The following is a 41605-nucleotide window of genomic DNA, read 5'->3' as shown; positions in this document are numbered from 1 at the left end:
CAAGTATTTGATGGTTTAACAACTTCAAAATTTCAAGTTTACGTAACAGATACAGCTCTTTACAGTGTTAAACTTTTTGACAAATTTAATTGTGAGTCACAAACCAATAATGGTACTGCTTACATTAGATATAAAGACCCTATTTTCCCCCAATTTATCACGTCATTTGATTCCGTATTGTGTCCAGTAGATCCACCTATACTGTTGGAGACAATACCAGATGGTGGTGTCTTTAGTGGGAAAGGTGTTGGTTTCAATGGTTATTTTCATCCTGTAAATGCATTTGAAGGTGAGAGTTACCTATACTATAGCTTCCTCTTAAATTGTAATGAAACCGACTCTATTCTTATTGATGTAAGTTGTGATGTAAAAATTTACGTCCCTAATTCATTCACTCCGAATAATGACTTCATTAATGATTTCCTTGAAGTTAGAGGAGTCAATATTATAGATTTTGAATTTTCGATCTATTCTAGATGGAGTGAGCAGATTTTTTACACAAAAGATATCAATCACTATTGGGACGGTACCTTTAAAGGAAGGCTTGTCCCAACCGGAACCTATACATACACCATTTCTGCTTATGGAAAAGATGCCAAGATGCTTAGGCTAAATGGACATGTCAATGTAATTCATTAATAGCTCTCATATTATTGTTTTTCTTGTGGATTATTCTAATCAATTTCACATCTTTGTGGATAGTGATTTATGTAGACGTCATATTACCCTTACCTCTTCAAAATACTTTTACGTATGAAGTGCCATCAGAATTTGAAGGTGTTCATGAGGGAATGCGAGTAGTAGTTCAATTTGGTCAGAAGAAATTTTATACTGCAATAATCTATAAGCTTCATGATAATGAACCTAAGAAATACAGGGCTAAGCCAATACTAAATGTTTTAGATAATCAACCCATTATTTCACCTCAACAGTTCGAACTATGGAAATGGTTAGCAAATTATTATTGCTGTAGTTTAGGAGATGTTATGCATTCCGCATTGCCTTCAGTATTGAAACTTTCTAGCGAAACAAAGTTAAAGGTAGAAAATGATGAAATTGACAAAAAAAGTTTAAATGACAAAGAATTTTTAGTTGTTGAAGCCCTAGAAGTTCAAAATGAATTAACACTCAATGAAGTTTCTAAAATATTGAATCAAAAAACCATCTTTCCCACTATCAAGTCATTACTTGAGAGGAAGATAATTTCGTTATTAGAAGAGCTTAATGAGCAGTATAAACCTAAATTAATCCGTGTTGTTTCATCTGGAAACCAAAATGTTGATGTCTCAATTTTTAAAAACGCAAATAAACAAAAGCAAGTCTATCATTCTTTTTTGGATTTAATAAAAGAAGATAATTCGACTTCTATTGCCGTGAGTAAGTTGTTGAAGTATTCGTCAGCTTCCCATCAGACTCTTAACGAATTAGTAAAAAAAGGAATTTTTTCTATTGAAGAAAAAGCCATTTCTAGAATTGAATCTTATGAAAATGAAGATTTAATTTCTTTTGATTTAAGTGACGACCAACAGAATGCTTTGAATCAAATAAAAGACTCTTTTGAAACAAAAGATGTTGTTTTGCTTCATGGTGTTACATCTAGTGGAAAAACAGAGGTGTTTATTAAGCTTATTCAAGAAGCTATTGAACGTGGCGAGCAGGTCCTTTATCTTCTGCCTGAGATAGCTCTAACGACTCAAATCATAAATCGATTACGTAAACATTTTGGTGATAAGGTAGGTGTTTATCATTCTAAGTTTAACAACAATGAAAGAGGTGAAATATGGACTGAGGTTTTAAACGGTCATCGATTTCCTATTATTTTAGGAACTCGTTCATCAATCTTTTTACCTTTTCGAAACTTAGGGTTGATAGTTGTTGATGAAGAACATGAGAATACCTTTAAACAAAGGCAGCCATCACCTCGATATAATGCTAGAGATACGGCTATTAAGTATGCAAACATTTTATCTGCTAAGGTTTTATTAGCATCTGCCACGCCATCATTAGAAAGTTATTATAATGCTAATTCAGACAAATATGGTTTGGTGACCTTGTCTAAAAGGTATGGCGGTGTTAAAATGCCTGAGATTGATATTGAGGATATTAAATATGTCACTCATAGAAAACAAATGAAAGGGGCTTTTTCTCCGCAATTATTAGAGGAAATAGGAAAATCTTTAGAAAATAAAGAGCAAGTTATTCTATTTCAGAATAGGAGGGGGTTTGCACCTGTAAGTGTTTGTAAATCGTGTGGATGGACAGCAAACTGTAAAAGTTGTGATGTTAGTCTTACTTTTCATAAACAACAGCAGTTGTTAAAATGTCATTACTGTGGCTATTCTGAACACCCTGTTAATCGGTGTAAATCATGTGGTAGTTTAGATGTTTTAATAAAAGGTTACGGAACAGAAAAATTAGAGGAGGATTTACAACCCTATTTTCCAAAGGCGACAATAAAACGTTTAGACCTAGATACCACACGAAAGAAAAATGCATATCAATCCATAATCAATGATTTTGAGAATAGAAATATTGATATTTTAATAGGTACTCAAATGCTAACTAAAGGACTAGACTTTGATCACGTTTCCTTAGTAGGAATAATTAATGCCGATGCACTTTTAAACTTCCCTGATTTTCGTTCTTACGAACGCTCTTATCAACTTATGGCTCAAGTTGCGGGTCGAGCCGGAAGAAAGCATAAGCAAGGAAAGGTACTTATTCAAACCTATTCGGCTAATCATGAAATTATAGAGTCTGTTAAAAATAACGATTACCTTCAGATGTATCAATCTGAACTATCAGAACGCAAGGCATTTAATTATCCCCCCTTTTGTAAGCTTATTTCCATTATTGTATCTCACAAAGATTATAATATAACAAATCAAGCGGCTAGAGATTTAGCTATTGTTTTGCGGCAGTCATTCAATAATGTATTAGGTCCAGAATATCCTGCTGTTTCTAGGGTGAAAAACCGTTATCTTAAAAACATTTTAGTTAAAGTGGGTGGTGATTTGTCACTTCATCAGTCTAAAAAGCATATAATGAGTGTAGTTGATAAGGTTGGTAAATTACAACAATACCGTTCTGTTCGTTTTACTCTTGATGTAGATCCTATTTAATTTACTTAAATCGTATTTATAGTCTAAATTGCAACTTCAAATTATTACTATGGCCCTTACCAATAACGATATATTAAAAAAAATCAGAGTAGCTCTTAAACTTAGAGATGATGAAATTGTTCAAATTTTAGCTTTAGCGGACTATACAATCTCTAAAAGTGAATTAGGTGCTTTTTTTAGAAAAGACGATCATCCTAAGTACATGAAGTTACAAGATCAAATATTACGTAACTTTTTAAATGGTTTAATTATTCATAAAAGAGGTCCCGCTAAAGAAAAAGATAAGCCTTCTTTGAAGTCTAGGATTGAAAAGCGACCTTAGATAAGATAAATCCTTACTTTTTTGGTCTTTAGCCTACTGTTGTCAATCAGTTTAATGACCTGATTAACTTTTGATGAATGAACCGAAACAAAGGCGCAATCTTGTTTGAGTTCAATCACACCCAATTGTTTGCCATTCAATTTTCCTTCTTTGAAGAATAAGCCGGCTATATCTTTTTTTGAAATTTTATCTTTTCTGCCACCAGAAATAAAAACAGTTTTCCATTCAGACTCTAAAGGAATTGGAGAGGGTTTTATATGTTCAATGCCTGAACTTTTAATAAATGCAGGTAATTTTTCTTGTTCCCATTTAAGGACGTAAGCAGTACCTTGTTTATTCATCCTACCAGTTCTACCATTACGGTGAGTAAATTCATCTTCCTTAGGGGGTAGTTGATAGTGTATAATGAATTTCAATTCTGGAATGTCAATACCTCTTGCTGCTAAGTCTGTTGCTATAATTAGCTGATGAGTGCCATTACGGAACTTTATGAGAGATCGTTCCCTTTCTTTTTGTTCCATGCCACCGTAAAAACAACCATGACTGATATGGTTTTCGTTTAGGAAATCACTAACCCTACTAATGCTTTCCTTGAAATTACAGAAAATAATACCCGGTTGATTGCCAATGTGACTTAAAGCATCTACAAGTGTTTTTAGTTTGTCTTTTGACTCTGACTCTATTGTTTTAATATCAATTTGAGGTTTTTCATCTGATAAGTAGTTGATGGTCTCAGGTTTAGTTAGTCCAACAAAAGATGGGACTTCTACTTTCTGTGTTGCAGAAGTAAGTATTTTTTTATTTAGTGAAGTTAAGGAGTCTATGATTTCACTCATTTCATTTTCAAAACCTACTTCTAAAGATTTATCAAACTCATCTAAAACTAGAGTTTTAATATTTTCAACAGAAAATGTTTCTCTACGAAGGTGATCGGCAATTCTTCCGGGGGTGCCTATAAGTATAGCAGGGGGGTGTTTTAAATCTATCTTATCTTTAGAGAATGAACGACCCCCATAGACAGCATTTGTTTTGAAGCCGATTCCCATGTCTCTTATTACTTGTTCAATTTGAATAGCTAATTCCCTTGAAGGTGTAATAATAAGTGTTTGTATTTCTTGGCATTCTGGGTTTAGCTCTGAGATTATAGGTAGTGAGAAAGCCAGTGTCTTACCCGTCCCTGTAGGCGATAATAATATCACTTCCGAATTTGAATGTATTGCAAACTGAGCATCTATTTGCATAGGAGTCAATTCTTTAATATTCAATTTTTCGAGTATATTTTTCTGATTTTTGATTTTAGAATACATCTTTGTTTTATTTACAAGCGTTCCACAAAACATCCTTAGGTGTTGGTGCTGTAATACTAATAGGCTCTTTTTTTACAGGGTGAACGAAGTCTATTTTTCTAGCATGTAGATGTATGCTTTTGTCCTTATTCGTTCTGTCAAACCCATATTTAACATCGCCCTTAATAGGGCATCCTATTTTTGAAAGCTGAACTCTAATTTGGTGGTGCCTTCCTGTCTTAGGAATGACTTCTATAAGATGATACTTATCTAATGATTTAATGAGTTGATAGCTCAATTCTGAACGTAAAGCATGATTACCTTCTCTACTAAAGGCCTTCGATTTATTTTTAGCTTGGTTTTTTAAAAGAAAATGAATTAAAGTATCACTAGGGTTTTGTGGTTTGTTTTTCACTACTGCCCAATATGTTTTTTGAACTTTCTTTTCTCTAAACATTTCATTCAACCTACTTAGCGCTTTACTTGTTCTTGCAAATAAAACAACACCACTAACAGGTCTGTCTAGTCTATGAACAACACCTAAATAAACTTCACCAGGTTTATTGTATTTTTTTTTGATGTAGTCTTTAACAAATTCGGGTAAGGGTTTATCGCCAGTCTTATCGCCTTGAATAATATCCGAAGCTTTTTTATTGACTGCAATAATGTGATTATCCTCATAAAGGACTTCAATCATCTAATATTGTTCTTTATCGTTAGGAAAATCTACTGTTTTAACATCTGATACGTATTGACTCACAGCCCCTTTTATATCTTCAAACAAATTGAGATATCTTCTAAGGAAACGAGGGCTAAATTCGTGTGTCATACCAATCATATCGTGTAGCACCAATACTTGTCCATCGACTCCGCTTCCTGCACCGATTCCAATAACAGGAATACTTAATTTTTCAGCAACTTGTGTTGCTAACTTGGCAGGTATTTTTTCTAAAACAAGCGCAAAACATCCTGCTTTTTCTAATAGTAGGGCATCTTCAATTAGTTTTTTTGATTCAGCTTCTTCTTTAGCTCTGACGGTATATGTGCCAAATTTATAAATCGATTGTGGCGTTAGTCCAAGATGGCCCATCACTGGAATTCCAGCAGTTAGAATACGTTCTATGGATTCTAATATTTCGCTTCCACCTTCCATTTTTACAGAATGAGCTCCAGACTCTTTCATAATACGAATAGCTGAATTAAGAGCCTCTTTGGAATTACCTTGATATGTCCCAAATGGCATATCCGCAACGATTAACGCTCTATCAACGGCTCTTACGACAGAAGCGGTATGATAAATCATCTGGTCAAGAGTAATTGGCAATGTCGTTTCGTGACCTGCCATTACGTTAGAGGCTGAGTCACCAACTAAGATAACATCAATACCACCTGAATCAACAATCTTTGCTAAGGTGTAATCGTATGCTGTAAGCATAGATATTTTTTCTTTGTTTTGCTTCATTTCTAGAAGCGAGTGGGTGGTTATTTTTTTATAAACCTTCTTATGAATGGACATTGTTAAAATTTTACAATGAAGGCATCTTTGAAACCTTTCTTGCTCATTTCCAACAAATAACCTCTAGCTGAACTAAAATTATCAAATTTACCAGCTATGTAAATGATTTGTTGTGCTTGAGTATGAATGGTGGTTAAGTTCTCAATACCTTCAACATCAATCAATTCGTCAAATATACCCAATTGTACTCTATAAACCACACTTTTTGAATTTTCTGATGCCTCTTCTTCAGAATAAAGACTTAAAATTTCGTTATGTAACTGTTTGTTTTTTTGTTTTTCAAGTTGAAAAGATTCAGCAAACTGGCTAGCTATCAATTTCTGTTCATTGTTTTGTTCACTTACAATATTATATTGATTCTCTAAAAATTTATTCCTTTTTTCAATCACTTCGTATTTTGAACTTAACTCCTCTAGTTTGTCGAATTTATTTTTTAGAGATTCATTTGTTAGTTGCGCAGTATTTAAAGATTTGTTTAAGTTTTTATTTTGAGTAGAATATTTAGCCAAAGAATTCAGAATGCTCTTTTCATTATTTTCTAACTTTTCGCGTTTAGAATTCAAAGCGTTTAATTGAGTTGTCAATTTTGAGTTTTTACTTTTCAAATCAGACAGTTCTCTTTGAAGTTCCAATAATGAAGAAGATTTTTTCTTCATACTAACAATCTCATCCGTTTTTTTCTTGAGTTGTGCGTTAGACTTATCTAGTAGAGCTTGAGTTATTCCGTATTCTTTTTTTATTCTCTGATAATCGGTGTTTTCAAGCTTTAAGGTTTTGATTTCTTGGCTCAATTTAGCATTCACACTTTCCATTTCTATATAGCCATTTTTGAAATCTTCATTTTCAGATTTCATTCTTTTAAAATTGTCTTGTTTGTCCTTATATGCTAGAATTTTTCCGTCTTGAGATATATTTTGTTTTTCAAGCTCACTAATTTTATTTTTAGCAGTAGCTAATGCTTTTTTAGTGGTATTCAAATCGCTATTTAATTTTGCCTTTTCTTCATTTAATTTTTTCACTTTGGTTAATGAGGAAGTTTCTTTTGAGGCTGAGTTTTTTAAATTAGTTTTTAATGTATTAAGCTCTTGATTAAGTTTTTTATCAGAATTTTTTAATGCGCTTAATTCACTATTTAATTGACTATTTTTCTCTTTAAGGTTTTCTAACTCTTTCTTTTTGGCATCTAATTGAGTTTGAATACTCGCTAGAGATTTAGTTGCACTAATCACTTCGTTTTTGGAAGAAATAACAAGAGAATTGTTTTTCTTAATATCAGATTTAAGGTCTTTATTTTCTTCATTGACTTTGCTTAAAAGCCCTATTTTTTGGTTTAGGGCTGTATTTGCTTTCTTCAAATCAGAATAATCATTGAGTTTATTCTTTAATCTTTCATTTTCTTTCTCAAGAGTTGCTATTTTTTTTTAATTTTTCGCTTAATGCTTTATTTTCCGCCTGTAATTGATTCAATGATTTAGCCTTTTTAGAATCTAAGTTCGTGTTTATTTTCTCTTTTTCTAATTGAACTTTTTTTGCTAGAGCATGATTCTGTATATCAATTTTTGATTTAAGACTTATTATCTGAGTACTATTGGCGTTATTTACCATATCATACACATTTAAATAATCTATTCTTGCTTGAGAATTTGGTCCAATAATAAACCCAAAACCTCCATTTGATAGTTCGGGAACTTTTACCGTTGTTTGGTGTTTTGAATTGATGAATAAATCATAAACACCTTTATTCGATATAATATCTATGTTGTTGTATTCTCCATTCTTTTTGATATTACTACTTTTTGTCCACCCCTTATTACTTTCTGAGCCACTTAAAAATTTTTATTTAGTACTGATTTTTCTAATTCTGTATTCTTGATTTCCATTAATCTCAATGGCTACCATTTCTTTACTGTCTAATGGTGAATTGATAACAATGCCAGAGTAAGAATTCCTTTTAGTAGATGGACCTGCTTTTATGGCAGTTTTTAATCGATATGCTGTCGTTTCAATTGAATTTTTTGAAAACACCGCTTGGGCTAATGAAGGGTTAGTTCTGTTTATAAATAAGTCTCCATCATCAATTACCATATAATTATCCTTATCGGAATTGATGTGAAATGGAGCATTTTTAGAATTGAAATCATCTTTAAAAATTTCTTTGTCAAAGGATTTTAGCTGTGATGTTTGAGTATATGAGTTTAGGCATAAAGATAGCCCTAACAATAGGTTTATAATTTTTTTCATAGTTTAAGAATTTGTCACAAATGTACTAAGTGTTAATCAGAATTAAAAGTTTAAATTTGCCATTATGAAAAAAAGTTACTATTTGTGTGTTTTTGCATTGAGTATTTTGTTTGCTTGTGAGACCGATTTTGATGTAAATGCACCTTGGAAAGAAACAGCAGTTATATATGGTCTACTAGATCAAACGGCTGACACTCAGCGTGTAGTAATTTACAAAGCATTTTTGGGAGAAGAAAGTGCTTACACTATGGCACAAGAGGCTGACTCTTTTTATTATGCTGAGAACCAATTAGAGGTTTTACTTTATGGTTTGGATGCTAATGGTGACACTTTACAAGAAATAGAGTTAGATTATCATCTCACAAACAATAGATTTAATACTGGCTTCGATACCATATTTTCAACAGAATATTCAGTAGAATATATAACTGCAGAGACTCTTGATCAATCTTTGACCTATCATCTCTATGTACACAATATAAATTCTGGCTATGTTGCTCGTTCTTCAACAAATTTAATTGAACATCTTGATATTAATCCAGGTTTTACAGATGAGATTAAGTTTTTTAAAAACAATGAGTACAGAACACACAGATTAAAGTGGACTTCTTCAAGATTTGGTAAGATATACAAGCCATTCATGCGTTTTTATTATTATGAAAAGAATGTCTTAAGTGGTGATGTTGTCAGAAAATTCGTTGAGTTAAGTTTTCCACAAATGTATTCGCAATCAACTAGTGGTAATCAAAGTATGGAATTGGCTATTACTGGAGATAACTTCTATTATTTTGTGAAAAATAGTATAGAAGAAAATATGAATGTTCTAAGAATAAATGCTAAAAACCTTGAAGACGGCTTTGCCGAATACGATTATTGGCAAGGTGGTATTGATTTCCGATTCTTAGTGGGAGGTGAAGCTGTTGCCCAATACATCGAGATTAATAATTTACCGTCAGTAATTTTTCAAGATCCACCAACTTACACTAATATAGAAAACGGTCGTGGTGTGTTTTCTTCTAGATTACAAGCCGAGTCTATTGGCAAATTCCTGGATATACCTACTCTAACTGAATTAGCTAACGGTGAGGTTACTGATGAGCTTAATTTTATAGAGCCATAGTACCTGTCATTTTGTCCATTTTTTTCTTAATTTCTGTCATTTTTTATAGAGTTTTCTCTTGGCACGTGCTTTGCATTGATGTAAAGCAAACAATGCTATAAATTAAATTATATATACCATGAGCAAAATTATTGGAATAGATTTAGGAACTACGAACTCTTGTGTTTCTGTAATGGAAGGAAACGAGCCTGTAGTTATCCCTAATAGTGAAGGTAAAAGAACAACACCCTCAATAGTAGCCTTTGTAGAAGGTGGCGAGCGTAAAATAGGTGATCCTGCTAAAAGACAAGCGATTACAAACCCAGAAAAAACCATAGCATCTATCAAACGATTTATGGGAGAATCTTTTTCTAAGGTACAAAAAGAGACAGGTCGTGTTCCTTATAAAGTAGTTAAAGGTGATAACGATACGCCTAGAGTACAAATTGACGATAGAATGTATACGCCACAAGAAATCTCGGCTATGATCCTTCAAAAAATGAAGAAAACGGCTGAAGACTATTTAGGCCACGAAGTTAAAGAAGCAGTAGTTACTGTTCCTGCTTATTTCAACGACGCACAACGACAAGCGACTAAAGAAGCTGGTGAAGTAGCTGGTTTGAAAGTGAGTAGAATTATTAATGAGCCCACAGCAGCGGCATTAGCATATGGGCTAGATAAAGCCGACCAAGACAAGACTATTGCAGTTTTTGATTTAGGTGGTGGTACTTTTGATATTTCAGTCTTAGAATTAGGTGATGGTGTATTCGAAGTAAAATCTACTAACGGTGATACTCACTTAGGAGGAGATGACTTCGATCAAGTTTTAATCGACTGGATGGCTGAAGAATTTAAGTCCGAAGAGAATATAGACCTACGTCAAGATCCTATGGCTTTACAGCGATTGAAAGAAGCGGCTGAAAAAGCTAAAGTAGAATTGTCTTCCAGTGCTCAAACAGAAATTAACTTGCCATACATTACGGCTACAGCTTCTGGACCTAAGCACTTAGTAAGAACTTTAACTAAAGCAAACTTTGAGAAACTAGCTGATAAACTTATCCAAGCTACTATTACTCCTTGCAAGCAAGCAATAAAAGATGCTGGGATTTCAGTAAGTGATATTGATGAAGTTATCTTAGTTGGTGGTTCTACTCGTATTCCAGCTATTCAAGAGGTCGTAAAGGAATTTTTTGGTAAAGAACCTTCTAAAGGAGTAAACCCTGATGAAGTAGTAGCAATTGGTGCTGCCATTCAAGGTGGTGTACTTACTGGAGATGTAAAAGACGTTCTTTTATTAGATGTTACGCCCTTATCTTTGGGTATTGAAACAATGGGTGGAGTAATGACTAAACTCATAGAGTCTAATACTACTATTCCTACTAAGAAGTCAGAAGTATTTTCTACTGCTGCCGATAATCAACCAGCTGTTGATATTCATGTTTTACAGGGTGAAAGACCAATGTCTGCAGATAATAAGACTATTGGTAGATTCCAATTGTCTGATATTCCGCCAGCTCAGAGAGGAGTACCTCAAATTGAAGTAACTTTTGATATTGATGCTAACGGAATACTTAATGTCTCTGCAAAAGATAAAGCTACCGGTAAGGAGCAAAACATTAAAATTGAGGCATCTTCAGGGCTTTCTGACGAGGAAATCGAAAGAATGAAAAAAGAAGCTGAAGCTAATGCTGATGCTGACAAGAATGCTAAAGAGCAAGTGGAAAAAATCAATGGTGCTGATGCTATGATTTTCCAAACAGAAAAGCAGCTCAAAGAATATGGTGAGAAATTATCAGACAATAAGAAAAAGCCTATTGAAGAAGCTCTTGAAGGTTTGAAAAAAGCTCACGAAAGTAAAGACCTTGCTGCTATCGATGCAGCTATGGAAACTATCAATGCGGCTTGGACTGCTGCTTCTGAAGAAATGTATAAAGACACACAAGGACAGCCAGGTGCAGAAGGCGCTGCTCAGCCCAATGCTGATGGTGACGGAGCTGATGATGTTACTGATGTGGACTTTGAAGAAGTAAAGGAAGATAAGTAGCATAACTTTCTTCTTTTAGTTAGTAGAAAAGCTCTGCCGAAAGGTGGGGCTTTTCTTATTTTATATAAGAAAGCCAATTATTTGCTTGCTCTGTCAATATCTCTTTGGATATCCCTATCCTTGATGGTATTTCTTTTGTCGTGAAGTTTCTTACCCTTAGCTACAGCAATTTCTAATTTAGCCCAGCCTTTTTCGTTAATGAATAAGCGAAGTGGTACAATAGTTAGCCCTACATCTTTTAATTTTTTGCGAATCTTATCCAATTCCTGTCTATTGAGCAATAGTTTTCGGTCACGCTTAGGTTGATGATTGGCGTAATTGCCAAATTCATATTCATCAATATGCATACCTACGATAAATAACTCATCTTCTTTGAACGAACAAAAGGAATCACTAAGGTTAGCTTTACTGTTGCGAATAGATTTTATCTCTGTTCCGCTCAACTGTAAACCTGCTACATACTTATCGAGTAAAGTGTACTCAAATCGTGCTCGTTTATTTTGAATATTTACCGTCTTCATCAGCTTACGAAGTTAAGGATTTTATCCTAGCGCAACATCAAGTATCATCATAACAATAAATCCTGCAATAAGCCCCATAGTAGCTAAGTCTGTATTGCCACCACTTTGACTTTCAGGAATGACTTCTTCCACTACTATAAATATCATAGCACCTGCTGCAAAAGCCAAGGCATATGGTAATATAGGTAGAGTATACATTACAGCAGCAGCACCTATAACTGCAAAAACAGGCTCTACAATGGCTGAAAGTTGTCCCCATTTCCAGCTCTTAAGTTTACTGACTCCTTGTCTTCTTAGCGGCATAGAAACGGCAAATCCTTCAGGGAAATTTTGTATTCCTATACCAATAGCTAAGGCAATAGCTGCGCCTATCTCAAAGCCAGGAATGCCGTGTGCAATAGCGCCAAATGCAACACCAACAGCTAAACCTTCAGGAATATTATGCAGTGCAATGGCTAATACTAAAAGAATAGTTTTTTTCCATTTGGTGGGATAACCTTCAGCTTCTTCTACTTTTTTAAATAGATGTAGATGAGGAATGATTTTGTCTAACCAATACAAAAACAATGCACCCATAAAAAAGCCTACTGCAGGAGGAAACCAAGATGGTAGTGAAGATGTTCCCATTTCGTTTTGCATTTCTACATAACTAATAGCTGGTGACAATAGTGACCAAAAACTTGCCGCTATCATTACACCACCAGTAAAACCTAGTGAAGCATCCAATAATTTTCTGTTGGTTTTGTTAAAAAAGACAACCAATGCTGCGCCTGAAGCGGTTAGTCCCCAAGTGAATAATCCAGCTAATAGGGCTTGTAAAATTGGGTTTTGTTGGGCAAACCAAGTATATAATTCTGTCATTTTTGTTTGATTAATAAGTTTTTAGCCACATCCTTGCTGATGTGTGCTGATTTATTGTTAATAGTAATTTCTAATGAACCGTCAAATACTATTTTTTGAACAACGCTAATGGATGTTCCTAGTTTGATGCCTAGCGAATCAAGATATTGTAAAAAAGAGGGATTGTCCTGTGATACACCAACCACTTGTCCACTTGCTCCACTTTCTAGTTCATTTAACCGCATAGAAAATGATTTTGGAAACAAACCCGCTTTGTTAGGAATAGGCTCGCCATGAGGGTCGTGTTGAGGATAGTCTAAGTACTCATCTAAAGCATCTACCAGTTTTTGAGATTTAATGTGTTCCAACTGTTCAGCAACATCGTGTACTTCGTCCCATTGAAACTGTAGTTTTGTTACTAAGAAAACTTCCCAAAGTCGGTGTTTTCTAACTATGGAAACCGCTTTTTCTAATCCTAATTTACTTAATCCAACACCACGATAGGGAACATAATTAACCAATTTCTTCTCAGTCAATTTTTTAATCATATCGGTAACGGATGAGGCTTTGGTGTCCAACTCCTCAGCAATAGCGTTGGTCGATACCGAATCTTTTGTGTTATTAGAAAGTTTCAGTATCGCTTTTAAGTAGTTTTCTTCTGCTAGCGTAATCATAAATACAAATATATAATTTTATATGTCTAATTTAATTTTTAGATTTGCCTAAATTTATGAAGAAGACCTTATTTTTATTTAAACTAATTCTAAATAAAAGAATTTTACATACATTTGCGGCTCAATTTAAAGCTCGAAAAGTGAAAAAAATAGCCCTATTTATCTACATTTTCATTTTACAAATTCCATTGTTTTCCCAAACTCTTTCCGGAACAATACGTTCAAACTCGCCAATATCATTTGTATCGGTTAGTGTAAAAGGTCAGTCTATAGGAACAGCTTCTGATGCCAACGGATATTTTGAGATTAAAAACCTTAAAGTGGGCACTTATGAATTTGTTTTTTCTGCTATTGGTTTTAAAAAACTTAAGAAAGTTATAACCATTCAAAAGGGGCAGAATACTATTACGGTTAATTTGGAACCCTCTTCTTATGATTTAGAACAAGTGGTTGTAACTGGTACTTTGAAAGAGACTTTTCTCAGTGCTTCGCCTGTTAAGGTTGATGTGATTACTGAGAAATTTTTGAAGAAAATAGCAACTGCCAACGTGATGGAAGTCATTGAAAATGTTAATGGTGTTCAAAAACAAATTAATTGCGGTGTATGTGGCACGAATGACATACATATTAACGGAATGGAAGGACCATATACTTTAGTTCTCATAAATGGTATGCCCATAATGAGTTCACTTTCTACTGTCTATGGTCTTAATGGTATTCCAACTTCTTTAATTAAGCAAATTGAAATTATCAAAGGCCCATCATCTACACTATATGGAACAGAGGCTGTCGCTGGTGTTATCAATATTTTGACCAAAAATCCTGAAGATGTTTCTACTATTGAAATTGATGGATTTATGACCTCGCACCAAGAGAAAAACATTGATTTTGCTTATGCGCCTAAAATGAAAAAAGCAGATATGTTGTTAAGTGGAAATTTTTTTCAAATGAATAATTTTCTTGATGATAATGACGATAACTTTTCAGATATTCCCCTTTCCGAACGCCTTTCTTTATTCAATCAATGGAACTTCAAAAGAAAAAGCAATAAAGACTTTTCCATATCCGCCAAATATTATCTCGAAAATAGGAGTGGAGGTGTTAAGGAATGGGACGAAAGTTTGAGAGGTAATGATAGTATTTATGGAGAATCTATATTTACCGATAGGATTGAGTTGGCGGCTAGCTATCAATTACCTATAGAAGAAAACGTTCGTATAGACGCCTCTTACAACTACCATCATCAAGATAGCTATTATGGAAATACTAAATATGAAGCCTATCAGAATATTTATTTTGCTAATCTTTTGTGGAATAAGCGCATAGGACATAATCACGATGTGCTATCCGGATTGACATATCGTTATCAAACCTTTGCAGATAGCACGTTAGCTGATGTTTATGAGAAAAAATTTATACCAGCCGTATTCGTTCATGATGAAATAGCAATTAGTAAAAAGTGGAGTACATTATTGGGTATGAGAAGTGATTACCACGATAATCACGGCTTTATCTTTTCCCCTCGATTAAATTTGAAGTATAACCCCCAAACATATACCACCTTTCGTTTGAATGCGGGCACAGGATTCAGATTAGTCAATTTATTTACCGAAGACCACGCATTCCTTACAGGTAGTAGAGAGGTCTTAGTCGTAGAGGATTTACGACCAGAGGAATCGTATAATGTCAATTTGAACGCTAACCATATTTTTTCTTTAGCAAGAAGTACAGGAACAATAGATGTAGATGCTTTCTATACCTATTTTACTAATAAGATAACGCCAGACTATGATGTTGATCCTAATCAGATTATCTACGCTAATTTGGACGGTTTTTCGGTGTCTAGAGGTCTAGCCTTTCACATTCAGCAAAACTTTGACATTCCTTTAAGTCTTAAAGCTGGAGGAACGTTTTTAGAGGTGTATTCAGTTAATGAAAATAATATCAAGGAAAATGAATTATTTGCGCCTTCATTTACTGGCGTGTTCTCTTTGTCTTACAATTGGCAAAAGATTAATACTTCGGTGGATTGGAATGCAAAAGTAACCGGACCAATGTTCTTGCCCACTTTTCCTGCACCTTTTGAGAGAGCAGAAATATCGCCTTGGTTTTCACAGCATCACCTTCAAGTTAAAAAGATCTTTAGTGATGAATTATCCGTTTATATAGGTGTGAAAAATGTATTCAATTATACGCAAGATTCACCTCTAGTAGATTGGAAAAACCCATTTGGCGACAATTTCGACACCTCTTATGCTTACGGTCCATTACAGAGCAGACGCCTTTTATTTGGTCTTAGTATAAAGCTCTAAATTTTCTTAGTTTTACCCTATGGATATAGAGTGGAGATTCAAGTCGTTTGAGGAGCTGACAAAAACGGAGTTACACCAGATGATGATTTTACGTCAGCAAGTGTTTGTGGTGGAGCAAGATTGTCCCTATCTAGATGCAGATGAAAAAGACCAAGATTCTCATCATCTCTTGGGGTATGTTGAGGAGTCATTAGTGGCCTATTTACGTTTGGTTCAACCAGGAATAAGTTATCAGGAAATGTCTTTTGGTCGTATTGTCACTGCTCAGAACCAAAGGGGTACAGGCTTGGGAATTGCTTTGATGCAAGAAGGTGTTGAACAATCCATAAAACTATATGGCACATCTCGTAATCGTATTTCTGCTCAATCGCATTTACTGCCTTTTTATCAAAAATTCGGTTTTGAATCTACAGGTAAAGAATACTTAGAAGACGGCATTCCACATACAGAGATGATCAAGTTATTGTGATTTATATCATATTTTCTTAAAACTTTCTTTTGCAGTTTTACTTTCAGTTGTGATAACATCTTTAGTGAACAAATACAATGTTGCTGGACCTAGATACACTTCGCATCCGACTGTTCCGTATTGGGATGAATCAACCTTCAGTGTTGATGGCTATTTACGAATCTTAAAGACCACTTTTGAATCTAGCAAATCAGAAGGAGTCAGCTTATATATTCATTTGCCCTTTTGTGAGAGTCTGTGTACATTTTGCGCTTGTCACAAACACATTACTAAACGCCATCAAGTTGAAGAGGATTATATAGATGCCGTATTAAAAGAATGGACACTCTATGTAGATTTTTTAGAGGACAAACCTCATATTAAAGAAATACATTTGGGTGGCGGAACACCGACTTTTTTTTCTAGTGAAAATCTTAGCAAATTGTTTGATGGCATTTTTAAAATATCAGTTATAACCGCAAATCACGAATTGAGTTTTGAAGCCCATCCTAACCACACTTCTAAAGAACAATTACAAGCCTTATTTGACTTAGGTTTTAGAAGGTTGAGTTTTGGTATTCAAGATTATGGTGAAAAAGTGCAAAAAGCCATTAATCGTATACAATCGTTTGAGCAAGTAAAAGCTGTGACAGAATGGTCAAGAGAGATAGGTTACACCTCAGTTAGTCACGACCTCATTTTTGGATTGCCATTTCAAACACTAGAAAATATAAAAGATAATATTACTAAAACAGCAGACCTTTTGCCCGATAGAATATCTTTATATAGTTATGCTCACGTTCCTTGGGTTAAAGGCGTAGCTCAGAGAGGGTTTGATGAAAAAGACTTGCCCAAACCAAAGCAAAAAAGGGAGATGTATGAAGCTGCAAAATCGGCATTTTCAGACTTGGGATATGATGAGATTGGCATGGATCATTTTGCCCTAAAAACAGATAGTTTGTATAAGTCAGCCAAGAGTAAGTCATTACACAGAAATTTTATGGGATATACAACCAACAAAACCCCATTAATGATAGGTTTAGGAATGTCATCAATTAGTGATAGTTGGGGTGGTTTTTCTCAAAATATTAAAACCGTTAAATCCTACCAAGAATGTGTTCAGACTGGTCAGTTTCCATTATTTAGAGGTCATATCTTGAGTAAAGAAGATAAAGTTATTAGAAAGCACATTCTAAATCTGATGTGTCATTTCGAAACCTCTTGGCAAAGTGAAACCTTGCGTTTTGAAGGATTAGAAGTTACTTTGGAAAGACTACAAGAAATGGAAAAGGATGAATTAATTCAAATAAACGATAGTAGTCTGATTGTTTTAGAGAATGGAATACCTTTTGTGAGAAACGTATGTATGGCTTTTGATCAACATTTGATGAAAAATCAGCCGACAAAATCGGTTTTTTCAATGACCATTTAGTTGAGGTAAACAGCTTCTTTCTTTACTAATTCTACAGTAACGTGTTCTTGTAAAGTTGTCGCTAAACATAGTCCAACAACATCTGCTTTGATAGGGTATGTCTTGTAGTTTCGGTCAATAAGAATAGCCGTCATTAACTTTTTAATAGGTTGATTCAGAAAATATTGAGAACCATACATGAGTGTTTTTCCAGATTTTAAAACATCATCTACCAACACGACAACTTTATTATCTAAATCGCTATGTGCACTGACTTGTACAGGCGCTGATAATGGCTTTTTTTTATCGAGTTTAACTTCTATGACTTCTACTAATATTTTGGAAATTTTTGCTAGGTGCTTACCTAAGCGTTGAGAAAGCATTGCTCCTTGAGGGCTTATACCTGCAATGACAATTTCCTTTTCTAGATGGTTTTTTTCATAAATCTCCCAAGCCATACGACACAGTTTCTGCTCCATCTGTTGGGCATTTAGTACTAAAGTTGTTGATGAATTCATTTCCATAGGGCTAAGTTAAGCAATCTTGTTTTTAAAAGAAATAAATAATTCTCTTCCTTTTCTTGCTTCAATAGAATTTGTTGCCGTTTTCATTTGTTGAATATGGTAATGTGTAGAAAAAAGCGCTTCATATTCTTCTTTTGTTCCACCAAAAGGAGGGTGGTCGTTTCCAAATTCTTCAGCGAATAAGAGACCAATTATTTTGCCATTTTTCTTGAGTAATTTTGAACTGTGACTGACATAGTCTTTTCTCAACTTAGGGTCTATAGCACAAAAGAAGGTTTGTTCAATGATGAGGTCGTATTGTCCGGTATGCTCAAAGAAATCACCTTCTATCAACTGACTTTTTGAAAAGCTATCCACTCGTTTAGAAAAGTCCGCTAATGCTATAGGTGATAGATCAATAATAGTTACGTTTTTAAAGCCCTTTAGGTGTAAGTATTCTGCCTCATAGGCTCTGCCGCAACCGGGAATTAGTATAGCTAAATCCTTGTTTTCTATGCTGTCAATAAATGTTTTTAGGGGGGTAGAGGTGTAACCAATATCCCAAGCTGTTTGTTCGGTTTTATAGCGGTTATTCCAAAATTCTTTATCTAGCATCTATCGTTTTTCTAATAAGACCACATTTTCTACATGGAAAGTCTGCGGGAACATATCAACAGGCTGTACTTTGCTCACTTTATAATGTTCATTCATTAGTGCCAAATCCCTAGCTTGAGTAGCTGGATTACAACTAACATAAACGATACGTTTGGGGTTCACGTCTAATAGCTGACCAACTACTTTTTTGTGCATACCATCTCTTGGTGGGTCGGTAATAATTACGTCAGGCTGACCGTTTTTGCGAATAAAATCTTCGGTAAATATTTCTTTCATATCGCCGACATAAAACTTGCAGTTATCGATGCCGTTATTTCTGGCATTTTCTTTGGCAGCTTCAATGGCCTCTGGAACGGATTCTACTCCGATTACTTTCAATGCTTTTTTGCCAACAAATTGAGCAATTGTGCCTGTTCCTGTGTACAAATCGTAAACAATATCGTCTTTTTCTATTTGGGCAAAATCCCTAGCAATTTTATATAATTCATATGCCTGTTTGGAGTTGGTCTGGTAAAACGATTTTGGTCCAATCTTAAATTTTAATCCTTCCATCTCTTCATAAATACAATCTTGGCCATGATAGGTGATTATATCTAAATCGAATATAGTTTCATTGCCCTTACTGTTAATGGTATAAAGCAAAGATGTGATTTCAGGAAATTGTTCTTTGATATGATCGAGTAAGCCCTCTCTATTTTTCTCATCTTCGTAGAAGAATTGAAATAAAGCCATTATCTCTCCTGTGCTACTCATTCGAATGGTAAGCGCTCTTAGAAAGCCCTCTTTTTCGGCAATATCAAAAAAGTCCAATTCGTGTTCAATAGCATAATCTCTAGCGGCTTTACGTATAGCATTGGAAGGTTCTGCTTGTAAGTGGCATTCGTTAAGGTTAATAACCTTGTCCCAAAACCCTGCTACTCTAAAACCAGCACCATTACGGTCAGTTATTTCATGTCCTTCTGCACTTTCTTCTTCGGTTATCCAACGCCTGTTGGTAAAGGCGAAATCCATTTTGTTACGGTAGCGAAATTCATTTTCGCAACCTAAAATAGGATTAACTTCGGGTAATTCTATCCCACCTAGTCGGCTAAGCGAATCGATTACTTCTTTTTGTTTGAATTCGAGCTGATGCTCGTAACCCATAAATTGCCATTTGCAACCTCCACAAAGTCCAAAATGTTCACATTTGGCCTCTCTTCTTCTTTCGGAATAAGAATGAAATTTGACAGGTCTGCCTTCTAAAAAAGAACGTCTTTTTTTATGTACCAACACATCGCATACATCGCCAGGTACAGCTCCTTCTACAAAAAGAACGAGTCCGTTTTCTAGTCGAGTAACGGCCTTTCCTTTGGCTCCTGCATCTGATACATGTACATTTTCTAAAAGTATCTTTTTCCTCTTTCTTCCCATGTCGCAAATATAGAATTTTAAGGGCTGTATTATGAGTTAAAAATCATTGATTTTTCTAACTTTGCTTTTTAAAAATTACTCACTATGTACTCATCACAAGAACTTATTGAAATAGAAGAAAAATTTGGTGCTCATAACTATCACCCTCTGCCTGTTGTTTTGTCAAAAGGTGATGGAGTGCATGTTTGGGACGTTGAAGGAAAGCAATATTTTGATTTTCTTTCTGCTTATTCAGCTGTTAATCAGGGGCATTGTCACCCTAAAATCATTAAAGCACTAACAGATCAAGCTGCTACACTAACGCTTACGTCTAGAGCTTTTCATAACGATATACTGGGGCAATACGAAAAATTCATCACTGACCTATTTGGTTACGATAAGGTATTGCCAATGAATACGGGTGTTGAAGGTGGAGAAACGGCTAATAAATTAGCTCGTAAGTGGGGTTATATGAAGAAAGGAATTGCTGAAAATAAAGCCCGTATCATTTTTGCAAAAGGCAATTTTTGGGGACGTACTTTAGCTGCTATCTCTAGTTCTGATGATCCTACTTCATACACCGGTTTTGGACCTTTTATGCCAGGGTATGATTTAATCCCTTACAATAACTTAGAAGCATTAGAAACAGAATTGAAAGACCCTAACGTCTGTGCTTTTATGGTAGAACCTATTCAAGGTGAAGCAGGTGTTGTAGTACCTGACGAAGGTTACCTTGCAGGTGTTCGTAAATTATGTAGTAAGTACAACGTTTTATTCATTGCAGATGAAGTACAGACGGGTATTGCTCGTACAGGAAAAATGTTAGCTTGTGATTTTGAAGATGCCAGACCAGATATTTTAATCCTTGGTAAAGCCCTTTCTGGTGGTGTGTTGCCTGTTTCTGCAGTCTTAGCAGATGATGACGTTATGTTATGCATTAAAGCCGGTGAACACGGTTCTACATTTGGTGGAAACCCTTTAGCATGTAAAGTTGCTCAAGCAGCATTAGAGGTTGTTCTTGACGAAAAATTAGCAGAAAATGCAGAGGTATTAGGTGAAGTTTTTAGAACTGAGTTAAGAAATAGAATTGGTGGACTTAACATTGTTTCTTTAGTAAGAGGTAAAGGGCTTTTAAATGCTATTGTTATCAACGATACAGAAGATAGTTCAACCGCTTGGGATATGTGTATGGCTCTTAGAGATAATGGGCTTTTAGCTAAGCCTACTCATGGGAATATCATTCGTTTTGCTCCTCCTTTGGTTATTAGCAAAGAGCAATTGTTAGAGTGTATAGACATCATTGAAAGTACTTTGAAGACGTTTGAAAAATAAATTTTGTAAATTTACTGAGTGAAGAAAATAGTTAGACATACCATTAGTATCATCATTTGCACCTTTATGTTGGTGGGTGTTATTGGTATTCCAGTTATTTTTAGTCATACTCACAATCCAGAATATAGTATAGAACAATTAGAGGAGGAAACGCCAGTTTGTGAATCTGCAACCCTTTGCTGTGGTACAGAAGAAAAACCACAGGAAAGTCTAACAAAAAATAACTGCAATTGCAGTTTGTTAGCTTCTTGCTGCTGTTGTTTTTTTGATGTTCGTTTAGTGTCATTTACATTTGATGCACCTACTTACAGCTCACTTGTTTCGCCATCTTTTGTTCAAGCCTATGAGTATGATTTGGGGCAAATACAAATGGTGTTTTATTCCTCACGATTGCAATTTTATCTAGATTTGCCTCCGCCAAAACCTTATTCCCAAAACCTATCACTTTTCCAAGTATTCCGAATTTGATTATCGACAGAATCTCATAGCCTTAACATTTAAGATTAAATACTAACGTCAATAATTAAATTATGAAATATATATTTTTAATGGCCTTTCAATTGAGTGCTTTGTTTATTTATGCACAGGGGCAGATAAAAGGAAAAATAAACGATCAAAATGGATTACCTCTTATAGGAGCTAACATAGTTGTAGAAAACACTACAATAGGGACAACTTCTGATGTAAACGGTAAGTTTAAACTAGAATTCGATAAATTGCCAGTTAATATTAAGGTAACTTATATTGGTTTTCAACCAAAAACTATTGAGGTAAAGAATCAATCTTTTCTAACGGTATCACTTAGCGAGTCGGTAGAAATAGATGAAGTTAAAGTTGAAGCTACAATAAGCACTACCGAATTATCTATGGTTAACCCCTTGCAAGTGCAAAAAATTTCGAGCAAAGAATTGCAAAAAGCAGCATGTTGTAATCTGTCAGAAAGCTTTGAAACCAACGTAACTGTAGATGTAACTTTTTCTGATGCCGTATCAGGAGCTAAACAAATACAAATGTTAGGTCTAGATGGTGTATATACCCAAATCACTCAAGAAAATGTTCCTCTTATTAGAGGGCTTTCTTCATCTTATGGTTTGTCCTATGTGCCCGGAACGTGGATAGAGTCTATCCAAGTAATTAAAGGAGCGGGTTCTGTTATCAATGGTTTTGAGTCCTTTACAGGGCAAATTAATTTGGAATATTTCAAGCCTGAAAATGCCGATAAAATGTATTGGAATTTTTATACCAATTCAGAGAGCAAGTTTGAAAACAACTTGCAATTCGCTAAGAAAACAGGCAAATGGCAAAGTAATTTGTTTACTAGTATCAATTATCACGATAAAGAAATTGATGAAGATAAAAATGGCTTTTTAGATATGCCTCATATGAAGTCTTTCAACATACTCAATAGGTGGGTAAGGGAGGATGAAAGACATCGGTTTAATTTTACTGGGCGATTTTTAACTGAAAACAGAGAAGGTGGGCAATTAGATAATGTTATCAACCCTTACAAAGTTGTTATTGATAACACTTTAATGGAGTTTAGTTCCAAGACAGGATTTAAGATGCCAGATACTCCAAATAAAAGCTTTGGTGTTCAAACGGCTTTTAGAAGACACCAACAAGATATTCAGTTTGGACTAACAGACTATAATGGTTTGCAAGAAAGTGCCTACATCAATTTAATACGTCAAACTTACCTCAAACACAATCATCATGTCTTAAAGTATGGTATGAGCTCCTATGCCGATAGATATCAAGAGAGTTATCAGGATAAAACCTTTGATAGAACGGACTTGACTACGGGTTTGTTTTCAGAGTATAGCTATACTTCCCCTAATCAAACGGTTTTGGTTGCTGGTTTTCGTGTCGATTATCATAATGAACAAGGCTTAAACTATACACCTAGGCTAAATTTTAAAATTAACCCTACAGAACAAACGGTGGTTAGGTTGTCAGCAGGACGAGCAATGCGAATTGCAAACCCTATTGCTGAAAACACCAATTATTTTGCTTCATCTAGAACCTTTGAGATAGAAGACGATTTAGATGTGGAGTTAGCCTTAAATTATGGTGTGAATGTGACCCATTGTTTCAAATTGTTTGATAGAGAAGCGACTTTTAATGCTGATGCTTATAGAACCCAATTTGAAAATCAAGTGGTGGTAGATGTAGAAGATCCTTCGAAATTACGTTTTTATAACCTAGACGGTGAATCTTATTCTAATAGTTTTCAGTTTGACTTAAATTACGAGTTATTTGAACGCTTTGACATTAAGTTGGCATACAAGATTAACGAGGTTTATTCCACTTTCGTCGGTATGAAAAAGTTGTCTCCATTAGTACCTAAAGAGCGTGCCTTGGTTAATTTGGCATATGCTACTGACCACCTTAACAAATGGATGTTCGATTTAACTTGGAATTACATTGGTGAGAGTCGAATTCCTCAACACCAATTGATAGATAAAACGACTTCAGATCCATTCTATGTTATCAATAGTCAAGTGACTAAAAAGTTCAAAAACTTTGACGTTTATCTTGGCGGCGAAAACTTATTGAGCTACAGACAGGAAAATCCTATATTGGGAAGCAATGATCCATATGGTGGTGACTTTGATGCTTCTTTAATTTGGGCACCTGTTATGGGACGTTTGATTTATACTGGAATACGCCTAAAAATTAACTAATGAAATTAGGATAATGTTAGCTAAAAATATTTTCTAGATGTTGTTTGCTAAAATAATGATGGGAGTTGTTGCTATTGGCTTACTCATTGCTCTTTTACTTTTTTTGGAAAAAATCGATAAAAGAAGATGATTTGACGTGCTCTTTTGCGCTAAAAATACTTGCGTTGAGCTCAAAGCCAATAAGCATAACAATAGCATTAAAGTACATCCATAGTAGAATAACAATTAGCGTTCCTATTGAGCCATAGAGTTTGTTGTACTGGCCAAAATGGTCTATGTATAGTCCAAAGCCCATTGAGGTAATGATGATAAATACGGTTGCTAATATAGAGCCCGGAGATATCAAGCTCCAATGTGTCTTTTTAGTAGGGCCGTATTGAAACAAAATCGATAAGCCACCAAATAGGAAAGCCAATAGTATTATCCATTTTCCGATTAGCATAAGGGTTATTGAGCTTTGTTTGAGTATGCCCAAATCCACAAAGTAATTACTAGCAAACTGTGTGAATACGATAAGAGCAACAGCAACAATAAGCATCAGTGATAGCATTAGCGTAAGTCCTAGAGCTATTAGTCGTTGTTTCCACATACCTCTACTCTCGGAAATGTGATAGGAACTATTAAAAGCCTCCATCAATGAGTTTATGCTATTGGTAGAAAAATACAAGGCCATCAAAAAACCAAATGATAGTAAACCACCTCTAGGATGATTGATTATATCGGTAATAGTTTTAAATGCCGATTCGTTAGTGCTTGGTGGCAACACCTCGCCCAAAAGACCTAATAGAATTTCTTGAAAATTATCGACAGGAATGTAGGGGATTAGCGTAAAGAAGAAAATAAGAGCAGGAAACAAAGCCAAGAAAAAATTAAATGCAATAGAGGAGGCTCTAGTTGTGATAGCTCCTTTTTCTAGGCCTTCAATAAAAAAATGAGCCACATCGTAGAGGTTCATACCACTAAAGCCAGGAAGAACAAGGTGTTTGCTCCAATCAACCAGAAATGACAGACGTTCTTTGAGTTTCATTTAAATAGCTTTCAGGCTTAAATCTAAGCTGTTGACAGAATGTGTTAATGCGCCCACAGAGATAAAATCTACTCCACTCAAGGCGTGTTCTCTGATAGTTTCTTCAGTTATGCCTCCAGATGCTTCTGTTTCGTATTTGCTATTGATGCGTTCTACTGCTGTTCGTGTATCGGCATAGCTGAAGTTATCCAACATAATACGTTGTATGTTACCTGCTTTTAGTATTTCATCCACTTCTTGCAAGTTTCGAGCTTCTACTTCAATAGGAATATTTATTCCTTTGTTCTTTTGATAGTTATTGGCTTTCTCAATGGCAGCAGCTATTCCCCCAGCAAAATCGATATGATTGTCTTTTATCATCATCATATCGTAGAGACCAAAACGGTGATTGACTCCACCACCAATTTTTACGGCCCATTTTTCCAACAAACGAATGCCTGGTGTAGTTTTTCGAGTATCTAGCACCTTAGCTTGTGTGCCTTGCAATAATTGTACTATATGACGTGTTTTTGTAGCAATTCCACTCATGTGTTGCATACAATTTAGGACGAGTCTTTCGGCAGTTAGAATAGAAGAGGATGGGCCTTCTACTATAAAAGCCACATTGCCGATTGCCATACTTTCTCCATCTTTCATCAGTGGAAAAAACTGAATATCTGGATTAACTTTTTCAAAAATAGCTTGGGCTACTTCCATACCAGCAAGTACACCATTCTCTTTAACTAATAGTTGAGCTTTACCAATGGCTGTATTTGGAATACAGGCTAGGGAAGTGTGGTCGCCCTCTCTAATATCTTCATTTAGAGCGAATTCTATGAAGGTATTTAATTCTTCTTTCATACCTGTGTTTTTCTATCCAACAAAATGACTAATATTGTGGCAAATTACAAAACTTTTTTGGTGAAAATAGTAGTATTAGCAATTGGAAAGACCGATGAAAGTTGGATACAAGAGGGAATAGATAAGTATTCTAAGCGATTGAAACATTATATTTCTTTTGAATTTCAGATTATTCCGGATTTAAAAAATCGTAAGAACTTATCAGAAAGTCAGCAAAAAGAACAGGAGGGGAGACTGATATTAAAACAAGTACAGAATACCGATTTACTCATTTTGTTGGACGAAAAAGGCAAGGAGTTTCATTCTAAAGGCTTTTCGGATTTTTTACAACAAAAGATGAATGCAGGTATCAAACGTTTGGTATTTGTTATTGGTGGACCTTATGGTTTTAGTGCTGAGGTCTATGCTCAAGCCACTTCTAAGATAGCTCTTTCCAAGATGACTTTTTCACATCAGATGATACGCCCATTCTTTGCCGAACAAATTTACCGAGCCTTTAGTATTCTTAATAACGAACCCTATCACCATCAATAAAATGAAATTAGTATTTGCTACCAATAACCCCAATAAACTAGCTGAAATACGTATGCTTGTGCCTTCTAGTATAGAGATATTGAGTTTACAAGATATCAATTGTAAGGAAGAGCTGCCTGAAACCTCGGATACTTTGGAAGACAATGCTGCCCAAAAAGCCTTTTATGTCTTTGACAATTACGGCTACAACTGTTTTGCTGACGATACTGGACTAGAAATAGAGGCTTTGGACGGTCGACCAGGTGTATATTCGGCACGTTATGCTGGAGAAGATTGTATTGCCGAAGATAATATGCAAAAAGTATTGTCAGAGATGAAAGACCAAGACAACAGAGATGCTTGTTTTAGAACTATTATCTCATTAGTGATAGACGGCAAAGAATTTCAATTTGAAGGCGAGGTGGAGGGGCAAATAATACCTGAAAAATGGGGCGATAAAGGTTTTGGTTATGACCCTATATTTTTACCAGACGGGTATGAGGAAAGCTTTGCCCAAATGTCTATCCAACAAAAAAATGAGATCAGTCACCGAGGCTTAGCAGTGCAAGAACTTATTGTTTTCTTAAAAAAGAAGATTTAAAAAAAAACAGAATTTTTATATTTGTGAAAACTAAATTTATCCACATGAAAACAACTTATTTTTTAGCATTACTATTAGTTTTTGCCTCTTGTCAATCTAAAATCTCAATGAAAGAATATCCTAAGACTGAAAAAAAAGAAGTTATTGATACCTACTTTGGTGTTGAGGTAGTAGACAATTACCGTTGGTTAGAAGATGATAGGAGTGAAGAAACAGCCCAATGGGTAAAACAACAAAATACAGTAACCTTTGATTTTCTTAATCAAATTCCTATTAGGGCAGAGTTGAAAAACAGATTAGAGAAAGTATGGAACTATGAAAAGCTGTCTGCACCATTCAAAAGAGGTGATTACACTTATTTTTATAAAAATGACGGTTTACAGAATCAATACGTTATTTATAGAGAAAAGGGTGATGAGCAAGAAATCTTTTTAGATCCAAACTCTTTTTCTGATGATGGTACAGTTTCTTTAAGTTCATTGAGTTTTTCCCCAGACGGTAGCTTGGCAGCCTATTCTATTTCTGAAGGTGGTAGCGATTGGCGAAGTGTAATCGTTATTGATGCGCTAACTAAAGAAATCATCGAAGATACTTTAGTTGACATCAAATTTAGTGGTGTGAGTTGGAAAGGTAATGAAGGTTTTTATTATTCGAGTTACGACAAGCCTAAGGGAAGTGAGCTATCGGCTAAGACCGACCAACACAAGTTGTATTATCATAAACTAGGTACGAGCCAAAAAGACGATATAGTGGTCTTTGGTGCTAATGAAAAACACCGTTACGTTTGGGGTGGGGTTAGTGACGATGGACGTTTTTTAACTATTTCGGCATCCATGTCAACTAGCGGAAACAAGCTATTCATAAAAGATTTGAATCAAGAGAATTCGCCTATTATAAACATGGTCAATGATTACGATAGCGATAGCTATGTTTTGCACAACGAGGGCGATTTACTCTATATTGTTACCAACAGAAATGCTCCTAATAAGAAAGTAGTAACTGCATCATTCCAAAACCCCCAAGTGGAGTATTGGCAAGAATTTATTGCAGAAACAGAACAAGTTTTGAGTCCTAGTTATGGTGGCGGTTATTTCTTTGCACATTATATGATTGATGCTATTTCTAAAGTTTATCAGTTTGATACTGAGGGTCAGAATTTGGGTGAGCTTCAATTGCCGGGTGTTGGTAGTAGTCGTGGATTTTCATCAAAAAAAGAAGAGAAAACGCTGTATTATAGTTTTACCAATTACCATTCGCCGGGTGTTATTTATAAGTACGATGTGGATAGTAGAGAGTCGGAGCTGTATTGGCAGCCTAGTATAGATTTTAATTCCTCGGACTTTGTGTCCAAACAAGTGTTTTATACTTCCAAAGACGGTACTCAGATACCCATGATTATTACGCATAAAAAAGGACTAGACTACGATGGTAATAATCCGACTATTCTGTACGGGTATGGAGGTTTTAATGTCAGTTTAACGCCAAGTTTTAGCATTAGTAAAGCCGTATGGTTAGAACAAGGAGGAGTGTATGCAGTAGCTAATCTGCGTGGTGGTGGAGAATACGGCAAAGAATGGCATATAGCAGGTACACAAATGCAAAAGCAAAATGTATTTGACGATTTTATAGCGGCTGCAGAATACCTTATCCATAATAAGTTCACTTCATCCGATTATTTAGCTATTGATGGTCGTTCTAATGGTGGCCTTCTTGTAGGTGCAACTATGACACAACGACCAGATTTGATGAAAGTAGCTTTACCAGCGGTGGGTGTTTTGGATATGTTGCGTTATCATACCTTTACGGCAGGAGCAGGTTGGGCTTATGATTATGGGACATCCGATGATTCTAAAGAAATGTTTGAGTATTTGAAAGGCTATTCGCCTGTGCATAATGTAAAGCAGGGGGTAAGCTATCCAGCCACTATGGTACTGACTGCTGACCACGATGATAGGGTAGTACCGGCACATTCTTTTAAGTTTATAGCTGAATTGCAAGACAAACACCAAGGTCATAATCCAGTATTGATACGCATAGAAACCAATTCAGGACATGGCGCAGGAACACCTATTTCTAAGCAAATAGAAGAAACGGCAGACATTATAGCATTTACCCTATACAATATGGGAGTAGATGAGTTTAAGGAGTAGAAAGTAAGTAGTACAAACTGTTTTCGCCAAAGAAGTCTAAATGTTATTAAATATAATGGGAATATTTAGCTAGAAATTTTTTAAAAAGTATTTCTCTTATTTAATAAAAGATAAGAAAAAAGAAAAGACAGATAAAGTAGGTGGTGCATCTGGTCTTAAAGTCCAGGACGCCTTGCTTTAACTGTCTTTAAGGTTTTAAATATACAAAATATGACTGACTTCAGCAAATTCTTGCGTTTTCGTCATTTCATTATTCATCTTTATTTTTTTTCTTCTTTTTTCTCATAGTATCGTGCTAATAGAGCCATAGCAGATAGCAGTACCATAAAACAAAAAGTTAAAGAGGAATGTCCAGATGTTAAAATCCCTTTCTTTATGGTAGTAAAATAAAGCCATTATCCCGGAGAAAATAATTCCTGAAACTAGCCCTGATTTTAGTGAAGACTTGCTTTCTTTTTTCATAGTGAAGTAGATTTAAGTCCTATAAAGGTATGAAAAACTTTAAAGCGAATGTTTATAAAAGGCTTTAGACGATGCTTTTTATAAGTCGTAGTTTGTGGGTGTGTTTGCGTTCTTCGGCATTGAATATACCCTGTTGGTCGAGTCGGTCTATGCGCACTTTTCCAGAGGCGTGTATGATGAAATTGTTTTCTAAGATGATACCCACATGAATAATTTTACCTTCATTGTTGTCGAAAAAGGCTAAGTCTCCAGCTTCTGATTCTTCTATAAAACTTAGTGTAGTTCCTATCTCAGCTTGTTGGTAAGCATCTCTAGGAATTTCTTTTCCATGCAGACGATAAATCATCTGTGTAAAACCCGAGCAGTCAATACCAAAAGGTGTTCTTCCACCCCACAAGTAGGGAGTGTTGAGGTATAACATAGCGTTATCTACCATCATCTTTTTATCGTGGTATCCAGAAGTGCTATCGCCTTGGTGGGTGTAGGTTTTATCCTTGATTTGAAATTGATGGTCTTTGTAAAAGGGTAGTGAGCTACCTAGCGGTACGGTTTGGTGAGTGTCTTGCACCACCATGTCTAGCAATTCGGTGGTAAGTGTGGGGTCGTGGCGTTCGAGTTCTTCGTAGGTGTTTTTCTCAATCTCTGACCATTGTTTGTTGCAAATCCAACCTTCGTACTTGTCGTGTGCCAAACGTATTTTACTCCATTTTACTCTAGCTTCCAGCACCTTAAAATGTTCACCAAATAGAATTTGATTGACCATCTCTGCTTTGTCCGATGCCTCTGCACGTATAGGGACTATTGCTAATTCTGAAATTCCGTATTTCATCCAAGACAAAAGTAAAAAAAAAGCCCACTTATGAAAGTGAGCTTTTACGATTAATTCTTTAAAGCTTAAATCATCTCTACGACCATAGCAGATGCACCACCACCACCGTTGCAGATTCCTGCTGCTCCGATTTTAGCATTGTTTTGCTTTAGTACGTGCAATAGGGTAACGATGATTCTCGCTCCTGAACAACCCAGAGGGTGACCTAAGGATACAGCACCACCATTAACATTTACTTTAGAAGCGTCTAAGCCTAGCTTTTCTATGTTAGCTAACCCTACTACCGAAAAGGCTTCGTTCAATTCAAAGTAATCCACATCGCTAGTTGCTATATTAGCTTTTTCCAAAGCAATAGGCAGAGCCTTAGCTGGTGCAGTGGTAAACCACTCTGGTTGGTGAGCGGCATCGGCATAACTGCGTATCTTAGCAATAGGCTTAAGTCCTAATTCGACGGCTTTGTCAGCACTCATCAATACAAGGGCAGCAGCTCCGTCATTAAGGGTAGAGGCATTAGCAGCGGTTACGGTTCCTTCCTTATCAAATACAGGGCGAAGAGCAGGAATTTTTTCCATCTTCACGTTTTTGTATTCCTCATCTTCAGAAACGATTAGGTCATCACCACGTCTTTGTGGGACAGCCACTGACACCACTTCATCCTTGAATTTACCATTTTGCCAAGCGGCAGTACTCCTGTTGTATGATTCTATTGCAAAAGCATCTTGTTGTTCTCTGCTAAAGTTCATCTCTTTGGCACATAATTCAGCACAGTTACCCATATGTACTTTATTGTACACATCCGTTAGTCCGTCTTTTACTAAGCCGTCTACTAACTTCATATCGCCCAACTTCTGACCGTTTCTTCCTTTAGCAAAATAATGGGGTACGCTAGACATATTTTCCATACCACCAGCTACCACCACATCGTTATCCCCAGACATAATACTTTGAGCGGCTAACATAATGGACTTCATACCAGAAGAACAGACTTTGTTAATGGTTGTGCAAGGTACTTCTTGAGTCAAACCAGCAGCTAAGGCGGCTTGTCGTGCTGGGGCTTGTCCTAAGTTGGCTTGAAGGACATTACCCATATATACCTCGTCCACTTTATCGGCTGATAAACGGACTTTTTCTAATGCACCTTTGATAGCTACACCACCAAGGTGGGTAGCAGATACGCTTGAAAATACACCGCCAAAACTTCCGATAGGAGTACGAACGGCGGATACTATTACTACATCTTTCATATTATTTTTTGGTTTGGATACTATGCTGCGAAGTTAAATAAAATGGACAAGTAAAGGGGGTTTGTAAACTTGTTATTTATTGGTATTTTAGTCGGCGATATGCGATTAAACTTCCCTTCTGAAATAAGGAATAATTATTACAAAATTCAAAAAGTTGTTCTTTTCCTGTTGGCAACAATCCTTATTGTTTGGATGTTCCCCAACAAAGCATCATTTAAGTTTGAGTTTCAAAAGGGCAAACCTTGGCTACACGAAACACTAATTGCGCCCTATGATTTTCCTGTATATAAGTCTAGTGAGCAATTAGTCGACGAGCAAGATCAATTACGCAATAACCTAAAACTCACATTTGTATTAGATGAATCTGTCTATGATATCAAGGCAGAAGAATTTATCTCTAATTTTGAGCAAAAATGGGCTACTGACAAAAAGGTTACTAAAGATGCTCGTTTTACATTTTTTAACCTCAATAAGAAGAAGAATAAAAAAACCAAAAAAGAAAAATTAGCTAATTATGGCTTAAAGGTTCTCCAAAATCTATACGCTACTGGGATTATTCAGATGGTTGACGATATTGAATTTAAAGATAGCGACTATGAGATTATCGTCATGAAACAAAATGTCGGTGAAGTACTTCGCTTAGGAGATTTATTCACCATAGAATCGGCATCCAAAAAAGCCTACGATTTAAAAAATATTTCTGAAGAAGAATCGAATTTTCTATCACCATTGATATTAGAAATGCTCAAGCAAAATGTTTTCTATGATGAAGACGCTACCAATAAAATGCTTGAGAGTGAGCTTAACGCTATTTCTAAAGGTTTAGGTATGGTACAGCGTGGTGAGGTTATTATTTCACAAGGGGAATTGGTGACAGAAAGCAACTTTCAAGAATTAGAATCTTATCGTCAGCGATATGAAGGAGAGAATTGGCAAGAAAGCTCAGAGAATTGGCTAAGTTTTGGTCAGTCGCTTCTGGTATTGGTCGCTTTTTTAATCTTGTTTTTATTTCTCAAACAATTCAGAATTGAGGTGTTTAATGATAATAAAAAGGTGACTTTTATCTTGACACTTATTACTTTAATGGTGTTTATGGCTTCCATGTCGCTAACGGCTAGTAATAAGCTAATTTTTCTCATGCCCTTTTGCTTATTACCAATTATTATAAAAGCCTTTTTTGACACACGTTTAGCCCTATTTACTCACTTAATAGCGGTTATCATAATTGGTTTTATTGTTCCTAATAGCTTTGAGTTTATTTATCTGCAACTGATGGCAGGTATTGTATCTATTTTGTCTGTTTTGCAGATGTATAAAAGGGCGCAATTGTTTGTGTCTGCAGCCAAGATAATAGCCATTTATTTCGTGGCTTATTTTGCGATGGCTCTTACTCAAGAGGGTAGCCTAGACAATATTGAGTGGATGAACTTTGTATGGTTTGCAGCTAATGGTGCTCTGACGCTTTTTGCTTATCCGTTGATTTTTGCTTTCGAGAAAACCTTTTCTCTCGTTTCCGATGTTTCATTATTGGAGCTTTCAGACACCAATAGTCCTTTGCTTAGAGAATTGGCACAAGTAGCACCTGGCACATTCCAACACTCTATACAAGTAGCTAATCTTGCTGAAGAAGGTATTTTAGAAATAGGAGGTAATGCCTTATTGGTAAGGGCAGGAGCATTGTACCATGATATCGGTAAAATGAAAAACCCTCAGTTTTTTATAGAAAATCAAATCTCTGGCATTAACCCTCACGATGATTTGAGCTTTGAAGAAAGTGCTGGTGTGATTATTAATCACGTCAAAAATGGTATCAGTATTGCTAAAGAAAACAATTTGCCTGACGAACTTATTGACTTTATCAGAACCCATCACGGAACTACTATGGTGGGTTATTTTTATAAGCAATATGTAGCGAGTTTCCCTGATGAAATCGAGGCGGCAGAGAAGTTTACCTATCCCGGTCCGAAGCCGTACTCTAAGGAAACAGCAGTCTTGATGATGGCAGATTCTGTAGAGGCAGCAGCACGAAGTTTGAAGTCGCCTACACTAGAAAATATAGATAAGTTAGTAGAGAGTATTATCAATACTCAAATTGACAACGAACAGTTTGTAAACGCTGATATTACTATGAAGTCTATTACTCAAATTAAGAAACTGTTCAAGAAGAAATTACAAAGTATTCACCACGTTAGAGTGGAGTATTGATTTAGTTAATCATTACTCGTTTAGCATCTACCTTTTTACCGTTTACAGATAATCGAATACTATAAATTCCACTATTCAAAGACGGCTTTTTCAATGGTATTTTATGCAATTGTTTATTGCAATTACCTTTAAAGAGTACGGTTGATTGTCGTCCCATAATATCACAAATATCGATAGTAACTTCTGCTTTTGTATTGTTGTAGAAGCTAATCTCAAAGTTTTCAACTATGGGATTAGGTGCAATGGCTTGTATCTTGCTAGAAATGTCATTTCTATTGAAGTCTGGAGTATTGACTGTTTGAGGTTCTACATTGAGGTAGATGTCAAAAACCCCATTAAGGTTAGAATTGTCATCGGTGCTTAAAGGTATAATCCTATCTACTGCTGAGGGGTCAGATGCCCATGGGTCAATATCTATTGTGGTATCCCCTTCGAAATACAATTGAGTAACAAACTCAGGATTATTTTTATATACCACTTTATAATGTATATGACTAGGTCTATAGTACGAACCGTTTAGGTACTTGCCCGGTTGAATACTTTCAAAAGCATAGTTGCCTGCTTCATCGGTGTAAATTTTACCTCTGTAATCAATATCTTCATAAGAACCATCGTTATTGGCTTGCCATACATCTATCAATGCATTAGATAAAGGCGTAACACAATCTTTAGCATAAACTGTCCCAGTGATGTATAAGCGTGGTACATCGGCCACGGCTGGAGCTATATTGCTGATGTTTGGCGCACCTTCTATAAAATAAGGGCCGAGTATATCGCTAGTACTGATACATTCCACCTCAGCAAATAGCTGTTTGAATGGTACAAAGGGCAGGATAGAGGCCGTTATGAATGATTTTAAGGCTTGTCTTCTTTTCATTATTTACTAGCGATTAGTGATATTTCAACATTAACATTTTTGGGTAATACACTGACTTGTACCGCTTCTCGAGCTGGCGGATTGTGATCAAAGTACTCTGCATATACTGAATTGATGTCTGCGTATTGATTCATATCTTTTAAAAAGATAGTGCACTTCAATACATGGGAAAAATTCATTTCAGCGGCTTCTAAAACAGCTTGTAGATTTTTCATTACCTGGTGGGTTTCATCGGTAATATTATTCGTAATTAAACTCCCGTTTTTAGGATTTATAGCAATTTGCCCTGAGGTATATAAGGTGTTGTTGGATAGTATAGCTTGACTATATGGACCTATAGTTTCAGGAGCATTTGGTGTATGTATCACTTTTTTCATTGTACTAAGATAGTATTTTTTACATTTGCCATAGTAGTAATGGACTTCATCGCTTTCGTAAGGAAGAGGAAAGTCCGGACACCATAGAGCAGCATAGCGGATAACATCCGTCCACCGTAAGGTGAGGACAAGTGCAGCAGAAAGCAAGTACAGTTCGGCTGTAGTGAAAACAGGTAAACTCTATGCGGTGCAATGCCACGTATACCGAGAACAGGGACTGCTCGTTCAATCTCGGGGGGTAGGCAGCTCAAGCTAGTTAGTAATAACTAGCGTAGATAAATGATGAGGCTCGAAAGAGAACAGAATCCGGCTTATGAATTACTACCTGCTGCCCCTCGTGGGCAGCTTTTTTTTATATAGTTTTGTTAGATGAAAAAATGGATTTGTGTTTTTTTTACGTTCCTCAATCTGCAACTTTCTGCTCAAGACGGTATTGTTAAGTCGGTGATGTTAGACTCTGTTATGGTTTCTGCAGTTAGTTCCGGTTTTAGTGTTGAGGATTTTGTTGACATGGTTAAGAGCGACACTAGTTTTTATCAAGGATTTAAAAACCTACGCTATTACGCTCATCAATACTCTAGTGAGTTGGAAATATATGATGTTAAAAACAATTCTATTGGTTTTTTATTTCGTCAAGGGAATTATGAAGTCAATAATAATAAGTTAGTGGTTAAGGTAGATTCATCTTATAATGATGGAAAGATTTATAACAGAAGAGGCAAATACCGACATTATACTCCCGAATTTTTTGATTATATCTTTTTTCCTGAAGACACTGTGGAAGTTAGTAAATACAGCTCTAAAGATAAGTCTACAGATGGTGAAAGTGCCAATGAAAGAAATGAAAGAGATGCTAAAGTCATCATTTTTAATCCTGGCTCTGTTGAAGTTGAGAAGTCGGGTAGTAAAAAAGAGAAGTTAGCGGTCTTTGATGAATCTATGCAGAAATATTATGATTATATCATTTCGAAGAAAACGTATAAAGATACTCTAGAGTGCTATGCGTTTGTGTGTCGTATGAAAAGCGATTTGACTGAAGACGATCAAGATGAAGTGCTTATCCGTGAGCTAGTATCTTACTTCGATAGAAATACATTCAATGTAGTCTATAGAAAATACGTTATGCAATACGATTATTGGCTTATAGAACTAAACGTTACAGTAGATGTAGAGATGGGTTATACCAAAGACAAGCTTATCCCTACTTATATCAATTATAGTGGATTTTGGGATATCCCATTCAGCAAACCAGAGGTTGCCGATTTCAAACTTTGGAATTCCGATTTTATAATTACCGATTAATATACTTTATTCTTGAGCAGCTAAAAAGCGTTCAGCATCTAGAGCAGCCATACAGCCTGTACCAGCAGAAGTAACTGCCTGACGATAAACGTGGTCGGCAACATCACCAGCAGCAAAAACCCCAGGTATCTTAGTTTTAGAAGTACCAGCTTCAACTATCAAATAGCCATTATCATCCATATCCAATTGCCCTTTGAAAAGATCGGTATTAGGCTTATGACCAATAGCAACAAAAAATCCAGTAGCAGGAATTACAGTTTCTTCTTGAGTTTGGTTGTTGAAGGCAGTTACACTTTCAACCCCTTTTTCACCATTGATGCTTTTGGTTTCATGATTGAAAAGAACAGTAATGTTATCAGTGTTGAATACTCTTTTTTGCATAGCTTTGGATGCTCTCATTTCATCTCTACGCACGAGCATAGTCACTTTAGTACATAACTTAGCTAAATAGGTCGCTTCTTCGGCTGCAGTATCACCAGCACCAACTACCACCACTTCTTGACCTTTATAGAAGAAGCCATCGCATACAGCACATGCCGAAACACCAAATCCGTTAAGGCGTTCTTCATCAGGAATACCTAACCATTTGGCAGATGCTCCAGTACTGATAATTACGGTTTGAGCCAATACATTTTTGTTGCCATCAATCTCTACTTTAAATGGTCTTTCAGAAAAATCAACTTTGGTAACCATTCCCCAACGTGTATCGGTATCGAAACGTTCGGCTTGGGCTTTAAAATCTTCCATCATTTTAGTGCCATCAACACCATTAGGGTAGCCAGGATAATTGTCAACCTCAGTAGTTGTTGTAAGTTGTCCGCCAGGCTGTAAACCTTGTATGACAACAGGTTTTAAATCTGCTCTTGCAGCGTAAATAGCTGCTGTATAACCAGCAGGTCCAGATCCAATAATTAAGACTTCAATATTTTCTAATTCTTCTGACATAAAAGTGTTGTTTTAAAATGGGAATTAATTCGGATTCAAATTTATAATATTTCTGTGATAATAGGATAATATCTTTCGATATATGTGGTATCTTCTTTAGCAATGACTTTGTAATAAATAGAGGCTTGTCCATAAAACACACCATAGCCATTAGTTACATTAGATTGTAGGTTTATAGGTTCGGCAAAGGGATTACCATTACTACTCGCTTGATAGTCTAATGAACGCCAAAATAGAAACGATTTATTATCGATTTGGCTTATTCTAACTAAAACGGTATCAGGATAGACATTTCTATCGTGTTCAGGCAAAGTTTGTCCTGCTTTGAAATAGCCTTGCTCATCTTGTTCGAATATTACTTCGTCAAAAGTTGCCGATAGCGTAGAGCTCAGATTTCCTCTTTGAAAATAGGTGTCGAAAGAAGTGCCATTAAGCCCTTCAAAATCATTTCTTACGAATCCCCATAATGCTTTAGCAAATAGTGGGTCACTTGTTTGTTTTACAGTAAATGTATTTGGCAAATTTCCATCAGGAGGGTTATCACCCCAAAAGACTTCTTTGGTATGTGCAAGGCGTTTGTGCTCTATCATAATGGTATTGCCAAGTGTATCGGGGTCGGAATAGTGAAACCAGATGTTACCTAAATTAGGTCGTGGTGCCATCTCATCAATTTCAAACCAAAGGCTGTCCATAAGGTGTTCGTTTGGAATGGTTGTTGTTGCAAATAATGAGTCTTGGTCAACGATAACCGAAATAGAAAAGCTTTTATTATATTCTGCTAGAGTAGAGTAGGGGGGTGGTAGAAAAATATCGAAAGGCCATTCTACATAAAACCCAGGAAACAAGACAGCAATAGAGTCCAGTGTAGCGTCTATCTCATCTATTCCGGTTAAAGGGATAGCATTAATATTGACGAGTTCAACCGTTTCGCCACTTTCGTTGCTCATAGTGATTGTTGCATTGTTAACAAATAGGTTATCGATTGTTTGGTCAGTTATTGCCGAAAAATAAGGCTCTGTTCTAGTAACGATAGCATAAGCAGGGTATCCTGGTTGAATAACCGATTGTACAACGATTTTACTTTCTGTGTTTCCTTGTGAAAAATCAACCTCCTGTTCAAATTCAAAAAACTTCTCGCAACCAGAGAAAAGGAGGGCGGTTAGAATTAGTATTGATGAAATGTATTTCATATTCATTAAAAGTTAAAATTCCATGCTATTGATGGTATGATTGGAAATATGGATATTTGTAACGCTTTAGGCTCTAAGCCACCATCTGTTAAGTTTCCTTCGCCTTCTAAATCAAAATATATAAAGTATGGGTTTGCTCTATTGTAGAGGTTGTAAATAGAGAAATTCCATGAGGAGTTAAAGCGTTTTTTTGCTTTGTTTTTGGTGTAGGTTGCCGACAAATCCATTCGATGATAAGCAGGCATTCTGTAACTGTTTCTATCAGCATATTCGGTGAAAACTTCGCCATCGAGAACATAGCGGTCAAGAGCTGGAGTAAGGGTGTTTCCTGTGGCATAAACAAATACTGCTGAAATTATCCAATTGTCATTAAGCTCGTGGGTAGCGGTTAAGGATAAGTCATGAGTTCTATCGTATTTGGCGGGGAAACCTATTCCATTGTTTAAATTTTCAAAATAGCGTGTGGTTTTAGAAATGGTATAACCCAACCATCCTGTTGTTTTACCCACTCTTTTCTTGATAAAAAATTCTAGTCCATATGATTCGCCATTACCAAAGGTAAACGACTTGTCCGATGATGTGTTGGTATTGTCTTCAGGCAAAGCACCTTCTTTGTATTCGATGAGGTTATCCATCTTCTTATGATAAGCTTCTATGGATGTTTCCCATTTGTTGTCCAGCCAATTTTTGAATATACCGACAGCGAATTGTCTGCCGTATTGTGGTTTAATAATTTTAGAGCTTGGCACCCATAAATCGGTAGGAAGAGAAACACTAGAAAGAGAAGCCAAATGTATGTATTGGTAGTTTTGGGTATAGGCTGCTTTGACAGAACTATTTTTATTCAGTTTGTACCTCATTGTCAGACGAGGTTCTATATGTCGGTGGTGATTGGCTGTATCACCAGTGAACTCATTTTTGAAGTAGTTTCTTATCGTTACAGGGCCGCCAAATTGAAAACTACTGTATCGAAGTCCTGCGTGAATTTTTAGTTGGTTATTAAGTTCTATATCATCAGATAAGTATAGTGCGCCTTCATTGGAATATTGTTTGAATATAGACTCGGGCTCAAAAACAACCTCGCCAGAACGACCAGTTACGCTCCCTGGCACAAAAGTATGATAGGTGAAGTGTGAACCAAATTTGATACTGTGCTTATAGTTAGGTAAATAAGAAAAATCTATTTTAGTATTCCAATCGGTAATACTTGAATTAAGCTTGAACTCAAAATCGTTTTGCTCGGCACCAAATGAAAATTGATAGTCACTAAAAATAACAGAGGTATTAACAAAAAGCTTGTCACTAAAAAGGTGATTCCAACGCATGGAAGCCGTTGCATTCCCCCAAGGAATATCAAATTTAAAGCCTCTGTCTTTATTTATAAAGCTGAATACATCTCTACCAAAATACCCGCTCAAAAAGAGTCTGTCTTTGTCAGAAATTCTGTAGTTAACCTTTGAGGTAAGGTCAAAGAAATAGTATCCAGTCCCTTTGAACGCTGAGGTGTCGTTTATGAGTGGGTTTACCAAAACATCGATATATGTTCTTCGAGCTGAAAGAATAAACGAACTGGTGTCTTTCTTGATAGGGCCTTGCAAGGTAAGTTTTGAGGATATAAGTCCTAAGCCGCCGTCTACTTCAAACTTTTTACTGTTACCTTCTTTCATAGAGATGTCCAATACCGATGCCAAACGACCACCGTATTGAGCAGGCATGCCCCCTTTGATGAGGTTTATATCTTTAATGGCATCCGCATTGAATACAGAGAAAAAACCGAATAGGTGTGAGGCATTGTATACCGTGGCTTCATCTAGTAGAATAAGGTTTTGGTCTGGTCCACCACCACGAACGTAAAAACCCGAACTGCCTTCTCCAGAAGATTGTACACCTGGCAAAAGCTGAATGGTTTTGAGTACATCTACTTCACCCATAAAGGCAGGTAGTTTTTTGATGTTTTTTACGTCAATTTTTAACTGACTCATATTGGTAGATTGCACGTTTTTATCAGCACCTTCGGATTCAATAACCACTTCTGCTGTTGTTATGGCATTGGTTTCTAAAGCTAAATTTAACCTAGTGTCTTTGTTGAGTTTAATGCTTTTTTGTTGGGTTTTTAATCCGATAAATGAATAATCAACAGTATAATTTCCTTCTTCAATAGTCAAAGAATAAAAACCATATTGATTTGTTGATACACCTTTTAAGGACTCTTTGAGATGCACCGTTGCGCCTATTAGGTATTCGCCTGTTTCGTTGTCTTTGACATATCCACTAAGAGTATATTTTTCTTGAGCAAAAAGAGTTATAATAAAAAAACAGAAGGTTAGTGATAAAAGGTATTTTTTCATTGTGGGTAATGAATGGAATTTTATTTTTGCAAAGTTAAAACAATTCGGCGTTTGTTTATTTGATATTCGTCACAAAGATGTTTTAATTTCGGGATGTAGCTTAGTCCGGTTAAAGTGCGCGTCTGGGGGGCGCGAGATCGGAGGTTCGAATCCTCTCATCCCGACCACATTTTTACTCCATTTTCTAGGGATTTGATCACAAATCCCTTTTTAATTTATTGATTTTTAAGGGTTTACGTTTTTTAAGTAGTGAAATTTTAATCAAAAACACTAATAGTTTGTATATATGCTATATATACAAATTATATAAAAACTGTATATGATTTAATTTCAGCG

Annotated in this window: 38 protein-coding genes, 1 tRNA gene and 1 other RNA gene; 18 read left to right on the top strand and 22 right to left on the bottom strand. The window is 35.8% G+C overall.

What is annotated here, in order from left to right; all coding sequences use genetic code 11:
* The 3 genes from P8I29_04450 to P8I29_04440 form a co-directional block, all read left to right on the top strand.
* Positions 1–639, top strand: a 639-nt coding sequence (locus P8I29_04450) for a gliding motility-associated C-terminal domain-containing protein (protein ID MDG1917050.1), incomplete at its 5' end; no start/stop codon positions are given.
* 59 nt (positions 640–698) lie between these two features.
* The gene (gene priA, locus P8I29_04445) at positions 699–3122 is read left to right on the top strand and encodes a primosomal protein N' (GenBank protein ID MDG1917049.1); all 2424 of its coding nucleotides are present in this window, start codon (positions 699–701) and stop codon (positions 3120–3122) included.
* A gap of 49 nt (positions 3123–3171) precedes the next feature.
* Complete coding sequence (locus P8I29_04440; protein MDG1917048.1) at positions 3172–3444, top strand: DUF1456 family protein; 273 nt, start codon at positions 3172–3174, stop codon at positions 3442–3444.
* On the opposite strand, the gene P8I29_04435 is transcribed toward P8I29_04440, so the two are convergent.
* From P8I29_04435 to P8I29_04410, 6 genes are all read right to left on the bottom strand, one after another.
* Positions 3441–4751, bottom strand: a complete 1311-nt coding sequence (locus tag P8I29_04435) for a DEAD/DEAH box helicase (GenBank protein ID MDG1917047.1) — start codon at positions 4749–4751, stop codon at positions 3441–3443. The two genes, P8I29_04440 and P8I29_04435, sit on opposite strands and share 4 nt — an antisense overlap.
* 7 nt (positions 4752–4758) lie before the next feature.
* Complete coding sequence (locus tag P8I29_04430) at positions 4759–5427, bottom strand: RluA family pseudouridine synthase (protein MDG1917046.1); 669 nt, start codon at positions 5425–5427, stop codon at positions 4759–4761.
* Entirely contained in the window at positions 5428–6246 is an 819-nt protein-coding gene (gene panB / locus P8I29_04425) for a 3-methyl-2-oxobutanoate hydroxymethyltransferase (GenBank protein ID MDG1917045.1), read from the bottom strand.
* 2 nt (positions 6247–6248) lie between these two features.
* Positions 6249–7601: a hypothetical protein gene (locus tag P8I29_04420; GenBank protein MDG1917044.1), complete on the bottom strand. Its 1353-nt coding sequence runs from the start codon at positions 7599–7601 to the stop codon at positions 6249–6251.
* Between the two features lie 46 nt (positions 7602–7647).
* The gene (locus P8I29_04415; protein ID MDG1917043.1) at positions 7648–7851 is read right to left on the bottom strand and encodes a hypothetical protein; all 204 of its coding nucleotides are present in this window, start codon (positions 7849–7851) and stop codon (positions 7648–7650) included.
* Positions 7852–8082: 231 nt separating this feature from the next.
* Complete coding sequence (locus P8I29_04410; GenBank protein ID MDG1917042.1) at positions 8083–8487, bottom strand: hypothetical protein; 405 nt, start codon at positions 8485–8487, stop codon at positions 8083–8085.
* A gap of 64 nt (positions 8488–8551) precedes the next feature.
* Between P8I29_04410 and P8I29_04405 the strand changes: the two genes are divergently transcribed.
* Positions 8552–9607 carry a hypothetical protein gene (locus P8I29_04405; protein MDG1917041.1) on the top strand — a complete coding sequence of 352 codons (1056 nt, stop codon included), beginning with the start codon at positions 8552–8554 and terminating at the stop codon, positions 9605–9607.
* Positions 9608–9725: 118 nt separating this feature from the next.
* Complete coding sequence (gene dnaK / locus P8I29_04400; GenBank protein ID MDG1917040.1) at positions 9726–11630, top strand: molecular chaperone DnaK; 1905 nt, start codon at positions 9726–9728, stop codon at positions 11628–11630.
* A 77-nt stretch (positions 11631–11707) separates the two neighbouring features.
* On the opposite strand, the gene smpB is transcribed toward dnaK, so the two are convergent.
* The 3 genes from smpB to P8I29_04385 are packed head-to-tail and all read right to left on the bottom strand — an operon-like array spanning position 11708 to position 13665.
* Positions 11708–12154, bottom strand: coding sequence for an SsrA-binding protein SmpB (smpB, locus tag P8I29_04395; protein ID MDG1917039.1), 447 nt, complete (start codon positions 12152–12154; stop codon positions 11708–11710).
* Positions 12155–12172: 18 nt separating this feature from the next.
* Entirely contained in the window at positions 12173–13012 is an 840-nt protein-coding gene (locus P8I29_04390; GenBank protein ID MDG1917038.1) for a ZIP family metal transporter, read from the bottom strand.
* Positions 13009–13665, bottom strand: a complete 657-nt coding sequence (locus P8I29_04385; GenBank protein ID MDG1917037.1) for a metal-dependent transcriptional regulator — start codon at positions 13663–13665, stop codon at positions 13009–13011. The genes P8I29_04390 and P8I29_04385 overlap by 4 nt, the downstream gene beginning before the upstream one ends.
* 56 nt (positions 13666–13721) lie before the next feature.
* Here P8I29_04385 and P8I29_04380 point away from each other — a divergent pair, with 56 nt between their 5' ends.
* Genes P8I29_04380 through hemN form a run of 3 tightly spaced genes read left to right on the top strand, consistent with a single transcriptional unit; the run spans position 13722 to position 17857 of the window.
* A complete protein-coding gene (locus P8I29_04380; protein MDG1917036.1) occupies positions 13722–15977 on the top strand; it encodes a TonB-dependent receptor in 2256 nt (751 codons plus the stop codon).
* A gap of 19 nt (positions 15978–15996) precedes the next feature.
* Entirely contained in the window at positions 15997–16446 is a 450-nt protein-coding gene (locus P8I29_04375) for a GNAT family N-acetyltransferase (protein ID MDG1917035.1), read from the top strand.
* Positions 16447–16498: 52 nt separating this feature from the next.
* Positions 16499–17857 (top strand): oxygen-independent coproporphyrinogen III oxidase, encoded by a 1359-nt coding sequence (gene hemN / locus P8I29_04370; GenBank protein ID MDG1917034.1) that lies wholly within the window; start codon positions 16499–16501, stop codon positions 17855–17857.
* Here the strand turns inward: hemN and P8I29_04365 are convergent.
* Genes P8I29_04365 through rlmD form a run of 3 tightly spaced genes read right to left on the bottom strand, consistent with a single transcriptional unit; the run spans position 17854 to position 20364 of the window.
* On the bottom strand, positions 17854–18360 hold the full coding sequence (locus tag P8I29_04365) for a phosphoribosyltransferase family protein (protein ID MDG1917033.1): 507 nt from the start codon (positions 18358–18360) through the stop codon (positions 17854–17856). The two genes, hemN and P8I29_04365, sit on opposite strands and share 4 nt — an antisense overlap.
* A 9-nt stretch (positions 18361–18369) precedes the next feature.
* Positions 18370–18954 carry a methyltransferase domain-containing protein gene (locus P8I29_04360; GenBank protein ID MDG1917032.1) on the bottom strand — a complete coding sequence of 195 codons (585 nt, stop codon included), beginning with the start codon at positions 18952–18954 and terminating at the stop codon, positions 18370–18372.
* On the bottom strand, positions 18955–20364 hold the full coding sequence (rlmD, locus tag P8I29_04355; protein ID MDG1917031.1) for a 23S rRNA (uracil(1939)-C(5))-methyltransferase RlmD: 1410 nt from the start codon (positions 20362–20364) through the stop codon (positions 18955–18957).
* Between the two features lie 84 nt (positions 20365–20448).
* On the opposite strand from rlmD, the gene rocD reads away from it, so the two are divergent.
* The 3 genes from rocD (at position 20449) to P8I29_04340 (ending at position 24359) form a co-directional block, all read left to right on the top strand.
* Entirely contained in the window at positions 20449–21675 is a 1227-nt protein-coding gene (gene rocD / locus P8I29_04350) for an ornithine--oxo-acid transaminase (protein MDG1917030.1), read from the top strand.
* A gap of 18 nt (positions 21676–21693) precedes the next feature.
* Positions 21694–22143 carry a hypothetical protein gene (locus tag P8I29_04345; protein ID MDG1917029.1) on the top strand — a complete coding sequence of 150 codons (450 nt, stop codon included), beginning with the start codon at positions 21694–21696 and terminating at the stop codon, positions 22141–22143.
* A gap of 62 nt (positions 22144–22205) precedes the next feature.
* On the top strand, positions 22206–24359 hold the full coding sequence (locus P8I29_04340) for a carboxypeptidase-like regulatory domain-containing protein (GenBank protein ID MDG1917028.1): 2154 nt from the start codon (positions 22206–22208) through the stop codon (positions 24357–24359).
* A 94-nt stretch (positions 24360–24453) separates the two neighbouring features.
* Here P8I29_04340 and P8I29_04335 read toward each other — a convergent pair whose 3' ends face one another.
* Together P8I29_04335 and nadC are read right to left on the bottom strand one after the other, a co-directional pair.
* Entirely contained in the window at positions 24454–25386 is a 933-nt protein-coding gene (locus tag P8I29_04335) for a YihY/virulence factor BrkB family protein (GenBank protein ID MDG1917027.1), read from the bottom strand.
* Positions 25387–26226 carry a carboxylating nicotinate-nucleotide diphosphorylase gene (gene nadC / locus P8I29_04330; protein ID MDG1917026.1) on the bottom strand — a complete coding sequence of 280 codons (840 nt, stop codon included), beginning with the start codon at positions 26224–26226 and terminating at the stop codon, positions 25387–25389.
* A gap of 60 nt (positions 26227–26286) precedes the next feature.
* Here nadC and rlmH point away from each other — a divergent pair, with 60 nt between their 5' ends.
* From rlmH to P8I29_04315, 3 genes are read left to right on the top strand one after another with little or no spacing between them, the layout of a single operon-like run.
* On the top strand, positions 26287–26760 hold the full coding sequence (rlmH, locus tag P8I29_04325) for a 23S rRNA (pseudouridine(1915)-N(3))-methyltransferase RlmH (protein MDG1917025.1): 474 nt from the start codon (positions 26287–26289) through the stop codon (positions 26758–26760).
* A 1-nt stretch (position 26761) separates the two neighbouring features.
* Positions 26762–27340 (top strand): non-canonical purine NTP diphosphatase, encoded by a 579-nt coding sequence (locus P8I29_04320; protein ID MDG1917024.1) that lies wholly within the window; start codon positions 26762–26764, stop codon positions 27338–27340.
* 44 nt (positions 27341–27384) lie between these two features.
* Positions 27385–29490, top strand: a complete 2106-nt coding sequence (locus tag P8I29_04315) for a prolyl oligopeptidase family serine peptidase (GenBank protein MDG1917023.1) — start codon at positions 27385–27387, stop codon at positions 29488–29490.
* Between the two features lie 282 nt (positions 29491–29772).
* On the opposite strand, the gene P8I29_04310 is transcribed toward P8I29_04315, so the two are convergent.
* From P8I29_04310 to P8I29_04300, 3 genes are all read right to left on the bottom strand, one after another.
* Positions 29773–29952 carry a hypothetical protein gene (locus P8I29_04310; GenBank protein MDG1917022.1) on the bottom strand — a complete coding sequence of 60 codons (180 nt, stop codon included), beginning with the start codon at positions 29950–29952 and terminating at the stop codon, positions 29773–29775.
* Positions 29953–30016: 64 nt separating this feature from the next.
* On the bottom strand, positions 30017–30781 hold the full coding sequence (locus P8I29_04305) for a C40 family peptidase (GenBank protein MDG1917021.1): 765 nt from the start codon (positions 30779–30781) through the stop codon (positions 30017–30019).
* A gap of 65 nt (positions 30782–30846) precedes the next feature.
* The gene (locus P8I29_04300) at positions 30847–32025 is read right to left on the bottom strand and encodes an acetyl-CoA C-acyltransferase (protein MDG1917020.1); all 1179 of its coding nucleotides are present in this window, start codon (positions 32023–32025) and stop codon (positions 30847–30849) included.
* 99 nt (positions 32026–32124) lie between these two features.
* Here P8I29_04300 and P8I29_04295 point away from each other — a divergent pair, with 99 nt between their 5' ends.
* Complete coding sequence (locus tag P8I29_04295; GenBank protein ID MDG1917019.1) at positions 32125–34230, top strand: HDIG domain-containing protein; 2106 nt, start codon at positions 32125–32127, stop codon at positions 34228–34230.
* Between the two features lies 1 nt (position 34231).
* Here P8I29_04295 and P8I29_04290 read toward each other — a convergent pair whose 3' ends face one another.
* Together P8I29_04290 and P8I29_04285 are read right to left on the bottom strand one after the other, a co-directional pair.
* Positions 34232–35107 carry a T9SS type A sorting domain-containing protein gene (locus P8I29_04290; protein ID MDG1917018.1) on the bottom strand — a complete coding sequence of 292 codons (876 nt, stop codon included), beginning with the start codon at positions 35105–35107 and terminating at the stop codon, positions 34232–34234.
* Positions 35107–35484, bottom strand: a complete 378-nt coding sequence (locus P8I29_04285) for a RidA family protein (GenBank protein ID MDG1917017.1) — start codon at positions 35482–35484, stop codon at positions 35107–35109. Before P8I29_04285 ends, P8I29_04290 begins: the two co-directional genes overlap by 1 nt.
* Positions 35485–35517: 33 nt before the next feature.
* Here P8I29_04285 and rnpB point away from each other — a divergent pair.
* Positions 35518–35813, top strand: an RNA gene (gene rnpB, locus P8I29_04280) — RNase P RNA component class A.
* A 40-nt stretch (positions 35814–35853) separates the two neighbouring features.
* Entirely contained in the window at positions 35854–36786 is a 933-nt protein-coding gene (locus P8I29_04275) for a hypothetical protein (GenBank protein MDG1917016.1), read from the top strand.
* 6 nt (positions 36787–36792) lie between these two features.
* On the opposite strand, the gene trxB is transcribed toward P8I29_04275, so the two are convergent.
* The 3 genes from trxB to P8I29_04260 are packed head-to-tail and all read right to left on the bottom strand — an operon-like array spanning position 36793 to position 41269.
* A complete protein-coding gene (trxB, locus tag P8I29_04270) occupies positions 36793–37731 on the bottom strand; it encodes a thioredoxin-disulfide reductase (protein MDG1917015.1) in 939 nt (312 codons plus the stop codon).
* Between the two features lie 41 nt (positions 37732–37772).
* Positions 37773–38921, bottom strand: a complete 1149-nt coding sequence (locus tag P8I29_04265) for a DUF4249 family protein (protein ID MDG1917014.1) — start codon at positions 38919–38921, stop codon at positions 37773–37775.
* Between the two features lie 5 nt (positions 38922–38926).
* Positions 38927–41269, bottom strand: coding sequence for a TonB-dependent receptor (locus P8I29_04260; GenBank protein MDG1917013.1), 2343 nt, complete (start codon positions 41267–41269; stop codon positions 38927–38929).
* An 89-nt stretch (positions 41270–41358) separates the two neighbouring features.
* Between P8I29_04260 and P8I29_04255 the strand changes: the two genes are divergently transcribed.
* Positions 41359–41436 (top strand) — tRNA-Pro (locus P8I29_04255).
* Positions 41437–41605: the final 169 nt, after the last annotated feature.

This window comes from Flavobacteriales bacterium (genome assembly GCA_029248105.1).
Classification (GTDB): Bacteria; Bacteroidota; Bacteroidia; order Flavobacteriales; family UBA7312; genus UBA8444.
Note: the sequence above shows the minus strand (reverse complement) of the source record. Positions and strands in the feature narration are given on the sequence as shown.

Bases quoted from the DNA above. Each gene is read 5' to 3' on its own strand.
- P8I29_04440 (MDG1917048.1), top strand. From the start codon at position 3,172: ATGGCCCTTACCAATAACGATATATTAAAAAAAATCAGAGTAGCTCTT.
- P8I29_04435 (MDG1917047.1), bottom strand. From the start codon at position 4,751: ATGTATTCTAAAATCAAAAATCAGAAAAATATACTCGAAAAATTGAAT.
- P8I29_04430 (MDG1917046.1), bottom strand. From the start codon at position 5,427: ATGATTGAAGTCCTTTATGAGGATAATCACATTATTGCAGTCAATAAA.
- panB (MDG1917045.1), bottom strand. From the start codon at position 6,246: ATGTCCATTCATAAGAAGGTTTATAAAAAAATAACCACCCACTCGCTT.
- P8I29_04415 (MDG1917043.1), bottom strand. From the start codon at position 7,851: ATGGTAAATAACGCCAATAGTACTCAGATAATAAGTCTTAAATCAAAA.
- P8I29_04410 (MDG1917042.1), bottom strand. From the start codon at position 8,487: ATGAAAAAAATTATAAACCTATTGTTAGGGCTATCTTTATGCCTAAAC.
- P8I29_04405 (MDG1917041.1), top strand. From the start codon at position 8,552: ATGAAAAAAAGTTACTATTTGTGTGTTTTTGCATTGAGTATTTTGTTT.
- dnaK (MDG1917040.1), top strand. From the start codon at position 9,726: ATGAGCAAAATTATTGGAATAGATTTAGGAACTACGAACTCTTGTGTT.
- P8I29_04390 (MDG1917038.1), bottom strand. From the start codon at position 13,012: ATGACAGAATTATATACTTGGTTTGCCCAACAAAACCCAATTTTACAA.
- P8I29_04385 (MDG1917037.1), bottom strand. From the start codon at position 13,665: ATGATTACGCTAGCAGAAGAAAACTACTTAAAAGCGATACTGAAACTT.
- P8I29_04380 (MDG1917036.1), top strand. From the start codon at position 13,722: ATGAAGAAGACCTTATTTTTATTTAAACTAATTCTAAATAAAAGAATT.
- P8I29_04375 (MDG1917035.1), top strand. From the start codon at position 15,997: ATGGATATAGAGTGGAGATTCAAGTCGTTTGAGGAGCTGACAAAAACG.
- P8I29_04365 (MDG1917033.1), bottom strand. From the start codon at position 18,360: ATGGAAATGAATTCATCAACAACTTTAGTACTAAATGCCCAACAGATG.
- P8I29_04360 (MDG1917032.1), bottom strand. From the start codon at position 18,954: ATGCTAGATAAAGAATTTTGGAATAACCGCTATAAAACCGAACAAACA.
- rlmD (MDG1917031.1), bottom strand. From the start codon at position 20,364: ATGGGAAGAAAGAGGAAAAAGATACTTTTAGAAAATGTACATGTATCA.
- rocD (MDG1917030.1), top strand. From the start codon at position 20,449: ATGTACTCATCACAAGAACTTATTGAAATAGAAGAAAAATTTGGTGCT.
- P8I29_04340 (MDG1917028.1), top strand. From the start codon at position 22,206: ATGAAATATATATTTTTAATGGCCTTTCAATTGAGTGCTTTGTTTATT.
- P8I29_04335 (MDG1917027.1), bottom strand. From the start codon at position 25,386: ATGAAACTCAAAGAACGTCTGTCATTTCTGGTTGATTGGAGCAAACAC.
- nadC (MDG1917026.1), bottom strand. From the start codon at position 26,226: ATGAAAGAAGAATTAAATACCTTCATAGAATTCGCTCTAAATGAAGAT.
- P8I29_04320 (MDG1917024.1), top strand. From the start codon at position 26,762: ATGAAATTAGTATTTGCTACCAATAACCCCAATAAACTAGCTGAAATA.
- P8I29_04315 (MDG1917023.1), top strand. From the start codon at position 27,385: ATGAAAACAACTTATTTTTTAGCATTACTATTAGTTTTTGCCTCTTGT.
- P8I29_04310 (MDG1917022.1), bottom strand. From the start codon at position 29,952: ATGAAAAAAGAAAGCAAGTCTTCACTAAAATCAGGGCTAGTTTCAGGA.
- P8I29_04305 (MDG1917021.1), bottom strand. From the start codon at position 30,781: ATGAAATACGGAATTTCAGAATTAGCAATAGTCCCTATACGTGCAGAG.
- P8I29_04300 (MDG1917020.1), bottom strand. From the start codon at position 32,025: ATGAAAGATGTAGTAATAGTATCCGCCGTTCGTACTCCTATCGGAAGT.
- P8I29_04295 (MDG1917019.1), top strand. From the start codon at position 32,125: ATGCGATTAAACTTCCCTTCTGAAATAAGGAATAATTATTACAAAATT.
- P8I29_04290 (MDG1917018.1), bottom strand. From the start codon at position 35,107: ATGAAAAGAAGACAAGCCTTAAAATCATTCATAACGGCCTCTATCCTG.
- P8I29_04285 (MDG1917017.1), bottom strand. From the start codon at position 35,484: ATGAAAAAAGTGATACATACACCAAATGCTCCTGAAACTATAGGTCCA.
- P8I29_04275 (MDG1917016.1), top strand. From the start codon at position 35,854: ATGAAAAAATGGATTTGTGTTTTTTTTACGTTCCTCAATCTGCAACTT.
- trxB (MDG1917015.1), bottom strand. From the start codon at position 37,731: ATGTCAGAAGAATTAGAAAATATTGAAGTCTTAATTATTGGATCTGGA.
- P8I29_04265 (MDG1917014.1), bottom strand. From the start codon at position 38,921: ATGAAATACATTTCATCAATACTAATTCTAACCGCCCTCCTTTTCTCT.
- P8I29_04260 (MDG1917013.1), bottom strand. From the start codon at position 41,269: ATGAAAAAATACCTTTTATCACTAACCTTCTGTTTTTTTATTATAACT.